This window comes from Dokdonella sp. (genome assembly GCF_035511235.1).
In the GTDB taxonomy this organism is placed as follows: Bacteria; Pseudomonadota; Gammaproteobacteria; order Xanthomonadales; family Rhodanobacteraceae; genus Dokdonella.
In genome coordinates, this window is the sequence record NZ_DATKFQ010000010.1 from 1 (window position 1) to 57,671 (window position 57,671).

General features: G+C 71.6%; 40 protein-coding genes (1 of these 40 running past the window's edge). 18 read left to right on the forward strand and 22 right to left on the reverse strand.

What is annotated here, in order from left to right; translation table 11 throughout:
* The 5 genes from VMR06_RS05725 to VMR06_RS05745 form a co-directional block, all read right to left on the reverse strand.
* Positions 1-185: helix-turn-helix domain-containing protein (locus tag VMR06_RS05725; protein ID WP_325373957.1), on the reverse strand; the 185-nt coding region annotated here is incomplete at its 3' end.
* Between the two features lie 599 nt (positions 186-784).
* Positions 785-2,092, reverse strand: a complete 1,308-nt coding sequence (locus tag VMR06_RS05730) for an ABC transporter permease (protein ID WP_325373959.1) — start codon at positions 2,090-2,092, stop codon at positions 785-787.
* Positions 2,093-2,104: 12 nt separating this feature from the next.
* The gene (locus tag VMR06_RS05735) at positions 2,105-3,268 is read right to left on the reverse strand and encodes an ABC transporter permease (RefSeq protein WP_325373961.1); all 1,164 of its coding nucleotides are present in this window, start codon (positions 3,266-3,268) and stop codon (positions 2,105-2,107) included.
* Positions 3,269-3,347: 79 nt separating this feature from the next.
* Complete coding sequence (locus VMR06_RS05740) at positions 3,348-4,037, reverse strand: ABC transporter ATP-binding protein (RefSeq protein WP_325373963.1); 690 nt, start codon at positions 4,035-4,037, stop codon at positions 3,348-3,350.
* 95 nt (positions 4,038-4,132) lie between these two features.
* Positions 4,133-5,368: an efflux RND transporter periplasmic adaptor subunit gene (locus VMR06_RS05745; RefSeq protein ID WP_325373964.1), complete on the reverse strand. Its 1,236-nt coding sequence runs from the start codon at positions 5,366-5,368 to the stop codon at positions 4,133-4,135.
* A gap of 100 nt (positions 5,369-5,468) precedes the next feature.
* Here VMR06_RS05745 and VMR06_RS05750 point away from each other — a divergent pair, with 100 nt between their 5' ends.
* From VMR06_RS05750 to VMR06_RS05770, 5 genes are all read left to right on the forward strand, one after another.
* The gene (locus tag VMR06_RS05750) at positions 5,469-5,888 is read left to right on the forward strand and encodes a DUF3052 domain-containing protein (protein WP_325373966.1); all 420 of its coding nucleotides are present in this window, start codon (positions 5,469-5,471) and stop codon (positions 5,886-5,888) included.
* A gap of 113 nt (positions 5,889-6,001) precedes the next feature.
* Positions 6,002-6,478 (forward strand): bacteriohemerythrin, encoded by a 477-nt coding sequence (locus VMR06_RS05755; protein ID WP_325373968.1) that lies wholly within the window; start codon positions 6,002-6,004, stop codon positions 6,476-6,478.
* A 520-nt stretch (positions 6,479-6,998) separates the two neighbouring features.
* Complete coding sequence (locus VMR06_RS05760; RefSeq protein ID WP_325373970.1) at positions 6,999-8,372, forward strand: TolC family protein; 1,374 nt, start codon at positions 6,999-7,001, stop codon at positions 8,370-8,372.
* A 5-nt stretch (positions 8,373-8,377) separates the two neighbouring features.
* Complete coding sequence (locus VMR06_RS05765; protein ID WP_325373971.1) at positions 8,378-9,319, forward strand: hypothetical protein; 942 nt, start codon at positions 8,378-8,380, stop codon at positions 9,317-9,319.
* A gap of 3 nt (positions 9,320-9,322) precedes the next feature.
* Positions 9,323-12,394 (forward strand): efflux RND transporter permease subunit, encoded by a 3,072-nt coding sequence (locus VMR06_RS05770; RefSeq protein WP_325373973.1) that lies wholly within the window; start codon positions 9,323-9,325, stop codon positions 12,392-12,394.
* A 67-nt stretch (positions 12,395-12,461) separates the two neighbouring features.
* Here the strand turns inward: VMR06_RS05770 and VMR06_RS05775 are convergent, their stop codons facing one another.
* A complete protein-coding gene (locus tag VMR06_RS05775) occupies positions 12,462-14,117 on the reverse strand; it encodes a hypothetical protein (protein WP_325373975.1) in 1,656 nt (551 codons plus the stop codon).
* 280 nt (positions 14,118-14,397) lie between these two features.
* On the opposite strand from VMR06_RS05775, the gene VMR06_RS05780 reads away from it, so the two are divergent.
* A complete protein-coding gene (locus VMR06_RS05780; RefSeq protein WP_325373977.1) occupies positions 14,398-17,181 on the forward strand; it encodes a protein kinase domain-containing protein in 2,784 nt (927 codons plus the stop codon).
* A gap of 20 nt (positions 17,182-17,201) precedes the next feature.
* Positions 17,202-17,888: a fumarylacetoacetate hydrolase family protein gene (locus VMR06_RS05785; RefSeq protein WP_325374139.1), complete on the forward strand. Its 687-nt coding sequence runs from the start codon at positions 17,202-17,204 to the stop codon at positions 17,886-17,888.
* A gap of 126 nt (positions 17,889-18,014) precedes the next feature.
* Here the strand turns inward: VMR06_RS05785 and VMR06_RS05790 are convergent, their stop codons facing one another.
* Genes VMR06_RS05790 through VMR06_RS05805 form a run of 4 tightly spaced genes read right to left on the reverse strand, consistent with a single transcriptional unit; the run spans position 18,015 to position 24,214 of the window.
* Positions 18,015-21,221 (reverse strand): efflux RND transporter permease subunit, encoded by a 3,207-nt coding sequence (locus tag VMR06_RS05790; protein WP_414648070.1) that lies wholly within the window; start codon positions 21,219-21,221, stop codon positions 18,015-18,017.
* Positions 21,211-22,470, reverse strand: a complete 1,260-nt coding sequence (locus VMR06_RS05795) for an efflux RND transporter periplasmic adaptor subunit (RefSeq protein WP_414648071.1) — start codon at positions 22,468-22,470, stop codon at positions 21,211-21,213. The genes VMR06_RS05790 and VMR06_RS05795 overlap by 11 nt, the downstream gene beginning before the upstream one ends.
* 14 nt (positions 22,471-22,484) lie before the next feature.
* The gene (locus VMR06_RS05800; RefSeq protein WP_325373981.1) at positions 22,485-23,762 is read right to left on the reverse strand and encodes a TolC family protein; all 1,278 of its coding nucleotides are present in this window, start codon (positions 23,760-23,762) and stop codon (positions 22,485-22,487) included.
* Positions 23,763-23,818: 56 nt separating this feature from the next.
* Positions 23,819-24,214 carry a hypothetical protein gene (locus tag VMR06_RS05805; protein ID WP_325373983.1) on the reverse strand — a complete coding sequence of 132 codons (396 nt, stop codon included), beginning with the start codon at positions 24,212-24,214 and terminating at the stop codon, positions 23,819-23,821.
* A gap of 164 nt (positions 24,215-24,378) precedes the next feature.
* Here VMR06_RS05805 and mscL point away from each other — a divergent pair, with 164 nt between their 5' ends.
* Positions 24,379-24,798 carry a large-conductance mechanosensitive channel protein MscL gene (gene mscL, locus VMR06_RS05810; protein ID WP_325373985.1) on the forward strand — a complete coding sequence of 140 codons (420 nt, stop codon included), beginning with the start codon at positions 24,379-24,381 and terminating at the stop codon, positions 24,796-24,798.
* Positions 24,799-24,925: 127 nt separating this feature from the next.
* Here the strand turns inward: mscL and VMR06_RS05815 are convergent, their stop codons facing one another.
* Positions 24,926-27,763, reverse strand: coding sequence for a sialidase family protein (locus tag VMR06_RS05815; RefSeq protein WP_325373987.1), 2,838 nt, complete (start codon positions 27,761-27,763; stop codon positions 24,926-24,928).
* Positions 27,764-27,869: 106 nt separating this feature from the next.
* Between VMR06_RS05815 and VMR06_RS05820 the strand changes: the two genes are divergently transcribed.
* From VMR06_RS05820 to VMR06_RS05830, 3 genes are all read left to right on the forward strand, one after another.
* Complete coding sequence (locus VMR06_RS05820) at positions 27,870-29,309, forward strand: M20/M25/M40 family metallo-hydrolase (protein WP_325373989.1); 1,440 nt, start codon at positions 27,870-27,872, stop codon at positions 29,307-29,309.
* Positions 29,310-29,372: 63 nt separating this feature from the next.
* Positions 29,373-31,379: a hypothetical protein gene (locus tag VMR06_RS05825; RefSeq protein WP_325373991.1), complete on the forward strand. Its 2,007-nt coding sequence runs from the start codon at positions 29,373-29,375 to the stop codon at positions 31,377-31,379.
* A gap of 385 nt (positions 31,380-31,764) precedes the next feature.
* On the forward strand, positions 31,765-32,907 hold the full coding sequence (locus VMR06_RS05830) for a hypothetical protein (protein WP_325373992.1): 1,143 nt from the start codon (positions 31,765-31,767) through the stop codon (positions 32,905-32,907).
* Positions 32,908-32,920: 13 nt separating this feature from the next.
* Here VMR06_RS05830 and VMR06_RS05835 read toward each other — a convergent pair whose 3' ends face one another.
* From VMR06_RS05835 to VMR06_RS05855, 5 genes are all read right to left on the reverse strand, one after another.
* The gene (locus VMR06_RS05835; protein ID WP_325373994.1) at positions 32,921-33,772 is read right to left on the reverse strand and encodes a TrmH family RNA methyltransferase; all 852 of its coding nucleotides are present in this window, start codon (positions 33,770-33,772) and stop codon (positions 32,921-32,923) included.
* A 5-nt stretch (positions 33,773-33,777) separates the two neighbouring features.
* Positions 33,778-34,344 (reverse strand): GNAT family protein, encoded by a 567-nt coding sequence (locus VMR06_RS05840; protein ID WP_325373996.1) that lies wholly within the window; start codon positions 34,342-34,344, stop codon positions 33,778-33,780.
* On the reverse strand, positions 34,341-37,463 hold the full coding sequence (locus VMR06_RS05845; RefSeq protein ID WP_325373998.1) for an efflux RND transporter permease subunit: 3,123 nt from the start codon (positions 37,461-37,463) through the stop codon (positions 34,341-34,343). Before VMR06_RS05845 ends, VMR06_RS05840 begins: the two co-directional genes overlap by 4 nt.
* 49 nt (positions 37,464-37,512) lie before the next feature.
* Complete coding sequence (locus VMR06_RS05850) at positions 37,513-38,685, reverse strand: efflux RND transporter periplasmic adaptor subunit (protein ID WP_325374000.1); 1,173 nt, start codon at positions 38,683-38,685, stop codon at positions 37,513-37,515.
* Positions 38,686-38,884: 199 nt separating this feature from the next.
* On the reverse strand, positions 38,885-39,631 hold the full coding sequence (locus VMR06_RS05855; RefSeq protein WP_325374003.1) for an NYN domain-containing protein: 747 nt from the start codon (positions 39,629-39,631) through the stop codon (positions 38,885-38,887).
* A gap of 73 nt (positions 39,632-39,704) precedes the next feature.
* Here VMR06_RS05855 and VMR06_RS05860 point away from each other — a divergent pair, with 73 nt between their 5' ends.
* A complete protein-coding gene (locus VMR06_RS05860; protein WP_325374008.1) occupies positions 39,705-40,355 on the forward strand; it encodes a DUF6498-containing protein in 651 nt (216 codons plus the stop codon).
* Between the two features lie 34 nt (positions 40,356-40,389).
* Here VMR06_RS05860 and VMR06_RS05865 read toward each other — a convergent pair whose 3' ends face one another.
* The 3 genes from VMR06_RS05865 to VMR06_RS05875 all read right to left on the reverse strand — a co-directional run bounded on the left by VMR06_RS05865 (position 40,390) and on the right by VMR06_RS05875 (position 43,433).
* Positions 40,390-41,400, reverse strand: coding sequence for a class I fructose-bisphosphate aldolase (locus tag VMR06_RS05865; protein ID WP_325374010.1), 1,011 nt, complete (start codon positions 41,398-41,400; stop codon positions 40,390-40,392).
* 166 nt (positions 41,401-41,566) lie between these two features.
* The gene (gene pepP, locus VMR06_RS05870) at positions 41,567-42,877 is read right to left on the reverse strand and encodes a Xaa-Pro aminopeptidase (protein WP_325374011.1); all 1,311 of its coding nucleotides are present in this window, start codon (positions 42,875-42,877) and stop codon (positions 41,567-41,569) included.
* Between the two features lie 10 nt (positions 42,878-42,887).
* The gene (locus tag VMR06_RS05875; RefSeq protein WP_325374013.1) at positions 42,888-43,433 is read right to left on the reverse strand and encodes a UPF0149 family protein; all 546 of its coding nucleotides are present in this window, start codon (positions 43,431-43,433) and stop codon (positions 42,888-42,890) included.
* Positions 43,434-43,712: 279 nt separating this feature from the next.
* Between VMR06_RS05875 and VMR06_RS05880 the strand changes: the two genes are divergently transcribed.
* Positions 43,713-48,260: an EAL domain-containing protein gene (locus VMR06_RS05880; protein ID WP_325374016.1), complete on the forward strand. Its 4,548-nt coding sequence runs from the start codon at positions 43,713-43,715 to the stop codon at positions 48,258-48,260.
* Between the two features lie 76 nt (positions 48,261-48,336).
* Here the strand turns inward: VMR06_RS05880 and VMR06_RS05885 are convergent, their stop codons facing one another.
* Positions 48,337-50,082: a hypothetical protein gene (locus tag VMR06_RS05885; RefSeq protein ID WP_325374018.1), complete on the reverse strand. Its 1,746-nt coding sequence runs from the start codon at positions 50,080-50,082 to the stop codon at positions 48,337-48,339.
* 183 nt (positions 50,083-50,265) lie between these two features.
* Here VMR06_RS05885 and metK point away from each other — a divergent pair, with 183 nt between their 5' ends.
* Positions 50,266-51,465: a methionine adenosyltransferase gene (metK, locus tag VMR06_RS05890; protein WP_325374021.1), complete on the forward strand. Its 1,200-nt coding sequence runs from the start codon at positions 50,266-50,268 to the stop codon at positions 51,463-51,465.
* Between the two features lie 160 nt (positions 51,466-51,625).
* On the opposite strand, the gene VMR06_RS05895 is transcribed toward metK, so the two are convergent.
* Complete coding sequence (locus tag VMR06_RS05895; protein WP_325374023.1) at positions 51,626-54,088, reverse strand: alpha/beta hydrolase family protein; 2,463 nt, start codon at positions 54,086-54,088, stop codon at positions 51,626-51,628.
* 137 nt (positions 54,089-54,225) lie between these two features.
* Between VMR06_RS05895 and VMR06_RS05900 the strand changes: the two genes are divergently transcribed.
* Positions 54,226-54,852, forward strand: a complete 627-nt coding sequence (locus tag VMR06_RS05900; protein ID WP_325374027.1) for a CDP-alcohol phosphatidyltransferase family protein — start codon at positions 54,226-54,228, stop codon at positions 54,850-54,852.
* 244 nt (positions 54,853-55,096) lie between these two features.
* Here the strand turns inward: VMR06_RS05900 and VMR06_RS05905 are convergent, their stop codons facing one another.
* Positions 55,097-55,750 carry a PepSY domain-containing protein gene (locus VMR06_RS05905; RefSeq protein WP_325374030.1) on the reverse strand — a complete coding sequence of 218 codons (654 nt, stop codon included), beginning with the start codon at positions 55,748-55,750 and terminating at the stop codon, positions 55,097-55,099.
* A gap of 120 nt (positions 55,751-55,870) precedes the next feature.
* On the opposite strand from VMR06_RS05905, the gene VMR06_RS05910 reads away from it, so the two are divergent.
* The 3 genes in view from VMR06_RS05910 to VMR06_RS05920 are tightly spaced (each overlapping or abutting the next) and all read left to right on the forward strand, a layout consistent with a single transcriptional unit that may run on beyond the window.
* Entirely contained in the window at positions 55,871-56,572 is a 702-nt protein-coding gene (locus VMR06_RS05910; RefSeq protein ID WP_325374032.1) for a PepSY domain-containing protein, read from the forward strand.
* Complete coding sequence (locus VMR06_RS05915; protein WP_325374034.1) at positions 56,572-57,246, forward strand: response regulator transcription factor; 675 nt, start codon at positions 56,572-56,574, stop codon at positions 57,244-57,246. Before VMR06_RS05910 ends, VMR06_RS05915 begins: the two co-directional genes overlap by 1 nt.
* Positions 57,243-57,671 carry the beginning of a sensor histidine kinase gene (locus VMR06_RS05920; protein WP_325374036.1) on the forward strand. The gene runs 864 nt beyond the window's last position, so only the first 429 of its 1,293 coding nucleotides appear in the window; the start codon lies at positions 57,243-57,245; its stop codon lies off the right edge, out of view. The genes VMR06_RS05915 and VMR06_RS05920 overlap by 4 nt, the downstream gene beginning before the upstream one ends.

Here is a 57,671-nt window from a genome sequence, read left to right on the forward strand (position 1 = left end):
TTCGCCTCGTAGCGAACCCGCTTCCCCGGCTCCATCTCTACCTCGTTACGCGCCAGCTCGCGCGAGACCGTCGACACGTCCCGATCCAGACCACGAGCGATCGCACGCAGCGATGATCCATTCCTCCGCTCGATCTGGATCGCCGCGCGTTCCTCTGCGCTCAGATGCTGATACTGTCTTGCCATGGCGACACCCTATCCGTTCCTGGGTGTTGCGCTTGGAAGTTGAGACTAAGAAGTATCGTCCGCTGCCAACGGAAAGAAATCTCATGCGACCTGCTCCCTCGATACGTCCCGGTGGTCCCGACAGGTGCCGACTATCGGTCATCCGGCCGCTGTCCATCCATGCTGAAAAGCACACTTTGACATCTTGGACCCCGCGCCGTCCGCGGTGCGCTTCCAAGCCAGGCGACAGTACACTCGTCAGCCCCGCATCCCTGAAGGGCCTCACTCATATCGGCCAGCCTCGCTCATCATCGATGGAGTAAGAATTGCTCACGAGACGACAGCATGGCTCGGCACGCATGACCCCGGACTGCCAGTAGCAGTTTCCGCCGGAAAAATCACCAACGCAGGCCGCGCTACGTTGCCCGAAACGGCGGATGCACGAATCCACCTGTTATGAAGTGAAGACGTCGCCCATGCCAGGTAAAGCAGATCGGCGAGCGGACAGTCCGAAGCCGCACATCAATGCGGATCATCTATCGCGTGACATCGGATCGGGAAGATCACTCGCCCCATGCACTCCGACATGAAGGGCGCACGCGCCCTTCACCGCCATCCGATCACGACTCGCGCAACGCCGTCGTCACCGGCAGGCGCGACGCGCGCAGTGCCGGCAGCAGGCCGCCAATGAAGCCGATCGCCAGCGCCCACTTGACGCCGGTCCACAGCAGCGCCGGCGAGACGTCGAAGCGGAACACGACCTGGCTGAAGTTCGCGCCGAGCGTGGAGACCGTGTAGTTGTCGAAGATCGCCCAGGCGATGCCGGCGCCGAGCAGGCCGCCGAGCAGGGCCAGCAGCATCGTCTCGAGCATCACCGAGATCAGCACCGGCGGCGAGCGGAAGCCGATCGCGCGCAGCGTGGCGATCTCGCGCGCGCGCGTCGCGACCGCGGCGTACATCGTGTTGAGCGCGCCGAACATCGCGCCGATCGCCATGATCGCGGCGATCGCGATGCCGACGATCCGGATCGTCTTGGTCAGCTGCTCGGATTGCGCGGTGTAGTAGTCGAGCGTGGTCTTGGCGTCGACCTTCAGGCGCGGATCGGCCGCCAGCGCAGCCTTGAACGTGTCCAGCGCCTCGGGCGCGGTCAGCCGCACGGTCGCCGACTGGTAGCCGCTGCGCCGGTACGCCGAGGACACCGTATCGACGTCGCCGAGCAGTTCGGACTCGTGCGCGTCGCCGGATTCGAACACGCCGACCACGCTCCACTGCTGGTTGTTGAGATTGATCGTCGCGCCGGGTTCCAGACCCTCGAACTGAGCGCGCGCGCCGCGGCCGACGATCATCTCGCGCAGGCCCGGCGTGAACGCGCGGCCTTCGACGATCTTGACGTTGGGACGCAGCGCCCAGGCCTGCGGACCGATGCCGCGCACCTCGACGTTGGCGTCGGTGCCGGTCGACTTCTTCGGCAGGTTGGCGACGACGACCAGCTCCGGCGAGACGATCGGCTTGCCGTCGGCATCGCGCAGGATGCCCGGCATCTGCGCGATCAGCGTGGCGTCCTCGCGCGACAGGCCGGAGCTGAGCTCGGCGGTCGCGCCGCCGCGCAGGATGATCGCGGTCTCGGTGTCGCCGGTGCTGCGCAGCGTCTTCTGCAGACCGTCGCCCATCGCCAGCAGCGCGACCAGCACGCCGACGACGCCGGCGATGCCGACGACGATCACCGACGAGGCGCCGAGCCGCTGCGCCAGCGTCGAGACGCCGATCCAGGTCACCGCGGCGGCCTGGCGGCCGCCGCGCGTGAACGCCATCCACAGCAGCAGCACGACGAACAGCGCGCCGAGCAGCCAGCCCGGCAGCATGATCCACGCGAACAGCGAGAGCAGCATCAGCGCGAGCGTGGCGAGTCCCCGCAAGAACGATTTCATGGCGTCTTCTCCTCAGCGTCCGGCCAGCGCATCGACGATCTTCAGCCGCATCGCGCGCAGCGCCGGCAAGGCGCCGACCAGCACGCCGATCAGCACCATCACGATCAGGCCGATCGTCCAGGTGGCCGCACCGACCGCGGGCAGCTGCACCGCACCGCCGCTGGCGGCGCTGACGATCGGCATCAATGCGGCGGCGATACCGAGGCCGAGCACGCCGCCGAGCACGATCAGCAGCACCGCCTCGCCGAAGACCAGGCCGAGCACGGTGCGATCGGAGAAGCCGATCGTCTTCAGCGTCGCCAGTTCCGGAATGCGCTCGCGTACGGCCTGCGCCATCGTGTTGCCGGTCAGCAGCAGCAGCGTGAAGAACACCGCGCCCATGATCGCGCTGACGATCAGGCCGATGTCGCCGAGCTGCTTGGCGAACGAGAGGTTGAACGCCTGCTCGGTCTGCGTCTTGGTCTCGTGATCGGAGTTGGCCGAGATCGCGTCGATCGCGCGCGCGATCTCGCTGGACTGGTTCGGGTCGGTGACCCGGATCGTGATCCAGCCGACCTCGTGCGCGTTGTAGGCGTTGGCCTCGTCGAAGTAGTCCCAGCGGAACAGCAGCTGCTGCTCGATGCCGCGCTGCTTCGGGTCGCGCGCCTCGTAGATGCCAACGACGTCGAAGGTCCAGCTGGTCTCGCCGGTCGCCTTGTTCGGATAGATCGCGCCGGTGACCGGCACCTTGTCGCCGACCTTCCAGCCGAAGCGGTTGGCCAACGTGCGTCCGATCAGCGCACCGGTGCGCGTGGACTCGAACGCCTGGCGCTGCTCGGGCGCGATCACGTAGTCGGAATAGACCTCGAAGAAGTTCGGGCCGATCGCGATGTTGAAGCCCTGGTTCTTCGGATCGGTGTAATAGCCGCCGAACCAGTTGGCCCAGGTGAGGTTCTTGACGCCGGGCGTGGCCTGGATGCGCGGGATCAGGCTCTGCGGCAGACCCTGGATGATCGAGAAGCGCGAGGAGACGATCATGCGGTCGACGCCGGCCGCCTCGCCGCCGGCATTGAACGCGACGCGCACGCCGTCGAGCAGGCCGAACAGCAGAAACGCCGCGAGCACCGACAGCAGCGTCAGCACGGTGCGCGTCTTGCGGCGGAACAGCGCCGCCCAGATCAGATGCAGGTATTTCATGGCATGAAGTCCTCTACGAGGGACCGGGCAGGCTGGACGGGATGAGCTGCGGCCGCGCGGACGCGACGGGCCGCGGCGCTCAGGCCGCGACGCCGGTCCCGACCAGGGTGCCCTTATCCAGATGCAGCGTGTGCGAGGCGTACTCGGCCGCCTTCGGATCGTGCGTGACCATGATGATCGTCTTGCCGTGCTCGCGGTTGAGCGTCTGCAGCAGGCCGAGCACGTCCTCGGCGGACTGGCGGTCGAGGTCGCCGGTCGGCTCGTCGCAGACCAGCAGCGTCGGATCGGACACGATCGCCCGCGCGATCGCGACGCGCTGCTGCTGGCCGCCCGACAGCTCGTTGGGCTTGTGGCCGGCGCGGTCGGCCAGGCCGACCAGCTGCAGCGCGATCGACGCGTTGCGGCGGCGCTCGGCGGCCGAGAGCTTGGTCAGCAGCAGCGGCACTTCGACGTTCTTCTGCGCGGTCAGCATCGGCAGCAGGTTGTAGAACTGGAAGATGAAGCCGACGTGGCCGGCGCGCCATTTGGCGAGCGCGCCGCCGCCGAGCGTGTCGATGCGCTGGCCGCCGACCGAGATGCTGCCGCCGCTCGGCGAGTCGAGTCCGCCGATCAGGTTCAGCAGCGTGGTCTTGCCGGAGCCGGACGGTCCCATCAGTGCGAGGAAGTCGCCGGCGGCGATGTCGAGGTCGATATGGTGCAGCACTTCGACCTTCTGCTTGCCGCGCTCGTAGACCTTGCTGACGTCGCGGATTTCGACCAGTGTGCTCATCGCTCGTACCTCGTCTCGAAACCGGCCGCTGCGGGCCGAAGGTGGTGTCGCATCCCAACGCCTTCGTCGCGAAGGCTCCGATTCGCCGTCCTGCCTTACTGCGGTGCCGTCGTGTCGACGCGTGCGCCGTCGACGAGGGCCGGCGGCGGCGCGCGGACCACGCGCGTGCCGACCGGCAGCCCTTCGACCAGGCGCAGGTCCGCATAGCTCTGGCCCGGCGTCACCGATTGTGCGCGCACGCGCTCGCCGTCGATCACGTAGACCTGGCTGCGGCCGTCGCGCTGGACGATCGCCGAGGCCGGCACCAGCACGCCCTTCGGCGGCTCGGCGGCGGCGGCGGCCGGCTTGGCCTCCTCGAGGAACGACACGCGCGCGCCCATGTCCGGCAGGATCCGCGGATCCTTCTGGCGCAGGCCCACGCGTACCTTGACGGTCGCCTTGCCGCGATCGGCGGTCGGGATGATCGCGATCACGTGGGCCGGGATCGTCCAGTCCTGGTACGCGTCGAGCACGGCCTGGGCCGGCGCACCGGCGACGACGCGGTTGATGTAGGACTCGTTGACGTCGACCTCGATCTCGAGCGAGTCCATGTCGACGATCGTGCCGATGCCGGTGCGCGTGAAGCCGCCGCCGGCCGACAGCGGCGAGACGATCTCGCCGACCTGGGCCGCCTTGGCGATCACGATGCCGCCGAACGGCGCACGCACGGTCGTGTAGTCCAGCTGCACCTGCGCGCTGCGCAGCTGCGCCTCGGCGAGGTCGGCATAGCGCTGCTGCGCGAGCAGCTGCGCCTGCAGCGTCTCGGTGCGCGTGCGCGCGGTCTCCTCGGCCTGCTGCGAGACCAGCTTGCGGCCGACCAGCTCGGTCTGGCGTTTCAGATCGCGCCGCGCCTGGGCGAGCTCGGCCTGGTACTGGCCGATCTGCGCGCGCGCCTGCGCGAGCTGCGCCCTGGCCTGGCCGAGTCCGGCCTGCTGCGCGGTGTCCTCGAGCCGTGCCAGCACCTGGCCGGCCTCGACGCGCTCGCCTTCCTCGATCAGCACCTCGGTCAGCGTGCCGGTGATCTGCGCCGACACGGTCGCCTGACGGCGCGCGGTCACGTAGCCGGTGGCCTGCAGCACGGCGGTGGCGCCTTCGCCGCTGGCGACCGGCGCGACCGCGACGGCGGCCTCGACGGCGACCGGCTGCGCGCGCCCGAACAGCCACCATGCACCGGCGCCGGCCGCGGCCAGCAGCACGACCACGGCGGCGACGATCCACGGCGCCTTCGACGCCGGCTCGGGCGTGGTGCGATCGATGCGCAGCTGGTTCAGAAGATCGCTGGTATTGCTCATGTCCCCTTCCACACGCCCCATCCGGCCGGCGAGTCTGCCATAGACTGTCGATGCGACAGAGGTGCCGCAAGGCATCTCTTTCATGACGCCGGGGTGATGCATGTCAGGTACCGAGGGCTATTCCGGCAAGCCGCCATGGCAGAAGCTGGGCCTGACGCCGGCGCTGCGCGTTCATCTTCGCGGACTGCCGGCGGCCGACTACGCGGCGCTGACCGGGATGGCGCCCGGCACGCTCGATCCGGTCGGCCCGCGCGCGGCGTTCGACCTGGCGCACGTGTTCGTGACCTCGTCCGCGGAGCTGAGGCAGGCGCTGGCCGCGCTCGATCCGCGCCTGCCGCCGGCCGGCGCGATCTGGGTATCCTGGCCCAAGCGCAGCGCGCGCGTGCCGACCGACGTCAGCGAGGCCACGATCCGCGCCGTGGCGCTGCCGCTCGGCCTGGTCGACGTCAAGGTCTGCGCGATCGACGCGGTCTGGTCCGGGCTCAAGCTGGTCCGGCGCAAGGCGCTGCGTCCGGCCTGAGGCGCGGCTGCGGCGACGCGCCGCAACCTACCTCGCATCGGTGCTTGACGCCGGTCAAGCGATGCCGCGGCGCGGCCGACTAGGCTGCGCTCCCGCATCGCAGGAGACCGCCCATGCACGTGCTCGCGCAGACCAACGAGCTGATCCGCTGGGGTCCGGAACTCAGCGTCGGCATCGAGGAGATCGACAACCAGCACCGCGTGCTGGTCGACCTGCTGAACGACCTCAACGCCGCGACGCTCGCCCATCACGGCGCGCAGGAGGCGCCGCAGATCCTCGAGAAGCTGATCGACTACACGCGCATCCACTTCGCGGTCGAGGAGAGCCTGATGCGCCTGTTCGACTATCCGGACTACGAAAGCCACAAGGACAGTCACGACAAGCTGGTCGAGGAGGTGCTGAGGCTGCGCCACCGCGTCGTCGTCGAACGCAAGCCGATCACGTTCGAGCTGCTGCACTTCCTCAAGAAGTGGCTGACGATCCACATCATGGAGTCCGACGCGCACTACACACCGTACTTCCTGAGCCGTGGCATTGCCGCGACCAACCGCAAGCCGTCGTGGTGGGAGCGCCTGCGCGGCCGCGGCTGAGCGCCGGATCGCGCACACAGGACGCGCTCTGACGCGGCGCTCGCGCGCCGCCGGGAGCGCGGCCGGTCCGGCGCGGCCGATCGCATCTCCGGGCGCTCGATAGGCAGGCGGCGCGGCAGATCCCGGCGACGCGCGGCGGGATCCGCCCGGACACGGCGGCAACGCAGCGGCGCCCGATCGCGCGCGAGGGCCGCCTTCCGGGCGAGCCGGATCGCCAGTCCGCTGCCCTTCCACCCAGGTCCGCAAACTCCTACACCGGCCTGACCACGCCGCAGGCCGGCCGGAGCGCGCCGCCGCGGCGCCCGCCGATCCTGGCCGTATGTGCGAGCGGGCATGGACATTCCGCATCGCACAGGGAAAACTTCCCGGGTGCGGCAACGGCCGCGCAGCCGACGATCGGATCGGGGAGACCATGATCTCCTCGACCAACGGGGAGGGAGATCGCGTGGACCTCGCGGTTCGCAACGGTCGATGGCGGGCGCGGTATATGCTGCTTTGCAGCATGGCGCCCGCAACAGCCGTGGCGGCATTCGTCGCTGCCGTCGCCGGCGGCTGCGCGCATTACGCGCCGGCACCGCTGCCGCCGGCCGCGACGCTGGCCGCGTTCGAGGCACGTACGCCCGGCGATGCTGCGCTGCGCGAACGGGTGGCGACCCTGTTTCCGGCACTCGCGATCGACTGGCCGCCAGCGCGCTGGGACCGCGCATCGGTACTCGCGCTGGCGATCGCCGCCAACGACGCGCTCGGCGTCGCCCGCGCCGAATACGCCGCCGCGGTCGGGCGCGCTGCCGTTGCCGGCCTGCCGGCCGATCCGGGACTGTCGGTGCAGACCGAGTACGCGCGCCGCGAACGGCAGCCGTGGCTGTACGGTCTCGGCCTCGACCTGACGCTGCCCTCGCCGGCCCGGCGCCGCCTCGACCAGGCGATCGCCGATGCCGAGGTGCAGGCCGCACGGGCCGATCTGCTCGCACAGACCTGGCAGCTGCGCCAGCGCGTGGCGACCGCGCTGGCGGCGCGCGAGGCCGGCCGGCGCCGCGCGTCGCAGTTGGAGCGGCTGGCCGCGCTGCAGCAGCGGCGCGCCGACCAGATGGACCGGCGCGTCGCGGCCGGCGAGGACGCGGCCGCGGACGCGCTGCCGGCACGCGAGGCGGCCCTGCACGCGGCCGCCGCACAGGCCGATGCGATGACCGCGCTGGCCGAGGCGCAGGCCGCGTTCGCCGAAGCGCTCGGCCTGCCGGCCGCAGCGGCCGACGCGCTGGCGGTCGACTGGCCCGACTGGGGACGGCCGCCGCCGCTGGCGCCGGACCTGCTGGCGGCGCGGCGCGAGCAGGCGCTGCTGGCGCGCGCCGATCTGACCGCGCTGATCGCCGCGTACGACGCGGCCGAGCGGAGGCTGCAGCGCGCGATTGCGCGGCAGTATCCGCAGTGGGTGCTGTCGCCGGGCTACGAGTGGGATCACGGCATCGTCAAGCTGCCGCTCGCGCTCGGAATGCAGCTGCCGCTGTTCGACCGCAACCGCGGCGAGATCGCCGACGCGTCCGGCGCGCGTGAGGTGGCCGGCGCGCGCCTGGTCGCGCTGCAGGCCGCGATCCATGCGCGCATCGATGCGGCACGGGCCGCCGAGACGCTGGCGGCCGATGCGCTGGCCGCGGCCGAGCGGCGCGCCGCGGCGGCGGCCGACCGGCAGCGCCGCGCCGGCCGTGCGCTCGAGCTCGGTGCGATCGACCGCAGCGAAGCACTCGCCGCCGGGATCGAGGCCGCCGAGACCGCGCTGGCCGTGCTCGACCGGCAGATCGCGCTACAGAGCGCACGCCTCGCGCTCGAGGACGCGCTGCATGCGCCGCTGTCGGGCCCCGAAACCACCCTCGCCTCGCCTGCCGGAGCCCCGCGATGAGACCCATGAGCGCAATCCGCGCGATCCGCACCACGATCGCAGCCTGGCTGCTCGCGACGACCTGCCTGGCCGCGGCGCCGGCCGCGGACGACGACGACGACGGCGGCGATGCCCTGAGGCTGACGCCGGCCCAGGTCGAGGCGATCGGCCTGCGCGTCGCGGCCCCGGTCGCGGCCGCGCCGCCGCGGCGGATCGCGGCCTACGGACGCGTGCTCGATTCGGCGCAGCCGATCGCCGCATTCGCGGCGGCCGACGGCCAGCGCGCGGCCGAACGCGCGGCGCGGCTGGAACGCGACCGGCTGCGCGGCCTGCACGCCGACGGCGCCGCCGCCGCGCTGCGCCGCGTCGAGGCGGCCGAGGCCGAGCTCGCGGCCGCACAGGCGGCACGCGCCGTCGCCGATGCGGCGCTCGTCGCGCAATGGACGCCGCTGGCCCGCCTCGATGAGACCGCGCGGCAGGCGCTGCTGGCGCGTCTGCGCGACGGACGCAGCGTGCTGGTCCGCGCCGACCTGCCGGGCCGGCAGCGTCTGGCCGTCCTGCCCGAGCGCGCTCAGGTGCGCGTCGACGGCGTCGAGCACGCGGCGCAGCTGCTCGGCGCGCTGCGCAACGGCCAGACCGCGCTGCCGGCGCTGCTGCTGGAACTCGCGCTCGACGGCCTCGGTGCCGGCGTCCCGCTGGCGGTCACCCTCGACGGCGAACCGCTCGCCGGCTTTCTGCTGCCGCAGGCGGCCCTGCTGTACGACGAGCACGGCGCGCACGTCTACTGCGAGGAGGACGCCGCCGGCGCGGCCGACCGCCGCTACCGGCGGCGCGCGGTCGAGCTGCTGATGCCGGCCGGCGAGGCCTATCTGGTGCGCGGCGTCGACGCCGACGACCGCATCGTCGTGCACGGCCTCGGCCTGCTCTGGTCGATGCAGGGCGGTCCGGTGACCGACGACGACGACTGACGCATGCTCGCTGCCCTCGTCCGCGCCTCGCTGGCCCATCCGCGCATCGTCGCGGCGCTGGCGCTGCTGGTCACGCTGGCCGGTGCGTTCGCGCTGGCGCGCGCGCGCTTCGACGTGTTCCCGGATTTCGCGCCGCCGTTCGTGCTGGTGCAGATCGAGGCGCCGGGCCTGTCGGCGCCGCAGGTGGAGGCGCAGGTGACGCGGCCGGTGGAGTCGCTGCTGGCCGGCACCGAGAACGTCGCGACGATCCGCTCGAGCTCGGTGCAGGGCCTGGCCGCGATCCGCGTGATCTTCCACCGCGGCAGCGATCCGCACCGTCAGCGCCAGGCCGTGATCGAACGGCTGTCCGAGGCCGCCGGCCTGCTGCCCGACGGCGTGCGCGCGCCGCAGCTCTCGCCGCTGTCCTCGTCGATGGAGTACCTGCTGCACTTCGGCTACACCAGCGACACGCTCGATCCGCTCGCGCTGCGCGATCTGGTGCAGTGGTCGGTCAAGCCGCAGATCCTGGCGGTGCCCGGCGTCGCGCATGTGCAGCTGTTCGGCGGCCAGGCGCGCGAACGCCGCGTGGAGATCGACCCGCTGCGCCTGGCCGCGGCCGGGCTCGGACTCGACGCGGTGGTCGAGGCGATCGCGGCGGCGACCGCGCCGGCCGGCGCCGGCTACGTCGAGACCGCGTTGCAGCGGCTGGTGGTCCAGCTCGAGCCGACCGCGACCGATGCCGCCGCGCTGGCAGCGGCGATCGTCGACGTCGCCGACGGCGTGCCGCGGCGGCTCGGCGACGTGGCGACCGTCGTCGACGGCGCGCAGCCGCTGTTCGGCGACGCGACGATCGCCGGCAAGCCGGGCATCCTCGTCGAGACCTCCTCGCAGTTCGGCGCGAATACGCTGGAGGCGACGCGCGCGCTCGAGGCGCGGCTCGACGCGCTGGCACCGGCGCTGGCGGCGCAGGGCGTCACCTATCATCCGGCGCTGCTGCGGCCGGCCAGTTTCGTCGAGCACGCGATCGAGAAGATGCGCCGCTCGCTGTTCATCGGCGCCGCGCTGGTGGTCGCGCTGCTGCTGGTGATGCTGCGCGACTGGCGCGGCGCGCTGATCTCGTTCAGCGCGATCCCGCTGGCGCTGCTCGCCGCGGTCTGGCTGCTGTCGGCCTGGGGCTTCAGCCTCAACACGATGACGCTCGGCGGCCTGGTCGTCGCGCTCGGCGTGGTCGTCGACGATGCGGTGATCGATGTCGAGAACATCCTGCGCCGGCGCCGCGAGGCGGCCGCCGGCACCGACGTCGACGCCCTGTTCGCGGCGGCCTCGCTCGAGGTGCGCCGGCCGGTGTTCTACGCGACGGCCGCGGTCGCGGTCGCGTTCATGCCGATCCTGTCGATGAGCGGCCTGCAGGGCGCGTTCTTCGGTCCGCTGTCGATCGCGTTCCTGCTCGCGGTCGGGCTGTCGCTGATCGTCGCGCTGGCGGTCACGCCGGCGCTGTGCATGCTGTTCATGCGCGACCACGCGCCGGCGCCGGAGGCGCGCTTCCTCGACCGCTGCAAGACCGTGCAGCGTGGCATCGTCGCGCGCGCCGCGGCGCGCCCGTTGCTGCCGGCCGTGCTGCTGATCGCGACCGGCGTGGCCGGCGTCGCGCTGCTGCCGCTGTTCGGCGCGCGGCTGCTGCCGGACTTCCGCGAGACCTATCTGATCGCGCACAGCAGCCTGCGGCCCGGCGTCGCGATCGCCGAGACCGCACGCGTCGGCCGCGAGGTGTCCGGTCGTCTGCTCGAGATCGACGGGGTGCGCAGCGTCGCCCAGCAGATCGGCCGCGCCGAGAACGGCCAGGACACCGATACGCCGAACGAGAGCGAGTTCGAGATCCGCATCGAGCCGACCGCGGCGCGTCCGCTCGAGGCGATCGAGGCCGACATCCGCGCGGTGTTCGAGCGCTACCCGAACCAGCAGGCCGAGGTCTATTCGGTGCTGGCCGAGCGCATCGGCGAGACGCTGACCGGCGAGAGCGCGCCGTTCTCGGTCGGCGTGTTCGGCAGCGACCTCGACGAGAACGACCGCGTCGCCGCGGCGATCGCCGAGGTGATCGGCGATCTGCCCGATGCGGCCGGCGTGCGCCTGGTGGTGCCGCCGCGCGAGCCGCAGCTGCGCGTGCAGCTCGACACCGAGGCGCTGACCCTGCACGGACTGGCCGCCGGCGAGGTGCTGCGCACGATCCAGGCCGCGTTCCACGGCACGGTCGCGGCCGAGATGACGCTGCCGGACCGCAGCCTGCCGGTGGTGGTGCGTATCGTCGGCGGCGACGGCGGACCGGACGCGCTGCGGCGCCTGCCGCTGCGCGGACGCGACGGCGCGACCGTCATGCTCGGCGAGCTCGCGTCGATCGACCTGGTCAGCGCGCGCAGCGTGCTCGACCACGAAGACGGATTGCGCCGCCAGATCGTCGTCGCGCGGCCCGAAGGCGGCGACCACGTCGGCTTCGCGGCGCGTGCGCGCGAGGCGATCGCCGCCCAGGTGACGTTGCCGCCCGGCGTCTACCTGCGCTACGGCGGCAGCGCCGAGGCGCAGCGCGCGGCCGCGCGCGAGCTGATCGTGCACTCCGGATTCGCCGCCGTGGTGATCGTGCTGCTGCTGGCGCTCGCGTTCGGCCGCGCGCGCCACGTCGCGCTGACGCTGGCCGCGCTGCCGAGCACGCTGATCGGCGGGGTCGCCGCGCTGTGGCTGAGCGGCGGCACGCTGAACCTCGGCGCGATGGTCGGCTTCGTCGCGCTGTTCGGCATGGCCGCGCGCAATACGATCCTGCTGATCTCGCACTACGACCATCTGGTGCACGCCGAGGGCGCGCCGTGGACGCTGCAGACCGCCCTGCGCGGTGCGGCCGAACGGCTGACGCCGGTGCTGCTGACCGCGCTGCTGACCGCGCTGGCATTGCTGCCGGTCGCACTGCAGAGCCGCGAGGCCGGCCACGAGATCGAAGGGCCGATGGCGATCGTGCTGCTCGGCGGCCTGGTGTCCTCGACCCTGGTCAGCCTGCTGCTGATTCCGCCGCTGGCGGTGCGCTGGCTGCGCATGGCGCCGGCGCGCTGACCGCGCGACCGCCGCGGCGCGCGGACCTCCGCTGTCCGCGCGCCGCACCCACCACCACGGGGAAACCTCAGTCGAAGCCTTCGGCCAGCAGCGAATCGGGCACGCCGGCCGAGCCGCGCAGGTACAGCTGGGCCAGCGTGTTGATGCCCTGCACGTTGACGCGCACCAGCACGTCGCCGTTGCTGCTGGCCCAGCCGTCCTCGCCGAGATAGTTCTGATCGATCAGGCCGGACGTGGTGACCGAGGTCACCGCCCGATCCTCCAGGCCGGTCGCGGTCGGCAGCTTGACCAGATCGCCCGGTCCGAGCTCGCGCACCGGCGCCGCGCCGGGGCGCAGCCGCCAGATGCCGCGTTCGTTCGGGTTGCCGACCTCGCCGAAGATCAGCACCTCGCCGCTGTCGAGCACCTGCGTGCGGTGGAACTCGCGCCACGGCCGGCCCGGCGCCGCGGCGTAGCTGCCGGTGTCGCCGACGATCGCGATCGGCTCCGGCGGCAGGCCCGGCTGCAGGCGCCAGACGCCGGCGGTCGAGCTGGTGCCGGCGATCGGCTTGATCGTCGTGCGCAGCAGGCCGTAGCGGCCGGCCGCGGCCAGCTCGGTCGGCGCGCCGGTCGCGTTGAACACGTAGCCGCTGTAGCCCGGGCCGAGGCTGCCCTCGACGTTGTACAGATAGACCGGCGCGTTCTGGCCGTCGGCGTGCAGAAAGCCGCCGTTGCTCGAGCCGGCCGGCGAGCTCACGCGCGCCCAGAAGTAGAACGCGTCGCGATGCGCCGGGCGGATCGCGCCGAACTCGCTGAACGTGTAGGAGGTGTCGCTCATCCCCGGCCCGAGGCTGCCGGTCACCGCCGCGCGCGCCTGCACTTGCGGCGCACCGCGGCACAGCGAGAAAATGCCGCGGCCGTTCGTTGCGCTCTCGCGGAACGCGGCGGCGACGTAAACCTCGCCACGGCTACCGACCACCGGCATGTCGATCGTGTAGCTGCCGCTGTCGTAGAACACCGCTGAGCCGATCCCGGGCGCATAGGCGGGTTCGCTCGATCCCTCCAGCAAGCAGGCGCGATTGCCGACCCCTCCCTGATGCAGGATCACCGCGTGCAGCGAGCCGGTCACGGTCGCGTCGATCAGGACCCGCTGTCCCGGCAGCGCGCGGGCGCGCGGGTAGCCGGTGCTGGTCGTCGTGCCGAGATTCGTGAACACGACGCCGGCGCCGAGGCCGGGGCCGAGCGCACCTTCGGTATTGAGCCGCGCGATCTCGGCATTGGCCGAGCCGTTCCACATCCAGACGCCATAGGTCGCCGCGTCGGCCGGCTGGGTCGGCTCGCCGGCGCGCGCGCCGAAGACGCGATGGGCCTGGCCGCTCGAATCCTGCTTCTGGAACAGCGTGCGGAACACATGACCGGCCTCGCCGCCGCTGCGGCCCGGCCCGGTCGCGCCGGTCGCCATGTTCTCGGCGATCGGCGTCAGCGTGCCGTTGCGTTCGGCCCACAGCGAGAACGGCGTGGCGCTGCCGCCGTTGCGCGCGAAGCCGAGTGCGCCGTTGCCGCCGCTGGCCAGCGAGGCCCATTCCAGATCGAAGGCGGTCGCCGACGGCAGCAGCGGCGGAATCGACAGGCCCGAATCGGTATCGGCGGCGACGACGCGCCAGTCGGGTGCGGCGTGGGCGGCGCTCGCGCCGAGCGCGAGCGCACAGGCCAGGACCAGGGCGGTGGGGCGGGTACGGAACATCGGGGCTACTCCATGTCATGCGAACGGGCGGGACGCTGCGGGCGGCCGGATCGGACCGGCACGGCCGGCACCGGCCGCGGCGGCGAACCAGGCGGCGGCAGTCTAGGCAGCGTGCCGCGCCGGGTCGGCACGGATCGGCACCGGCGCGGTAACGAAGCGGTAACGGCATCGATCCGGCATGCCGCTGCGATGACATATCGATGATTCAACTGAGAAAGTGCGCCGCGCGACGCAGACAGGGGTGGCTGCGCGCGCGGCTCGGACATGAGGCGGAAGAACGATGAAAGACACCCCATCCCCGCGTGAGCAGACCTGCTACCGCTACCGGTTCGGCACGGCGGAATTCGACGAGGCGACCTACGAGCTGCGCGTGGCCGGGCTGCGCGTGGAGGTCGAGCGGCGCGCGCTGGAGGTGCTGGCCTGCCTGCTGCGCCACGCCGGCGAGGTCGTCACCAAGGAAGAACTGTTCGCCGAGGTCTGGGCCGGACGCGTCACCGTCGACAAGGTGCTGCCGAACGCGATCGCCAAGCTGCGGCGCGCGCTCGGCGAGGCCAATGCCGAGCTGCTGACGACGCAGGCCCGGATCGGCTACCGCCTGAGCGGACTGATCGAGCGCGTTGCGATCGGCCGCACGCTGCCCAATCCGCTCGCGCTGCGCGCCGGCCAGCCGGTGCCGGGCCGCGAGAACTTCATCCTGCGCCGCCAGCTCGGCGGCCATCACGACAGCGAGGTCTGGCTGGCCGAGCACGCCAAGACGCACGAGCGGCGCGTCTACAAGTTCGCGGTCGGCGACGACCGGCTCAAGGCGCTCAAGCGCGAGGCGACGCTGGCGCGCGTGCTGCAGGAGAGCCTGGAAGGCCCGCGTCCGTTCGTCGATCTGATCGACTGGAACTTCGAGAGCACGCCGTTCTTCCTCGAGTGCGGCTACGGCGGCGAGAGCCTGCAGGCCTGGGCCGAGCACGCGCTGGCGGCGCTGCCCACGGACGAGCGGCTCGCGCTGTTTCTCGACGTCGCCGACGCGGTCGCCGCCGCGCACGCGGTCGGCGTGCTGCACAAGGACCTCAAGCCCGCCAACGTGCTGGTCGAGACCGACGGCGACCGGCGCCGCGTGCGCCTGACCGACTTCGGCAGCGGCCGCATGCTCGATCCGGATCGCATCGACGAGCTCGGCATCACCCGCTTCGGCCTGTCGGCGACGCAGCATCTGGCCGCCGACTCCTCGTCCGGCACGCCGCTGTATCTGGCGCCGGAGGTGTTCGCAGGACACGCCTCGACCGTGCGCAGCGACGTCTACGCGCTCGGCGTGATGCTGTATCAGCTGATCGCCGGCCAGATCGCCAAGCCGATGGCGTCGGGCTGGGAGCAGGACGTCGACGATCCGCTGCTGCGCGAGGACATCGCGCAGGCCACGCACGGCGATCCGGCGCAGCGCATCGGCAGCGCTGCGGAGCTGGCCGCCCGGCTGCGCGCGCTGCCGGCCCGGCACGCCGCGCTCCGTCGCAGCCGCGAAGCGGAGGCCGAGGCCGCACGCGAGCGCGAGGCGCTGGCGCGCAGCCGGGCGCGGCGTCCGTATCTGATCGCGCTGGTCGCGGTGCTGGTCGCCGGCGTCGTCAGCGCGCTGGCGCTGTACCGCGCCGCCGTGCAGGCACGCGACCAGGCCCAGCGCGAACTGGCCTCGGCGGTCGCGATCAACCGCTTCCTCAACGAGGACCTGATCAGCCGCGCCAATCCGCTGGTCGTCGCCAAGGGCCAGGGGGCGACGCTGCAGGACGTGCTGATCGGCGCGCGCGACCGCATCGCCGGCCGCTTCGCCGAACAGCCGCTGGTCGAGGCCTCGATCCGCAGCAGCCTGAGCGCGCTGTTCAACACGATCGAGCGCCTGCCCGACGCCGAGGACGAGGCGCGCCGCGCGCTGGCGCTGTACGAACGCGAGGAAGGCGCGGCCAGCCTCGATGCGCTGAAGGCGCGCGGCGCGCTGATCCGCCTGCTGACGCGCACCGCCAAGTTCGACGAATGCCTGCGCGAGCTGCAGACCTTCGACCGTCTGCTGGCCGGCTCGACCGAGCCGTATGCGGCCTACCTGCACGCCCATGCCTGGGCGGTCTACCACATGAACCGCGGCGACTACGCCAAGGCGCTGCCCGAGTACCGCAAGGCGATTCCGGTACTGGCCGAACTCGAGCCGCACAACCGGATCCTGCGCGATTCGCTGCGCATGGACCTGATCGGCGCCCTGACCCAGACCCGCCAGCTCGACGAGGCGCGCCGCGAAGGCGAGGCGCTGATCGCCGAGATGCGCGGCCGCGGCGACGAAAACGGACTGGCGATCGCGTTCACGCGCGCGGCGGTCGCGCGCGCCTGGTCGCTCGAGGGCGACTTCGACACCGCACGGAACCAGCTGCTCGAGGCGCAGAAGACGATCGTCGCCCTGCTCGGCCCCGAGCACACGCGCAATCTGATGGTGCAGAGCGACCTGTTCGACATCGCGATGCGCCGTCAGGACTGGCCGGCCGCGCTCGACTATGCGCAGCGCGTGCACGAAGGCTTCCGCGCCAAGTTCGGCGAGGACCACAACATCAGCGACGCGACGCTCGCCAACTGGGGCCAGGCGCTCTACGAGAGCGGCGATGCCGCCGGCGCCTATGCGCGCCTGGCGCCGGCGCAGCGGCGTCTGGCCGAACGGCTCTCGGCCGACAATCCGCAGGCTCAGATCGCCGCCTTCTGCACCGCTGCGGCGGCCATCGAGAGCGGCCGTCTCGACGCGGCCGAGGCGATCCTGGCGACGTTGAAGACCGACGCGCTCGAGGCCGGCGGTGCGGATGGACTGTGGGCATACCGCCTCGATGCGCTGCGCGGCCTGCTCGCCGCCGCACGCGGCCAGCGCGACCGGGCCGATGTCGCGCTGCGCAGCGCACTCCTCGGCGTCGAGGGACACGACGAGCCGACGGGCCGCGTGTTCGAGTCCGCTCGCCGCGCGCTGGCCGGCGGTGCGGCGGCCAACGGCGCTTCCGCGCCGGCGGCGCACGCCGCACAATCGCCGCTTTCCCGGAAGAGTCCGCCATGACCGACGCCACGACCGACGCCATGACCTTTGCCTTCGGCGCAGCGCCGATCGCCAGCGTGCCCATCGCCGGCGAAGCCGAGCGCTTCCCGGTGCACCGGATCTACTGCATCGGCCGCAACTACGCCGACCACGCACGCGAGATGGGCGCGACCGCGGACCGCTCGCAGCCGGTGTTCTTCATGAAGCCGGCCGATGCGGTCGTGACCGACGGCGCCGACGTGCCGTATCCGCCGGCGACCGGGGACCTGCATCACGAGGTCGAGATGGTCGTCGCGCTCGGCGGCGGCGGCCGTGATATCGCCGTGGCCGACGCGCTGGACTGCGTGTTCGGCTACGGCGTCGGCCTGGACCTGACGCGGCGCGACCTGCAGGCGCGCGCCAAGGCCGGCGGCCTGCCCTGGGACGTCGCCAAGGGCTTCGACCATTCCGCGCCGGTCTCGGCGCTGCGGCGTGCCGCCGCGATCGGCCATCCGGCACGCGGCGCGCTGACGCTGCACGTCGGCGGCGCGCTGCGCCAGAACGGCGACATCGCCGACATGGTGTTCAGCGTCGCCGAGGTCATCCACGAGCTGTCGCGGCTGTACGAACTGCGTGCCGGCGACCTGATCTTCACCGGCACGCCGGCCGGTGTCGCCGCGCTGCAGCGCGGCGACGTCTTCGTCGCGGCGCTGGATAGCGTGGCGACGCTCGAGGGCCGCATCGTCTGAGGCCGCAGCATCTCCGACACGGGCGCCGCGGGTCCGCATCGACGCGACGCACGCCGGGGATCGTCTGAAACCGCTCGCGAGAATGCGCGGCCGGCACCGGACGAGGCGCCGGCCGCATCCATGACTTCAAGCCGGCAGCGGCGCCGCCGCGTCGCGCCGGTGCAGCATCCGGTACAGCGCCGGCAGCACCAGCAGGGTCAGCAGCGTCGAGGACACGATGCCGCCGATCACGACGGTCGCCAGCGGGCGCTGCACCTCGGAGCCCGCACCGACGTTGAAGGCCATCGGCACGAAGCCGAGCGAGGCGACCAGGGCCGTCATCAGCACCGGGCGCAGCCGGCCGAGCGCGCCGTCGAACACCGCGCTGTCCAGTGCCTGTCCCTGCATGCGCAGCTTGTTGATGAACGCGATCATCACCAAGCCATTGAGCACGGCGACGCCGGACAGCGCGATGAAGCCGACGCCGGCCGAGATCGACAGCGGAATGCCGCGCAGCGCCAGCGCGACGACACCGCCGGTCAGCGCCAGCGGCACGCCGCTGAACACGATCGCCGCGTCGCGCAGCGAGCCGAACGCCATGAACAGCAGCGAGAAGATGATCAGCAAGGTCACCGGCACGACGACCGCGAGGCGCTGCCCGGCCGAGATCAGCTGCTCGAACGTGCCGCCGTAGCCGATCCAGTAGCCGGTCGGCACGTCCACCTGCGCGGCGACCGCCTGCTGCAGATCGGCGACGAAGCGGCCGAGGTCGCGGCCGCGCACGTTGGCGGTGACGACGACGCGGCGCTTGCCGTTCTCGCGGTTGATCTGGTTGGGCCCGTCGCGCGTCTCGATCCGCGCGACCTCGCGCAGCGGCACCGTGTGCGGCGTGCCGACCGCGAAGCCGCCGGCACGGCTGGACTCGTCGCCGCCGTCGCTGCCGCCGAGCGGGATCGGCAGGTCGGCCAGTGCGGCCGGGTCCTGGCGCAGAGGCTCGGGCAGGCGCACGACGATGTCGAAGCGGCGATCGCCCTCGAACAGCTGGCCGGCGACCTCGCCGCCGATCGCGGTCGCGACCGTGTCCTGCACGTCGCCCGGATTGAGGCCGTAGCGGATCAGCGAGGCGCGGTCCGGCGTGATCGTCAGCATCGGCAGACCGCTGGCCTGCTCGATCCTGACGTCGGCCGCGCCGGGCACGCCCTGCGCGACACGCTCGATGCGCCGGCCGATCTCGAGCAGGGTGTCCAGATCGTCGCCGTAGACCTTGATCGCGACGTCGGCGCGCACGCCGGAGATCAGCTCGTTCATGCGCATCTGGATCGGCTGCGTGAACTCGTAGTTGTTGCCGGGCAGACGCCGTACCTCGGCCTCGATCTCGGCGATCAGACGGTCGCGCGGCTTGCGCGGATCGGGCCACTGCGCGCGCGGCTTGAGCATCACGAAGGTGTCGGCGACCGACGGCGGCATCGGATCGGTCGCGACCTCGGCGGTGCCGAGCTTGCCGAACACGCGCTCGACTTCCGGCAGGCGCACGATGTGCTTCTCGAGCGTGGTCTGCATCGCCACCGCCTGCTCGAGGCCGGTGCCGGGAATGCGCATCGCGTGCAGTGCGATGTCGCCCTCGTCGAGGTTCGGGATGAACTCGGCGCCGAGCCGCGTCGCCAGCCAGCCGCAGGCGAGGACCAGCAGCGCCGCCGCCGCGACGACCCAGCCGCCGCGCCGCAGCGACGCGGTCAGCAGCGGTGCGTAGCCGTGCCGCGCGGCGCGCATCAGCCGGTTCTCGTGCTCCTGGACGCGGCCGCCGAGCAGCAGCGCGATCGCCGCCGGCACGAAGCTCAGCGCGAGCAGCATCGCGCCGCTCAGCGCGAGCACGACGGTGATCGCCATCGGATGGAACATCTTGCCCTCGATGCCGGTGAGCGCAAAGATCGGCAGATACACCGCGGTGATGATGCCCAGGCCGAACAGGCTCGGCCGGATCACCTCGGCGGTGGCCTGCGCGGTCAGCGCGTGACGCTCCTGCGCGGTCATCACCCGGCCGAGCCGCTGCTGCATCTCGCCGAAGCGGCGCAGGCAGTTCTCGATGATGATGACCGCGCCGTCGACGATCAGGCCGAAATCGAGCGCGCCCAGGCTCATCAGATTGCCCGAGACGCCGCCGCGCACCATGCCCGAGACCGTGAACAGCATCGCCAGCGGGATCACCGCCGCGGTGATCAGCGCCGCGCGGATGTTGCCGAGCAGCGCGAACAGCACGACGATCACCAGCAGCGCGCCTTCGATCAGGTTCTTGGAGACCGTGCGGATCGTGCGGTCGACCAGGGCGGTGCGATCGTAGACCGGATGCGCGTCGACCCCGGCCGGCAGGCTGGCGCTGGCCTGCTCGAGCCGCGCCGCGGCCGCCTGCGCGACCTCGCGGCTGTTCGCGCCGACCAGCATGAATACCGTGCCGAGCACGACCTCGCCGCCGTTCTGGGTCGCCGCGCCGGTGCGCAGCTCGGGCCCCTCGCCGACCGCGGCGACGTCACGCACGCGGATCGGCACGCCCTCGCGCCGGTCCAGCACGATGTCGCCGATCGCGTCCAGATCGGCGATCTGCCCGGGCAGCCGCACCAGGAACTGCTGGCCGTTGCGCTCGATGTAGCCGGCACCGACGTTCTGGTTGTTGGCGGCCACCGCGCTGACGACGTCGTGCAGCGTGAAGCCGAGCGCGACCAGCCTGGCCGGCTCGGGCGTGATGTGGATCTGCCGCGCATAGCCGCCGATCGTGTTGACCTCGGTGACGCCCGGCACGTTGCGCAGCTGCGGCCGGATCACCCAGTCCTGCAGCGTGCGCAGGTCGGTCGCGGTCCACGGCGTGCCGTCGGGCTTGCGCGCCTCGGGCGCAGCCTCGACCGTGTACATGAAGATCTCGCCGAGGCCGGTCGCGATCGGCCCGAGCTGCGGATCGAGCCCCGCCGGCAGCTGCGAGGCGGCCTGGCGCAGCCGCTCGCCGACCTGCTGCCGCGCGAAGTACAGATCGGTGCCGTCCTCGAACACGACAGTCACCTGCGACAGCCCGTAGCGCGACAGCGAACGCGAGTAGTCCAGGCCCGGCAGGCCGGCCATCGCGGTCTCGATCGGATAGGTCACGCGCTGCTCCGCCTCCAGCGGCGAGTAGCCGGGCGCCTCGGTGTTGATCTGCACCTGCACGTTGGTGATGTCGGGCGTGGCATCGATCGGCAGGCGCGAGAAGCTCCAGACGCCGAGTGCGACCAGCGCCAGCGTCAGCGCCAGCATCAGCCAGCGATGCGCGACGGCGAAGCCGATGACGCGTTCGAGCACGCCGTCGGGCGGCCGGACCTCAGTGCTCATGGGCGGCTCCCGACTTCTCGATGTCGGCCTTGACCAGATAGCTCTGCTCGACGACGACGCTGTCGCCGGTCGCGACGCCGGCGCGGATCTCGACCTGGCGGTCGTCGCGCTTGCCGAGCTCGACCGGGCGCACCTCGTAGACGTCGCCGACGCGCACGAAGACCGCATCGCCGCCGCGGAACGTCTGCAGCGCCGACAGCGGCACGACGCGCTCGGCCGGCTGCTGCTCGACGGTGATGCGCGCGCGCACGGCCGAACCGGGCCGCCACAGGCCGTCGGCATTGTCGAGGCTGGCGCGCGCGACGGTGCTCTGGCTCGCCGTCGCGGTGCCGGGCAGGATCCGCTCGAGCACGGTCGGCGCGGCGACGCCGTCGCTCATCCGCGTGACCGTGACCGGCACGCCGGGCCGCAGATGCTGCGCATCGGCGCCGAATACGTGCAGGTCGACCCAGATCGTCGACAGGTCCGCGATCTCGAACAGCGCCATGCCCTCGCTGGCGACGCCGCCGACGGTCGCCTGGCGCGACAGCACGGTGCCGGCGATCGGCGTGGTCACCGCGTAGTCGGTCAGGCTGAGGTTGCTCTCGATCGTCGCCAGCCGCTGTCCGGCGCGGACGCGGTCGCCGACCTGGGCGTCGAGCCGACGGATCGGCCCGGGAAAGCGCGCCATGATCGTCGCGGTGCGTCCCTCGACGGGCGTCAGCAGGCCCTGCATCTCGTGCTCGTCGGCGATGAGGCCGGGACCGACCGCGGCGACGCGGATGCCGGCCTCCTCGGCGATCGCCGGCTCGATCCGGGTACGGCCCTCGTAGCTCTCGTAGGCGAAACGCAGCGGCTGGCCGTCGATCGTGGCCTCGATCAGGACGTCGAACGAATGCGGCTCGGCGACGACGCCGGCGCCGCCGAGACTGCCGTCGGCTTGCGCGCTCAGCAGGTGACGTTCGACGGCGCCGCCGAGCCGCGTCAGCGTGACCTCGACGCGGCCTGCCTCCGGCGGCAGCGGCTGGCCGTCGCGATACAGCCAGGCCTGCAAGCGCGGCGGCGCGCCGTCCTCGGCGATAGCCAGCTCGACCGCTCGGCCGTGCGATTCGAGCACGCGACCGCCGTGCGCACCCTCGGCGCCTTCGGCATCGTGGTCGTCGTGCCCGGCCTCGCCGTGGCCCTCCTCGTGCGCATGGCCGTGCTCCTCGGCCGGTCCGCCGGCACCGCCGCAGCCGGCCAGCAGCAGCGCGGCGGCGCAGATCAGCATCGAAAGTAGCGGCTTCATGGCGTGACTCCTGCAACGGTGGACGCGGCGAGCACGGACTGCCCGGTCAGGCGCTGGATCTCGATCAGCGCCTGCTGGGCGGCGAGTGCGGCCTGCAGGCGCTGCACGAGCGCGCGGGTGTGTTCGGACTGGATCTGCGCCAGCTCCAGATAGCTCGCGGCGCCACCGGCATAGGCGCGCTCGGCCGCAGCGACGCTGCGCACCAGCAGCGGGACCACGTCGCGCTGCAGCCGCTCGACCTCCAGCTGCGCGACCCGGTAGCGGCCGTGCGCGTCGGCCAGCGTCGCGTACAGCGAGAGCGCGCGCGCCTCGCGCTCGATCTCCAGCGCGCCGAGCTCGGCCTCGGCCGCGCGGATGCCCGGTGCAGCACGGCGCGGCGCACCGAGCGGGATCGACACGCCGCCGACCAGGGCCACGTCGCCGTCGGCCTGCAGCCGGCGCACGCCGATCTGCCAGCTCGCGTCGGGCCGCTCTTCGCTGCGCGCCAGACGCAGCCGCGCCTCGCCGATGCGCCGCTCGTCGGCGAAGCGCGCGATCTCGGGCGTGCGCTCGATCAGATCGGCCAGTTGGTCGAAGCCGGCGATCGGCGGCAGCACCAGCGGATCGCCGGCCGCCAGCTCGAAGCGCGGCGTGCGCTCGCCCCACAGCGCGGCCAGTGCCTGCCGCGCGGCCAAGCCGTGCTGCTCGGCGCGCGCCGCGCCGAGCTCGGCCTGCGCCAGCGCCGCGCGCGCGGCCAGCACGGCCGACTCCGGCGAGGCACCGGCGCGCAGGCGCCGCTCGGCGGCGGCCAGCGCCTGCGTGCGCTGGGCGATATCGGTCTGCGCGATCGCAGCCTCGCCCTGCGCACCGGCCGCGGCCAGATAGCGCCGCGCGACCTCGGCGAGCAGGTCGAGGCGGCGGCCTTCGCGCTCGACCGCAAGCGCGTCGATGCGGCTCTGCGCGAGCACGCGGCGCGCGTCGAGCTTGCCGCCGCGTTCGAACACCGAGGCCAGCGTCAGCGTCAGCTCCGCGCCGGACAGGCCGCGGTTCTCGCCGCTGCCGAGCGCGTTCTCGAGCGTCGCGCCGGCGGTCAGCGCCGGCGCCAGCACGGCCTGATCGCGCTCGGCCTCGCGCTGCGTCTGCAGCGCGCCGAACAGGCGCAGATCCGGATGCAGTGCGGCGACGCGCGCGAACGCATCGTCGAGGCTGAGCCGCTCGGCGCAGCGGACAGGGTCAGACGCGGCCGCGCACGCGACCACCATACACGCGGCCAGCGCCGCGATTCGCACAGACATGGGAACACTCCGTCGAAAGAGAACGCAGGAACACCGGCATGCGCCGGCAGGCGGCTCTAGACGAGGATCGGAGGTCGGTACGGGACGCCGCGGCCGGCGTCGCGGCGCAGCGTCTCGGGCGCACGCGACGGCGCAGCGGCAGCCGGCATCGCGGCCGGCAGGGCGATCACGGCGGCACTCGGCACGCTGGCCTGGCCGCAGCAGTGCGCCAGATGCAGCACGTCGTGCAGGATCGACGGCAGCTCCGGCTCATCGGCGACGGCCGGCAGCGGCGCGTCGAACGCGGCGTGATCGTGGCCGTGGCCGACCTGACTCGCGGCCACGTCGTGCACGGCGTGATGGATGTCGGCCAGCCGCGCCAGCAGCGGCTGCGCGGCCACGCACAGCACCAGCCAGATCAGCGCGAGCAGGCGCAGGCGAGCGGGCAGACCGTGGCGGCATCGGATCGACATCGTCCGGCACGGTAGCCGATCCGGCCGCGGCTACACAATCACGCAGCGGCCGCGAGCGGCACCACGACGCCCGCGGCGCACGGGTGTCCGCATCGCCGTGACGGCGTTAGAGTAGCGGCCGCCGCCGCCGAGCGCGGCCCCATTCACCGACCGAGAGGGATGCCATGAGCTTCTTCAGTGAATTCAAGACGTTCGCGATGCGCGGCAACGTGATCGACCTCGCCGTCGGCGTCGTCATCGGCGGCGCGTTCGGCAAGATCGTCTCGTCCCTGGTCGATCAGGTCATCATGCCGCCGATCGGCTATCTGATCGGCGGCGTCGACTTCTCGGCCTACAAGCTGGTGCTGGTCCAGGCCGGCGCCGACGGCAAGGGCGAGGTCGCGGTCCAGTACGGCGCGTTCTTCAATACGCTGATCCAGTTCATCATCATCGCGTTCGCGATCTTCCTGGTCATCAAGGCGATCAACCGCCTCAACCGCAAGGAAGAGGCCGCGCCGGCGGCGCCGCCGGCCGACGTCGTACTGCTGACCGAGATCCGCGATCTGCTCAAGGCCGGCCAGCCGATCGGCAAACCGACGCTCTAAAAGCCACGGCGCTCGCCGCGCCAGCACTCGCATTTCTTCCGAGCCGACCGATGCTCGTGAAAAGCGGCGGGACGCGCGCCAGGCGCACGTCCCGCCCCCTCCTCCCGAAGCGTGACGCGGCGCGCCGTCAGTCGAAGCCGTCGGCGAAGATCGCTTCCTGGCGCGCCGGGCCGCCGATGAACAGGATCGAGCCGGTGCTGGCCGGGCGATAGCTGCCGAAGCCGCCGGCCGCGAATGCGAGTCGCCAGCGGTTGGCGCTCTGCGCGATCACGACCGCGCCGGCATCGTGCCAGCCGATCGTCGCCGCATCGCCGGGCGTCGACGGCCCGTACAACCGCCACGACCAGCCGCTGCCGAATGCGGCGCCGTGATAGGTCACCTCGACCGTCGCGCCCGGGCAGCGTGGCGCCTCGAAGCGCAGCAGACCGTGCGGATGCGCATGACCGGCATCGGCCGGCAGCGCGGCGCCATCGACCGGCGCAACGTCGACCAGCTGCGGGCAATCGCCGTCGATCAGCTTGACGGTGAACCAGCCGGCGTCGGCACCGAGCGGTCCCGGCACCGCCACCGCGCCTTCCGGCCGCCAGGATGCCGCGGACGCACCCGGCGCGCTCGCGGCGACGGTCGCCTGCAGCGCGTCGCGCATGCCGTCGCCGTCGCTGTCGCCGCCGTTCGGACCGGCATCCTCGACCGCGTCGGGAATGCCGTCGCCGTCGGCGTCCGGCAGCTGCTCGAGCGTGAACACGCCGCCGCCGGTGCCGGCGTGCAGGATCGCCGGATCGGCCGGATCGAGCGCCAGCGCGGTCGCCGAGGAGGCCGGCAGACCGAGGCTGATCGAGCGCCAGCTCGCACCGCCGTCGACGCTCTTGAACACGCCGCCCGGATTGGCGGCGTCCAGGCCGCCGCTGGCTGCGTACAGCGTGCCCGGCGTCGCCGCGTCGACCAGCAGCGCGCGCGTGTCCGGCGCGGTGATGCCGGCATTGGCGAGCGTCCAGTTGGCGCCGCCGTCGACGGTCTTGTAGAGGCTGCCCGGGCCGGTCCAGTTGTTGGTGTCGATCGTGCTGGCCCACAGCGTCTGCGGCTGGTTCGGGTCGATCGCCAGCGCGAGCACGTCGAGCGCGGCATCGGCCGAGCCCGGATAGCGCGGCAGGCCCTGGCTGCGGTGCACCCAGCTGGCGCCGCCGTCGGTGCTGCGGAACACGCCGCTGGCGATCTGCGGCGCGTCGTAGCTGCCGCTGACCGGATCGTAGCGGGTGTTCTGCGCGAACGTGCCGACGTAGAGCGTGGCGGGGTTGGCCGGATCGATCACCAGCGGCACCGCGCCGCTGATCGTGCTGTAGCTGCTGTCCGGCTCCGGGACGTCGTGCGGCAGGCCGGTGTCGCTGCTGGCCCAGCTCGCGCCGGCATCGGTGCTCTTGAGCACGCGCCAGGCGCGCACCCCGCCGACGCCGCGCGTGCCGGTCGCGGTCGCGTACAGCGTGCGCAGCGGGCCGCTCGTGCACGGGCCGGAGACCGGCGGCGCGACGCACGATCGCGGATCGGCGACCAGGGTGCGCACGATGCCGATCGCGCGGCCGAGCGCGTTGCTCGGCAGCCCGCCGTCGATCGTGCTCCAGGTCGCGCCGCCGTCCAGGCTCTTGTAGAGGCCGCCGTCGCGCAGGCCGGTCGCGGGATCGGCGCCGCTGCCGACCGCGTACAGCGTCGGCGACGGCGCGGCCGCCGTGGTCGGGTCGAGCGTGATGCCGCGTACCTGGTAGGCATCCAGGCCGATGTTGGCGGCGGCCCAGCCGCTGCCGAGGTGGCGGTACAGCGCCGGCGACGGCGAGGTCGCCGCATCGCCGTAGCCGGCGTAGACACGCGCGCCGTCGAGCGGATGCACGGCCAGCGCGCGGATGTTGGTCGCGGCCAGGCCCGCGTTCGACGAGCCCCAGCTGAGCCCGTCGTTGCTGCTCGCGTAGAGGCCGCCGGCCTCGGTCGCCAGCCACAGCGTCGGCACCGCCGGATAGTTCGGATGCACGGCCAGGCCGGTCGGCTGCGGTACGTGCTCGCCGTTGGTGGTGACGCCGGCCGCGCGCGGCGCGAACGTGGCGCCGCCGTCGGTCGAGAGCTGCGCGTCGAGCCAGAGCCGCTCGGCGCCGCCGGGACGCGGCACCGCCAGCGTGGCCCCCTGGTGCGCGGTCGCGGTCCAGCTCGCGCCGCCGTCGACGCTGACATGGAGAGTCCCTACCTGCTGGTAGTACGGACCGATCAGCGCGTAGAGGCGGTTCGGGTCGGCCGCCGAACGCGCCGCCGCCAGCAGGCTCTGCTGGCAGGTGCCGGCGACCGGAATCGCGGTCCAGGTCGCGCCGCCGTCGACGCTGCGCCGCAGCGGGCGCGTCGCGCCGCTGCAGTCGGTCTCGGGCGTGCCGGCCAGCAGCAGGGTCGAGGGCGCCGGCGCCGCCCAGACGTACTCGGCCTCGATGCCGGCGAACGCGGCGACCGCCGTGAACGTGGCGCCGTCGTCGTCGCTGCGCGACAGGCCGCCGCCGCGCGTCGCCAGCCACAGCACGCGCGCGCTGCCGGCGCGGGCGACCGCCAGCCGCGCACGGCCGGCGCTCGGGAAGAAGTCGTTGCGGTAGCCGGTCTCGGTCCAGCTCGACGCGCCGTCGCTGCTGTGGTGCAGACGGCCCTGCGCGTCGATCAGCCAGAGCGTGCCGCCGGCGTCCGGATCGGTCGCGAAGACGCCGTTCCACGGCCGCGGCACCGGCAGGCCGGTCTCGGCGGCCTGCCAGCTGAGGCCGGCGTCGAGGCTGCGGAAGAAGCCGTTCCGCGTCGCGGCGTAGAGCCGGTCCGGCATGGCCGGATCGGCGGCCACGGCGTGGATCTGCCCGCCGAACGGCCCGCTGCCGGTCCAGCTGCCCGGTGCCGCGGCCGCCGCCACGGCGGCCAGGCCGAGGCTCAGCCCGATCAGTGATGCAATGCGCATGATGGAATCCCGATTCGTCCTGGTCCGCATCCGTTACGCAAAAGCGCGGCGAACCAAGACATCGGCGGCTTTGCTATCGTCCCGGTTTTGCCCCGAAGGACTTGCCATGCGCCTTGCACCGCCGTTCGCCGGCCTGTTCACGCTGCTGGCCGCCGCTGCCGCGTTCGCGGCCGGCCCGGCCGCGACGACGATCTCCGATCGCGCCCTGGCCAGCGCCGAGACCTTGCGCGCGCAGGGACTCAAGGACGATCTGGCCTGGTCGCTGACCGAGGATCTGACCACGACGGTCGGCCCGCGCCTGGCCGGCAGCGACAACGACCTCAAGGCACGCGAATGGATGGAGGCGCGCTTCCGCGCGCTCGGCTTCGACCGGGTCTGGACCGAGCCGGTGACCTATCCGAAGTGGGTGCGCCGCAGCGAGAGCGGCGCGATCGTCGCGCCGGTCCGGCAGACGCTGGCGCTGACCGCGCTGGGCAATTCGGCGGCGACGCCGAAGGGCGGCCTGACCGCCGAGATCGTGCCGTTCGCGTCGCTCGACGCATTGCAGGCGGCGCCCGACGCGGCCGTGCGCGGCAAGATCGTCTACATCGCCAATCCGCGCATGGCCGCGCGCGTCGACGGCGTCGACTACGGCAAGGGCTCGCGCGTGCGCTCGCGCGGTCCGTCGCTGGCCGCCCAGAAGGGTGCCGCCGCGTTCGTGCTGCGCTCGGTCGGCTCGGACCACAACCGCACGCCGCACACCGGCGTCACCAGCTTCGCCGAAGGCGTCGCGCCGATCCCGGCCGCGGCGCTGTCCAATCCCGACGCCGACCTCCTCGACCGTCTGCTCGGCCGCGGCCAGCCGGTATCGCTGCGGCTCGCCCTCGACTGCGGCATCGAGGGCGAATACACCGGCGCCAACGTGATCGGCGAGATCAGCGGCCGCGACGACGGCGGCGAGTACGTGCTGACCGGCGGGCATCTGGATTCCTGGGACCTCGGCACCGGCGCGATCGACGACGCCTCCGGCATCGCGATCACCACCGCCGCGGCGAAGCTGATCGCGCAGCTGCCGCAGCGGCCGCGGCGCGCGATCCGCGTGGTCGCGTTCGCGAACGAGGAGGCCGGCCTGTTCGGCGGCAAGGCCTATGCCGAGCGCCATCGCGCCGAGATCGCCAAGGCCGTGATCGGCGCCGAGTCCGACGCCGGCGCCGACCGCATCGTCAAGCTGACCGCGACCGTCAAGCCCGAGGCGCGAGGCGCGATCGACCGCATCGCCGCGGCGCTGGCGCCGCTCGGCGTCACCTACGACGCCGCCGCGCCCGGCAGTGGCGGCTCGGACCTGTCGGCCGTGCATGCGGTCGGCATGGCCGGCCTGTCGCTGCACCAGGACACCTCGCGCTATTTCGAGTGGCACCACACCGCCAACGACACGCTCGACAAGGTCGACCTCGACCCGCTGCGCCAGAACGTGGCGGTCTACGCGGTCGCGCTGTACCTGGCCGCCGAGGCCGACGGCGATTTCGGTTCGGCGCCGGGGGCGTTTTCGAAAGACGAGAAGAACTGATCAATCGAATGCGGGTTCGCGTGACGCTATCCCCGCGACCGAGCCGACGACTGCGAAGGGAACATGAAGCGCTACCTATGGACCACCATTCGCGCATCAGGCGCCCCGAGATGCCGCGTCTTGTCGGCGGCTGTCGCGCTGTCGGCAGCGATGTTCGTAACCGCCGAGCCGATGGCAGCCTCCGTCTGGAGATCGGCCGGTCCGGACGGCGGACCAGTCGAACATGTTGCGGCATCGGCGACGACGCTCTACGCCGCCACGCAGAGCGGTGTGTACCGGTCGTTCGACGAAGGCCGGCAGTGGACGTGGAGCAGCGCGGGTATGCCGCGCGCCTATCACGTACGGCGCGTGGACATCAGTCCGACCGACCCGAACGTGCTGTGGGTCTACGGCGACTCGGCCCACTGGCGCAGCGGTGATGGCGGCACGTCGTGGACACGTATGGATCCGGGCTGTCCTCCGGACTTCAAGCCAGTCGTGTTCGACGATGCGAGCAATGGCGACAGCCTCGTCACATTCCGGTCCGGGGAGCGTCTGCTGCGGCATTCGACCGACGGCGGTTTCAGTTGGCGACGGCTGGGTTTCGGCACCAGCGGCCAAGGCCGGGTCGACACGTTCGCGGTCGATGCCCGTCACCGCACCTACTATGCGATCGTCGACGGTCAACTGCTGACATCGCCTTCCGGCGTCGGCGTTTGGCGCGTGCTCAGTCACCATCCGTACGGCCAGGACTGGCTGCTGCCCGACGGCTCGAATGACGGCCTGATCCTGGGTTTTCAGAACATCGAGAGCTACCAGGTCGTGCGCTACGAGATTCCGACAGGTACCTACCAGCAGGTGCTCGACCTGCCGAACGGCGGCTGGCCGATCGCCGATCCGACCACGCCGGGGCGACTGTGGCTGCAGACCTGGGAGTACGACGGAGCGATCACCTATCAGTTGCGCGAGAGCCGTGATTTCGGACGTAGTTGGGATGCCCCGCACAGCACCGACACCTTGCGCACGCTGGCCGCGGATTCTCACCTGCCGGGCCGCCTCTACGGCACGAGCCTGCGCGGATTCGCTCTTTCGGACGATGCCGGTCGCCACTGGGAAACGCGAACGCGCGGCATACCGCAGGCCATCGTCAATGCGGTCGCGCTCGACCCACGCGATCCCACACGATTTCTGGCCGGCACCGAACTGGGCGAGGTCTTGCTCGGCACCGGCGGCGGCACGCAATGGAGCAGCCCGGCGACCGGCCTGTCCGGCGCACCGGTACTCGCGCTTGCCTACGCGCCTTCGATGGCTATGGTCGCGTTCGCGGCGACCCGAGAGGGCCTCTACCGCAGCGACGACGGTGGCCTGCACTGGAATCGGATCTCCTCGACCGGCTTGCCGAGCGATGACGGCTCGATCGACAGGCTGATCGTCGATGCCGGTGATATCTCCTTGCTCACCGCACGTACGCGCGGCGGCGGTCTGTATTGGTCCGACGACGCCGGTCTTACCTGGCGCCTGGGTGAGTCGAACGTTTCGCAAATCGAAGCTTCGCCGAATGGGCGGCGCGTCTATGCGCTTCAGCAACCCTGGCCAAACACGAATCCATGGCTGCGTCTGCTGAGGGCCGACCGTCACGGCGCACCGTTCGAGCGAGTCGACGAGCGCACGCTGACGATGGCACTGGCGGTCAATCCGCATGCCGACAACGTGATCCTCGCGCTGTCGAACGAAACAGGGGCCAGCCTGTCGTACGCGACCCGCATGTCGAGCGACGGCGGCCAGACCTGGCACGAGCGCGATCGTTTGTTCCTGTCCTGGACGAGTGACGTCAGATTGCGCTTCGACCCGTGTGACTCGCGAACCGTGTACGCGACCACGTCAGGCAGCAGCTTCGCGCGCAGCCGCGACCTGGGTCTGACCTGGGAGTACGAGGAGCTGCCGCTGCGCGGCGATCGCGTGTCGGAACTCTCGACCCGCTGTCACCGTGGCCGCAACCACTTGACCGTGCACGGCGGTCCACGCGGCGTGCTGGTGCGCGAGCCGGAAGCCGTCGATGCGATCTGGCGCTGGGGCTACGACGGCGACTAAGCCGTCGTAGCCCGGTGCAGATCCTAGCGAAGGCCCCTCGTCGCCCGCGCTCGACTCCGATCCCGCCTACTGCTCGCACTGCTGCCCTACCTCGCCGTGCGATATCCCTCCGGTCGTGTCGCCGACGAAGAGACGTGTCGTTCGTATCGGCGTCCTCATCGCGGTGATGAGACGGAAAGGATCGTTCACATGATGATGTCCCGTGCTCATGTCGCATCGCACGATGGAACGGGCACCGCGCAGCGCTAGAGTCTGAATTCGGAACCGGACCTCAGTCCGCATGCCATGGAGTGCCCAAGTGTCGCAAGATCAAAACGCTCGCTTGGCGAGAAACCCCATCACACCCCGTTTCAGGAAGCGGGGTCGATCGACGAGCGTCACGCTGATGGCGCTCTGGTGCTTCATCGCGTCTCCAGCGTTTGGTTTCCAGATCGCCGCATCGGTTTCTTCGATCGAGTCCCGCCTGACCAACGAGCCCGACAGTACCTTGCTCCGCACCGGATTCAGGCTGGGCGTTCTGCTCAAGAGTCCGGTGCACGAGGAAATCACTCAGCTCGCATATGGGTGTCCGGTATCGCCGGCCAATCTCGCGAAGGACGAATTCTGCGGCCGAAAAGACGGGGCCTTCGCCGACGCGTTCGTGATCTATGGCGTGCGCTGGAACGACGTGCCGCCGTTCCGCCTGCTTCCGGAGGAAGGCAACTGCTCCTATCTTGGCAAACGATGCCGAACGGAACAGACGATTCGGTTCTCGACGCAACCGGACTGCTGGCTGTGTCTGTTCAAGGATGCCGAAAAGAAGACGGTCCATACACCGATCCGCGGCTGCCTGGCGCAGTCGTCGCACGGCGCGGCGCGTGGCAATCTCATGACGCGCTCGCACTTCGGGGATCTGCAGTTTCTTCACTCGATGGCCTACACGTCGGGCCAGCCGGCCACCGAGACGCGCGACGACGTCATCGATTGGATCGAGTTCGCCTGGAAGGTGGCCTCGCGCGAGATCACGCCGCAGCAAAAACTCAAGGACATCGACAATCCGACATTGAAGACGCACTTCGGCTGCTCGGAGTGGACGGTGGCCGATCTCTACATACTCGGCAGGCAGGATGCGGGTTCGGGGCTGATATCGCGCCTTCACCAGATCGCATTCGGATCGATCCTGCACACGGTCCAGGATTCGTTCGCTGCCGGCCACACGACCCGGGAGCCACGACGTCCCCAAGGGACGTGCGCAAGCACTTCGTTTCGCAGCGTGCCTCGCATCGTCGAGTTTCACAGCTACGCCGAACAGGACGGTGCCTTACATGACCATGAAGACAGCCGGGAGGCCCTGATCGGCGGCGTGATCGAAGAAGACTGGCCTCTCGCGGTGGAGGCCACGCGACACCTGTTCGATCTGCACGATGCGAGGGCAGACTGGGACGAGGTACGCCCCTACATCGAGTGCCTTTTCATGGTGACGCCGGATGCGTCCGTTTCCTCCGGCGGCAAGGCGTTCACGCGCGCGCGCAGCCGACCGGTCAGGTAGATGCCGGCCGACCTCAGCGGTTCGCGCGCACCTGCCGCCACCACTCGGCGAACGCCACCGCCGCGCTGGCGGCGATGTTGAGGCTCTCGACCGCGCCGCTGCCGGGGATCGTCAGGCGCAGGTCGGCCGCGTCGACCAGCGCGCGATCCATGCCCTCGCCTTCGGCGCCGAACACCAGCAGCAGCCGCTGCGGCAGCTTGGCCTCGTACAGCGCCGTGCCGTCGCGCGGCACGGTCGCGCCGATCGCGTAGCCGGCGCGGCGCAGCGTCGTGAACGCGCTGCGCGCAGCGTCGATGCGCGCCAGCGGCACGGCCTCGGCGCCGCCTTCGGCGACGCGTGCGGCGGCGCCGGACAGGTCCAACGCGGAGGCGGCCGGCACGATCACGCCGCCGGCACCGAAGTGGGCGGCGCTGCGCAGCACCGCGCCGAGGTTGTGCGGATTGCCGACGCCGTCGAGCCAGATCAGCAGCGAGGCGCCGGCCGCCGGCTGCTGCGCGAGCAAAGCGTCGAGCGACAGCGGCGCGCGCCGGCGCAGATCGAAGCACACGCCCTCGTGATGGCGCGAGCCGGTCAGCTTGTCGAGGTCCTCGGCGGCGACGACGCGATAGCCGAGCCGGTGCTGCACGCACCAGGCCAGCACCGGCTTCAGTGCCGGGATGCGCGATTCGAGCAGATAGACCTTGCGCAGATCGTCCGGTCGCCGCGCGAACGCGGCCAGGCAGGCGTTGAGGCCGTACAGGCGCTGCTCGGCTGGCGGCCGCGTGGCCGAGGGCTCCTCGGCGATACGCGTATCGGGCGGCCGCCGCGCATTGCGCCACGGCGAATCGGCGGGCGGACCGGGACGGCGCGGGCGGTGGTCGGACATCGGGCTTACCTTCGGTCGGCGGCGCCGTCCTGCGCCGAGCGCAGGCGGGCATAGAGCAGGACGTCCAGTATCTCACCGCGCTTGATCGCGGCGCGACGCTGGATGCCCTCGAGCACGAAGCCGCTGCGCTCGAGCACCTTCGCCGAGGCCGGGTTGCCGGCGTAGACGATCGCCTGCAGCCGCTCGAACGGATACCGCGCGAACAGATGCGCGCACCACAACGGCAGCGCCGCGCTCATCAGGCCGCGGCCCCAGTACGCGCGGCCGAGCCAGTAGCCGATCTGGCCGGTCAGGCGATGCACGTCGCGGCCGGGCTCCACGCCGATGCCGCCGATCGCCTCGCCAGCGGCCGCACCCGCGTCGATCGCGATCGCCCAGGCCGTGCCGGTCTGCGCGAGACCGTCGAGGAAGGCCTCGGCATCGGCGGCCGTGTACGGATACGGGAAACGGTCGGACAGGAAGCGCGAGACCTCCGCGTCGTCGGCATGCCGCCGCAGCGACCCGGCATCGTCGCGCCGCCACGGCCGCAACACGAAGCCCGGACCGGCGATCGCCTCGTCCGCGCTGCTCATGCCGCGCCGCCGACGTCCGGCGTCTCGCGCTCGAGCCGCTCGAGCGTGCGCGACAGCGCCTCGGGCGAGCGCGTGAACGGCGCCAGCAGCGCATAGAACGAGGGCACCACGTACAGCGACAGCACGGTCGAGAACGCGACGCCGAAGATCACGACGATGCCGATCGTCGAGCGGCTGGCCGAGCCGGGGCCGCCGGCGACGACCAGCGGCACCGCGCCGGCGATCGTCGCGACCGAGGTCATCAGGATCGGGCGCAGGCGCACCGCGGCCGATTCGGCGATCGCCTCGGCGACGCTGCGGCCCTCGTCGCGCAGCTGGTTTGCGAACTCGACGATCAGGATGCCGTTCTTGGCGGCCAGGCCGATCAGCATGACGATGCCGATCTGGCTGAACAGGTTCAGCGTGCCGCCGGTCAGCCACAGGCCGATCAGCGCACCGAGCACCGCCAGCGGCACGGTCAGCATGATCACCAGCGGATGGATGAAGCTCTCGAACTGCGCGGCCAGCACCAGGTAGACGATCAGCAGCGCCAGCGCGAAGGTCAGGATCACCGCGCCGCCGGCTTTCTTGTACTCGCGGCTGTCGCCCTTGTAGTCGATCAGTGCGGTCGGCGGCAGCTCCTCGGCGGCGACCTGCTCGATCCAGGTCAGCGCCTCGCCGAGCGTTGCGCCGGGCGCGAGGCCGGCCGACAGCGTGATCGCGCGCAGCCGGTTGAAGCGGTTGAACTGGCCCGGCTCGGCCAGCTCGCTCAAGGTCACCAGGTTGGCCAGCGGGATCAGCTCGCCGCTGCGCTGCGAGCGCACGTAGAGATTGTCGAGGTCGGCCGGCGCGGCGCGGTCGTCGCGGCGCGCCTGCAGCATGACCTCGTACTCCTCGCCGTCCTGCACGTAGGTGGTCACGCGGCGCGAGCCCATCATCGTCTCGAGCGTGCGGCCGATCTCCTGCGCCGAGACGCCGAGGTCGGCGGCGCGGGCGTGGTCGATCTCCACGCGCAGCTGCGGCCGCGTCTCCTTGTAGTCCGAGTCGACCGCGAACAGCGCGGGGTTCTGTTCCATGCGCGCCAGCATGCGGTTGCGCCATTCGGCGAGCTCGGCGTAGTCGGGGCCGCCGAGCACGACGCGCAGCGGCTGGCCGCCGCTGCGCACCAGGCCGGTGCGCACCTGCGGCAGCGCGCGCACGCCCGGCAGCGCGGTCAGGTCGCGGCGCAGCCGGTCGGCGACCTGGCTGGTGGTCTCGGTGCGTTCGCTCCACGGCTTCAGGAACACCGTGGCCTGGCCCGAATGCATCTCCTCGCTGGCCGACCAGCCGCCGGGCACGCGCGTATTGACGCGCTCGATCGGCCCGTCGTCCGCGATCAGGGACTGGAACGTGCGCTCGACCTGATGCACCTGCTCGACCGTGTAGTCGAAGCCGGCACCTTCCGGACCGGTGATCTGCACCATGAACACGCCGCGGTCCTCGGTCGGCGCCAGCTCGGTCGGTACCACGCGCAGCAGCAGCGCGCTGGCGCCGAACGCGGCCAGCATGACCAGGCCGAACAGCACCGGATGGCCGCTGGTGCGCTCGACCTGGCGGCGATAAGCCCGGGTCAGCCGGTCCAGGCGGCGATTGACGAACGCGTTGAAGCCGCGCGGCTCGCGATGCGGACGCACCAGCTTGGACGACATCATCGGCGTCAGCGTCAGCGCGACGAAAGCCGACAGCGCGACCGCACCGGCCAGCGCGACCGACAGCTCGCGGAACAGGCGGCCGGTATTGCCCTCCATGAAGCCGACCGGCAGGAACACCGCGACCAGCACCGCAGTGGTCGCGATCACCGCGAAGGCGACCTGGCGCGTGCCGCGCCGCGCGGCGACCAGCGGCGGCTCGCCGAGGTCGGCGCGGCGCTGGATGTTCTCGAGCACGACGATCGCATCGTCGACGACCAGACCGATGCACAGCACCAGGGCGAGCAAGGTCAGCAGGTTGATCGTGAAGCCGAACGCGTACAGCGCGATGAACGCCGAGATCAGGCACACCGGCACCGTCACCGCCGGGATCACCGCCGAGCGCAGGCTGCCGAGGAACAGGAAGATCACGACGACGACCAGCACGCCGGCCTCGAGCAGCGTGGCATAGACGCGCTCGACGGCGGCCTCGATGAACAGCGTCGAATCGAACGCGGCGAAGATGTCGGTGCCGGGCGGCAGCGACTCCTGGATGCGCGCGGCCTCGGCGCGCGCGGCGCGCGCGACGTCGAGGCTGTTCGCGGTGGAGGTCTTGACGATGCCGAGGCCGAGGTTCGGCTGGCCGTTGCTGCGCAGGTACGCGCGCCGCTCCTCCGAGGCGCGCTCGACCGTCGCCACGTCGCCGAGGCGGACCAGATAGCCGTCCTCGCCTTTGGCCAGCGTCATCCGCGCGAAGTCCTCGGGCGCGCGATAGCTGCGCTGCACGCGCAGCGTGAAGTCGCGCGTGTCCGACTCGATGCGGCCGGCCGGCAGCTCGACGTTCTCGCGCAGCAGCGCGGCTTCCACGTCCGACACCGCCAGGCCGCGCGCGGCCAGCGCCTCGCGGTCGAGCCAGATCCGCATCGCGTAGCGCTGGCCGCCGGCCATCTGCACGCGCGCGACGCCGTCGAGCGCGGACAGGCGGTCGACGACGTAGCGGTCGGCGTAGTCGGTCAGCGCCAGCGCGTCCATGCGGTCCGAGCGCATGTTGAGCCAGAGGATCACCTCCGCGTCGCTCTCGACCTTGGCGATCTGCGGCGGATCGGCCTCTTCGGGCATGCGGTCCTGGACCCGGCTGACCGCGTCGCGCACGTCGTTGGCGGCGGCCTCGATGTCGCGGCTCAGCGTGAACTCGATCGTCACGCTGGCGCGGCCGTTCTGGCTGCGCGAGTCGATCGTGTCGACGCCCTCGATGCCGGCCAGCGCGTCCTCGAGGATCTGCGTCACGCGGGTCTCGACCACCGCCGCGGAAGCGCCCGGATAGATCACGTCGACCGAGACGATCGGCGGATCGATCGCCGGCAGTTCGCGCAGGGTCAGGCGCGTGAACGCCATCGCGCCGAGCACGACCAGCAACAGGCTGATGACGGTCGCGAAGACCGGCCGGCGAATCGACAGGTCCGACAGGCTCATCGCGGCGCCTCGCCGTTCGGCCTGCCGGCGCTACCGCGCGACCGGCCGCTCATCGGCGCCCCGGATCCGCCGCGGCCGACGCGGCCGACGCGGCGCCGGCCGGCACGGCCTCGACGATGCGGGCGCCGTCGCGCAGCTTGACCGTCCCGTCGACGACGATGCGGTCGCCGGCGGCGAGCCCCTCGCGGATCTCGACCAGGCCGCGGCGGCGCGCGCCGGGCACCACCTTGACCTGGGCCACGCGCTGATCGCCGCCGACCTTGAACACCGAGGCTTCGGTGCCGACCTGGATCAGCGCGATCTCCGGCACCGCCAGCGCCTCGCGCTCGGGGCGCAGCACGCCGACCGTCAGCAGCATGCCGCCGCGCAGCGCGCCGTCGGGATTCGGAATCTGCGCGCGCACCTGGAACGCGCGCGTGACCGGATCGACGCGCGAATCGAGCGAGAGCACACGGCCCTCGAAACTGCGCTCGGGAAATGCCGGGCTGCGCGCGACCACGGTTTGGCCCGGCGCGATCGCGGCCAGATGGACCTCCGGCAGCGAGAAGTCGACCTTGACCACCGAAATGTCGTCGAGCGTCGTGATCACGTCGCCGGGCCGGACCAGCGCGCCGGGGCTGATCTGGCGCAGACCGAGCACGCCCGCGAACGGCGCGGTGACGACGCGGTCGGCGAGCTGCGCGCGCAGCGCCTCGACGCGTGCGGTATTGGAGTCGCGCGTGGCCTGGGCGGTGTCGAAGACCGCGCGCGAGACCGTGCCCTGGCGCACCAGATCCTGCTGGCGCTCGAACTGGCGCGTCGCGTCGCGCGCGGTCGCCTGCGCCTCGGCGAGCGCGGCGACCTGCTGGCCGGACGTCAGCTCGACCAGCACGTCGCCGGCGGCGACGGTCTGGCCGTCGCTGAAATTGACCTTGCGCACGGTCTCGGTGATCTTGGCGGTCAGCGTGACCGACTCGTTGGCCTTGGCGGTGCCGAGCGCCTCGATCGTGTCGGTCCAGGCCTGCGGCTGCACCGCGGCGGTGGTCACGGTGACCGGCGGCGGCGGTGCGGCGGCGGCCTCCTCGCCGCGGCGGCAGCCGCCGAGCGCGACCGCGGCGATGGCGGCCAGCACGGGCAGCAGGACGCGGCGCGCGCTCAGGCGTGCCTCGGGCAGGCGGACGCCGGCACGCTCGGCATCCCGTGGCGGGGCATGCGCATGGCGGTAGGACGGGAAGTCGGACATCGAGTCATCGAACCGGGCGGAAGGCGGAAACGATCGCCAGCGGCGCGCCGACGGCAGCGGCCGGTCCGATCGACGTGACGGCCGGCACGCATCGACGCAGCTCGGCGGGCGAGTGGCCGGGCATTATGCCGTGGCCTCGCGAAGGCCCGCTGCGCGTTCATGCAATGCAACGTAAAGATCGGCCGCGCCACGGCGCCGCTCAGCGCCGCGAACGCTGCGCACGCACGTAGACCGCCTTGGCCAGCCCCCCGCCGATCGCGCGCTCCTCGATCTCGAACAGACGCGTGGCCTGCACCAGGTCGCGCAGCTTGCGGTAGCCGTAGTTGCGCGAATCGAACTCCGGCGCCTGCTTGGCGATCGTGCTGCCGACCGCGCCCAGGTTGGCCCAGCCGGTATCGTCCGAGGCGGCATCGGCCGCGTTGCGCAGCAGGTTCACGAGCCGCTGGTCCTGCTTGAGCTCGCGGTCGCTGCGCGGCGCGATCGCCGCCCCGTCCTCTTCCTTGCCGGTCAGGATCTCGCTGTAGATGAACTTGTCGCAGGCGGCGACGAACGGCTCGGGCGTCTTCTTCTCGCCGAAGCCGTAGACGATCAGGCCCGACTCGCGGATCCGCGCGGCCAGCCGCGTGAAGTCGCTGTCGCTGGAGACCAGGCAGAAGCCGTCGAGACGGCCCGAGTACAGCAGGTCCATCGCATCGATGATCAGCGCCGAGTCGGTCGCGTTCTTGCCCTTGGTGTAGCCGAACTGCTGGATCGGCTGGATCGAATGCGTCAGCAGCGCATCCTTCCAGCCCTTGAGCTGCGGGCCGGTCCAGTCGCCGTAGGCGCGCTTGACGTGCGCGGTGCCGTACTTGGCGACCTCGGCGAGCAGACCCTCGGTGATGCCCGGCTGCGCGTTGTCGGCGTCGATCAGGACGGCCAGCCGCGGATTGCCGATCGCTTGCGCCATGAAATCTGCCTCACGGACGGAGAGGGCCGCATCGTATACCCTGCGCGACGCCCGCGCCGAACCGGAGGCTTCGATGTCCAGCGCCGCCCCGCCCCGCGATCACGAGTACGCGGGTCTGCTGATCTCGAACCTGCTGGTGCTGGTCCTGGCGCTCTGGCAGGACTGGCCGGTGTCGATGCTGATCTGGCCTTTCTGGCTGCAGAGCGTCGTGATCGGCGCGCTGCACGTACAGCGCATGCTGGCGCTGCGCGATTTCAGCACCGAAGGGCTCAAGGCCAACGGCCGGCCGGTGCCGGAGACCGAAGCGGGCAAGCGATCGACCGCGTGGTTCTTCGCGTTCCACTACGGCTTCTTCCACGCCGGCTATCTGGTGTTCCTGTTCACCCTGGCGCCGGTACCGCCCGGCGAATGGCGCTGGGTGCTGATCGGCGGCGCGGCGTTCGCGATCGGCCAGCTGGCCGAGCAGCGTGCCGTGCTCGCGCGCGACGCGCGCGGCCGTCCGAACCTCGGCTTCCTGATGTTCCTGCCGTATCTGCGCGTGGTGCCGATGCACCTGGCGATCGCCGCCGGCTTCAGCCAGAGCGGCCGCGTCGCGCTGATCGGCTTCGTGGTGCTCAAGACGCTGGCCGACCTCGGCATGGCCGCGGCCGAGCGGCGCATCGAGGCCGGCGCCGCGAAAAAGCAAACGGGCGCCGCAGCGCCCGTTCGCGAACCGTCCGACTAGCCCGCTGGCGCGGACCGGACCGAGCGCAGCGCGCTCAGGACGCCTTCTTCCACTGGCCGAGCGCGGCCAGGCCGTTCTCGCGGGCGCGCTGGGCGACGGTCTTCTGCGCGGCGGCGAAGTTCTTCGCCATGTCCTGCGCCCACAGCTTCAGCGCGGCCTGCTGCATCGCGCGGCCGTAGCTGAAGGACAGCGGCCACGGGTGCGGGCCGCTCTGGTTCATCGCATTGAGATGCGCCGTAGCGGCCTCGTCGCTCTGGCCGCCGGACAGGAAGACGATGCCCGGCAGCGAGGCCGGCACGCTCGAGCGCAGGCAGCGCACGGTCGCCTCGGCGACCTCGTCGACGTCGGCCTGGTCCGGGCAGTCCTTGCCGGCGATGACCATGCTGGCCTTGAGGATCGTGCCCTCGAGCATGACGTTGTGCTCGTACAGCGAGCCGAACAGGCTGCGCAGCGTGGCCTCGGTGACCTCGTAGCACTCGTCGATGTCGTGGCTGCCGTCCATCAGCACTTCCGGCTCGACCATCGGCACGATGCCCGCTTCCTGGCACAGCGCCGCATAGCGCGCCAGCGCGTGGCAGTTGGCCTCGATGCAGGTGCCGCTCGGGGTGCTCTCGGCGATCGTGATGACCGCGCGCCACTTGGCGAACTTGGCGCCGAGCCGGGCGTACTCGTTGAGCCGGTCGCGCAGGCCGTCCAGGCCTTCGGTGACCAGCTCGCCCGGATAGCCGGCCAGCGGGAACGGGCCCTTGTCGACCTTGATGCCGGGCAGGATGCCGGCGTCGAGCATCAGCTTCGTGAACGGCACGCCGGCCTTGGTCGACTGGCGGATCGTCTCGTCGTAGAGGATCGCGCCGGAGATGTGCTCGGACAGGCCCGGCGCGGTCAGCAGCATCTCGCGATAGGCGCGGCGGTTCTCTTCGGTGTTCGGCACCCCGACGCTGTCGAAGCGCTTCTTGATCGTGTTGTTCGATTCGTCGATGGCGATGATGCCCTTGCCCGGCGCGACCATCTGCTGGGCAATGCTCTCAAGCTGCTCGATACTCATGAACTGCTCCGCGAAACTGGAAGGGACGCCGCAGCGGGCCGCCGGGCGGATTTGAAGAGGGGGCGCGGATTATAGGCCAGTTTCCGCGGCCCTGCTCCCGGCCGCGCCGGTGCTGCCGGGGCCGTGGGGCGCACCGCGCGCGCGGCGGCGGCCGGGCGCGACGGCCTCAGCGGCCGGCCATCAGCGCTTCGATCGCGTCCGGATCGCTCGGCACGTCCGCGGTAATGACCTCCGGCGCGCCGCGGGTGACCACGACGTCGTCCTCGATGCGGATGCCGATGCCGCGCCAGCGCGCCGGCACGCCCTTGGCATCCGGCGCGACGTAGATCCCCGGCTCGACCGTGACCACCATGCCGCCCTCCAGCTCGCGGTACTCGCCGTCGATGCGGTAGTCGCCGACGTCGTGCACGTCCAGGCCGAGCCAGTGCCCGGTCTTGTGCATGTAGAACCGGCGGTAGGTCTCCTCGCGCAGATTGCGCTCCAGATCGCCCTTGAGCAGGCCGAGCGCGATCAGGCCCTCGGTGATCACGCGCACCGCGGCCTGGTGGTAGGCGATGAACGAGCGGCCCGGGCGGACCTGGTCGATCGCGGCGCGCTGCGCGGCCAGCACGATGTCGTAGAGCGCGCGCTGCTCGGTCGAGTAGCGGCCGTTGACCGGAAACGTGCGCGTGATGTCCGAGGCGTAGCAGGCGTATTCGGCACCGGCGTCGATCAGCAGCAGGTCGCCGTCGCGCAGCGGCGCGTTGTTGGCGCGGTAGTGCAGCACGCAGGCGTTGTCGCCGCCGCCGACGATCGGCTCGTAGCTCGGCACCGCGCCGTGGCGGCGGAACGTGTGCAGCAGCTCGGCCTCGATCTCGTGCTCGTTCATGCCGGGGCGCACCGTGCGCATCGCGCGCACGTGCGCTTCGGCGGCGATCCGCGCGGAGCGGCGCATCACGCGCAGCTCGTCGCGCGACTTGTACAGGCGCAGGTCGTGCAGCAGATGCGACAGCGCGACGAACTCGTGCGGCGGCCGCGCGCCCTGGCGGATCCGCTCGCGGACGCGGTTGACCCAGCCGATCAGCGTGAGGTCGAAGTCGGTGTCGCGGCCGAAGTGGTAGTAGACGCGCGAGCGGCCCTCGATCATGCCGGGCAGGATCTCGTCGATGTCCTCGATCGGGAACGCATCGTCCATGCCGAAGTCGGCCACCGCGCCCTCCTGGCCGGCGCGCGGACCGTCCCAGCGCTCGCGGTCCGGATCGCGCGGCCGGTTGAACAGGATCGCCTCGCCCTGCTCGCGTCCCGGGATCAGCGCCAGCACGGCCTCCGGCTCGCCGAATCCGGTCAGATACTGGAAGTCGCTGTCCTGCCGGTACGGATAGTGCGCGTCGTTGTTGCGCACGCGCTCCGGCGCGGCCGGCACGATCACGATCGCGTCGCGGCCGGCCATGCGCATCAGCTGCCGGCGGCGGCGGCGGTACTCGCGCGGGTCGATCATCGGCCGCGCCTCAGTGCAGGCGCTTGGCGCGCGGCGCGCGCGCGCCGGCCAGCTCGCGCTGCAACAGCAGCACGCCGATGCGGACGAACTCCTGGACCTCGGCCAGCGCGGCCTCGTCCTCCTCGTCGTCGGCGTAGTCCAGCTGCGAGGCGGCGATGCCGGCGAAGTCGCGCAGGATCTCGTCGGCGTCGTCGCTGAGCGCGCGTGCGTCGAGGCCGGCGAGGCCGGCACCGCCGAGGAAGCCGCGGCACCAGGCGACCAGCGCCTCGGCGCGCTCGGCCAGCGAGGCGTCGTCGTCGGGCAGCAGCGGCTGGAAGCCGAAGTCCGGATCGTCCAGCTGGCGCCGGCAGTCCTCGTACAGCCGCCCGGCCAGCTGCGCCGGCAGCATGCCCGGATCGTCCAGCTGCAGCGCCTGCAGCCAGGCCTGCGCGCCGGCGCTGCCGCCGGCGCACAGATAGCCGGTCAACGAGCCGTGTAGCTCGCCGGCGCCGATGCCGCTGCGCGCCTCGCGCAGCGCGCGATCGAGCTCGGCCAGACTGGGGACGCTTTCGGTCATGTGACGGACCCGCAGGGAAACCCCGCGAATCTTAACATCGCGCGCCGCGCCGGCCGGACGCGCCGCGCCGTTGCGGCGCTGCCCGGTAGTCACCGCGATAGCGATTGCCTACACTCGGGCCGACGATGCCCGTCCATCCGCGGCACGCGGCCGCCAATGGCCGGCGTGCGGCGCGCCGGCGATGCCGGACCGAATGCGCATCGGTCGACCCGGCACGGAATCGAGCGCGGGACACAGGCGTTTTCGAGCGACGGACGGTTCCGGGGAGACACCACGAGCATGCTGCCGACAGGTCAACGACGATCGCGTGTGCTGCGCGCGCTGCTCGCGGCGGCGCTCGTCCTGGGCGGCGGTCCGGCCACGGCCGTGCAGCGCGACTACGTGTTCGAGGGCGTCGGCCGCGAGCAGGGGCTCGGCCAGAGCACCGTGCACGCGATCGCGCAGGACCGGATCGGCTACCTGTGGGTCGGCACCGAGTCGGGCCTGTACCGCTACGACGGCCGCCATTTCGTGCGCTTCGACGGTCGTCAGGACGGCCAGCCCGACCTGTCCGGCGTCGTCGTGACCTCGCTCGCGGTCGACGGCGAGGGCCGCCTCTGGGCCGGTCTGCTGACGCATGGCCTGGCCCGGCTCGACCCGGCCAGCGAAGGCGCCTGGTACACGCCACCCGGTGTCGAGCCGGGCTTGCGCCTGATCAACGTGCAGGCGCTCGCATTCGACGGCCGCGACGCGCTGTGGGTCGCCGACGATGCCGGCCTGCGCGCGGTGTCGCCAGGCGACGGCGCGACGCTGCGGCGCGTGAACTCGCCGCAGGTCGACGGCGCGCCCGCCGACATCACCGCACTGCGCGCGACCGCCGACGGCGCGCTGTGGGTCGGCACCACGGCCGGCGTCTGGCGCCTGGCCGCGGGTGCCGGCGAGCTCGAACGCCTGCCCGAGACGCGCGCCACCTATGCGTTCCACGCCTCCGCCGACGGCACCGTGTACGCGGGCACCGGCGACGGCCTGATCGCGCTGGGCGCCGACGGCTCGACGCGCGGCGTGTGGTCCGGGCGCGACGCGGCGGTACGCGCGATCGGCGAGGACGTGCACGGCCGGCTCTGGCTGGCGGTGTCGGGACAGGGCCTGGTGCTGGTCGATCCGAAGACCGGCACGGCGCGCCTGCTCGGCCCGAGCCGGGCCCTGCCCGGCTACCTGCCCGACACGACGATCCGCAGCCTCGCGGTCGACCGCTCCGGCCTGCTCTGGATCGGCATGCGCGCGCACGGACTGCTCCGCGTCAATCCGGACGGCGCACCGCTGCCGTACATCGCCGATCTGGACGAATCGCGCGCGTTCGCGCCGACCAACAACATCCGCACGATCCTCGAGGACGGCGACGGCCAGCTCTGGCTCGGCACCGAGGGCGACGGCCTCAAGCGCTACGATCCGCACAGCGGCCGTTTCGCCTACTACCTCAAGCCGCTGCTCGAGTCGCTGCGCCCGCAGACCGGCCTCGCCCGATTGCGCGTGAACCGGCTGGCCGACGCCGGCGACGGACGCATCCTGGTCGCCAGCGAGTACGGCCTGAGCCTGTTCGATCCGAAGACCGGCAGCGCGACCACGGTGACGCTGGCCGAGGAGACGCGCCGCAAGACGCGCACGGCCGACGTGCTCTCGGTGCTGCGCGCGACCGACGGCCGGATCTGGTACGGCACGCGCTCGGGCCGCCTCGCCGGCGGCGATCCGGCCACCGGCACCTGGCAGGTGTTCGACGATCCGGTCGACCCCGCGGCACCGCACGCGCGCAACAGCGTGTTCGCGCTGATCGAGGACCGGCAGGGCCGCATCTGGGCCGGCACGCTCGACGGCCTGCGTCTGATCGATCCCGCCAGCGGCCGCGTGCGCGCGTTCCGCTACGTGCCCGGCGATCCGCGCTCGCTGTCCAACAACATCGTGCGCTCGCTGCTCGAGGATCACGACGGCCGCCTCTGGATCGGCACCCATGGCGGACTGGACCGGCTCGACGCGCTCGGCGAGCAATCGGCGCGCTTCACGCGCTGGACGCGCGGAAGCGGACTGCCCGACGACACCGTCTACGCGCTGCTCGAGGATCCGCTCGGCCGGGTCTGGCTCAGTACCAACCGCGGCCTGACCTGGTTCGACCGCGCCAGCACCACGTTCCATACGACCGCGTCCGGAGACGGGCTGCAGGATCTGGAGTTCAACGGCGGCGCCGCGCTGCGCCTGCGCGACGGACGCATGGCGTTCGGCGGGCTGCGCGGCTTCAACCTGTTCCAGCCGGCCAAGATCACCGCGAGCCGCTACGAGGCGCCGGTCGTGATCACCGGCGTGCGGATCGGCGCGCAGCCGCGCGTGGACACGATCACCGGTCCGGTCCAGATGCGCCACGAGGACGGCATGGTGCACCTGTCGTTCGCGACGCTGGACTTCGCCGCATCGGCGAACCGGCGCCTCAGCTACCGGCTCGAAGGCTTCGACGCCGGCTGGGTCGACGCCGGCGACCAGGGCGAGGCGGTCTATGCCAATCTCGATCCGGGCCACTACCGCTTCCGCGTGCGCGCAGCCGATCGCCCGGACGGCCGGGCGGCGCCGCAGGCCGAAGCCGATCTGGTCGTCGAGGCGCCGTGGTGGGCCAGCGACCTGGCCAAGCTGGTCTATGCGCTGAGCGCGGCCGGCCTGATCGCGCTGGCGCTCGCGCTGCGCGCCAGCCGCAACGCGGCGATCCGCCATCATCACCAGGAGCTGCGCGAGCGCGAGGACCGCCTGCGCATGGTGCTGTGGGGCTCGGGCGACGAGTTCTGGGACTGGAATATCCAGCGCGGCGTGCTGCTGCGGTTCGGCAGCCGCCTGCTGATGAGCGGCAATCCGCAGGACGAGATTCCGATCGACCAGTGGCAGCAGCAGTCAGTGCATCCGGACGATCTGCAGGGCATGCGCGAGCGGGTCCGCGCGCATCTGGACGGCGAGACCGAGATCTACGAGTCCGAGCACCGCCTGCGCCGCCGCAGCGGCGAATGGATCTGGGTCATGGCGCGCGGCAAGGTCGTCGAGCGCGACGCCGCCGGCCGGCCGCTGCGGCTGTGCGGCACCGCGCGCGACATCACGCGCTCGCGCGCCGCCGACCGCGAACGCCGCATCGCGCTGGAGGTGATCCGCAGCATGAGCGAGGCGGTCGTCGTGACCGATCTCGAATCGCGCTTCGTCTCGGTCAATCCGGCCTTCACGCAGATGACCGGCTGGCGCGAGGAAGAGGTCGTCGACCGTCCGACCTCGATCCTCGACTGCAGCCAGCACACGGCCGAGTTCTACGAGGAACTGCGCGCGACGCAGGCGCGCACCGGCCACTGGAACGGCGAGCTGTGGCAGCGCCGCAAGGACGGCAGCGAATTCCTGTGCCTGCTGCAGCTCAGCGAGGTCTGCGACGCCGACGGCGTGCGCACGCATTACGTCGGCGTGCTGACCGACATCACCGACCGCAAGCGCTCCGAGCAGGAGCTGCGCTACCTCGCCAACTACGACATGCTGACCGGCCTGCCGAACCGCTCGCTGCTGTCCGAGCGGCTCGCGCATGCGATCGTCCGTTCGCGCCGCAGCGGCCGCAAGGTCGCCGTGCTGTTCCTGGATCTGGACCGTTTCAAGCACGTCAACGACTCGATGGGCCATGCCGCCGGCGACCGCCTGCTCAAGGCGGCCGGCGCGCGGCTGCGCCGCATCGTGCGCGACAGCGACACCGTCGCGCGCCACGGCGGCGACGAGTTCACCGTCGTGCTCGACATCGTCGACTTCCACGAGGCCGAGCGCGTCGCGCAGAAGATCATCTCCGCGTTCAGCCAGCCGCTCGAGCTCGGCAACGGCCAGGACGTCGTGATCTCGCCGTCGATCGGCATCAGCCTGTACCCGGACCACGGGCAGTTCTCGGTGGACCTGCTCAAGTACGCCGACACCGCGATGTACCAGTCCAAGGAACGCGGCCGCAACACCTACATGTTCTACACCGAGGCGATGGACGCCTCCACGCGGATGCGCGCGACCCTGGTCGGCGCGCTGCGCAAGGCGATCGAGCGCGGCGAGCTGCACCTGCTCTACCAGCCCAAGCTGTCGCTGCTCGACGACCGCATCACCGGCGTGGAGGCGCTGCTGCGCTGGAACAGCGAGGAGCTCGGCCTGATCTCGCCGTCGGAGTTCATCCCGATCGCCGAGGAGACCGGCATGATCGTCGAGGTCGGCGAATGGGTGCTGCGCGAGGCCTGCGCGCAGCTCACGCGCTGGCGCGACGCCGGCATCGAGGATATCGGCATGTCGGTCAACGTCTCGGTGCTGCAGCTGCTGCGCGGCGAGCTGCCGCAGCGCCTGTGCGACATCCTCGCCGAGTTCGACGTGGCGCCGAACCGCTTCGAGCTGGAACTGACCGAGAGCATGGTCATGGCCAATGCCGAGCAGTCGATCACGACGCTGCGCCAGCTCAAGACCGTCGGCGTCACGCTGGCGATCGACGACTTCGGCACCGGCTATTCGTCGCTGGCCTACCTGAAGCGGCTGCCGATCGACACGCTGAAGATCGACAAGGCCTTCGTCGGCGACATCACGACCGATCCGGACGACGAGGCGATCACCGCCACGATCATCAACATGGCGCACTCGCTCGGACTGAACGTCGTCGCCGAGGGCGTGGAGTCGGCCGAGCAGATCGAGTACCTGCGCGAGCAGGGCTGCGACGAGGTGCAGGGCCACTGGCTGTCGTGGCCGCTGACCCAGGATGCCTGTCTGGAATTCCTGCGCGCACGTCCGGCGCGGCGCGGTGTCGAGGCGCCGGGCTGGGGCTGACGTCGCAGCGGCCGGCCGCTGCGGCCGGTCGCCCCGAGACAGCCGCCGCCCGCATTGCACGGGCGGCGGCGGAACCTCACTCGAAACCGCTTTCGAAGATCGTGTCGTCCGACACCTCGGGCACGGTCACGCCGTAGGTGCAGCCGCGCGCGCCGCCGGCATTGCCGGAGTTGAACGCGAAGCCGATCTGGTTGACCTGATCGGCCGTATAGCCCATCGCCGCGGCGGCGTTGATGACCGCCTGCGCGGCCGTCTTCTGGTTGACGCCGCTGCCGGTGGTCATCGACAGGCCGCGCGCGTGCGCACGATCCATCGCCTGGCCGCCGATCAGCTCGCGCGCATAGAAGTTGCACGAGGCCCAGTACTGGCCCTGCGCATGGATGCCGCTGCCGATGTTGCCGGGATAGGTGCGGTTGAGCTGCCAGTTGACGACGCGGCCGGCCCAGAACGGGTTGTGGCCGTCCCAACTGAACATCCAGTAGTACTGCGGGTCCGCCGGCGTCCACTGGCCCGGGAAATCCGCGCTGTAGGAATGCGCGAAGTAGTCGCCGACGCCCTCGGACAGGCCTTCGGTCTGAGAGATCACGCCGGCCAGCCAGTGATGCAGGCCGTGGCCGAGCTCGTGCACGATCACGTCGGCGTCCTCGGCGTCGTCGACGCCGCCCTCGCCGAACTGCAGACGGCGCGTCGCCGGCGTATAGCTGGAATTGTCCTGGCCGCTGAAGCCGTGCGGATCGAAGACCACGGCGGTGTTGCTCGGGCTCGGCACCGCGGTGACGCCGAGCGTCTGGTTCACGTACCGCATGTAGGTATCGATGTGGTAGTACGTGTTGACGCCTTCGAACGCGTCCTGGCTGCGCGTGAAGTTGAAGGCGCTCGAGGCCTGCGTCACGCAGTCGCCGGCCGAAGGCGAGGTCCAGTCCAGGCAGGATGCATAGGTACCGACCAGGCTGTGCACGCCGCCGCTGAAGGTCAGATCGCGCAGCGTCACCGCATGGCGCGCAGCGGTCAGCTGGGTCGTGTCGGCGTCACCGCCGTCGGTGTAGCCCGGACTGTTGTAGGTGCTGCGCGTATACGACAGCGGATCGGGGTAGAACACCATCGCCGTGCCGTCGGCGTAGGCGTTGGTGTCCTCGGCGCGCAGGATCTCGCCGGTCTGCGTATCGACCAGCACTTCCCAGGCGCCGTCGAGGCCGACCGCCTGCACGGTGGTCTGCCAGACGCGGTGCGTGCCGGTCGGGGCGCGGTAGACGACCTCGCGCACGTCCTCGAACAGGATGCGTGCGTCGGCCGCGATGCCGAGGTATGCGCGCGCGATCGACATCGCGTCCGCGCCGCTGCGGCGCGACACCGTATCGACGGTCTGCAGCCCCCGCTGCGTGCCGTTGGACACGAAGATCACCTTGCCGGCCGGCGTCACGCTGACCGCCAGCCAGCTGTCGTAGACCGGCAGTCCCTGCGCGGTCTGGTTGAAGCGCACGACCGAGAAGTCGTCGCCCTCGCGCACCTCGTGCGTGACCAGCGTGTCGAGCTCGGCCTGCTGCAGCCCGAGCACGCCGTGACGCGCGGCCAGGTACTCGCGCGCCATCTGCTCGGGCGCAGCACGCTGCGCGGTGTACCGAGGCGTGTGGATCGAAAGCGCGGCTCCGTCGCTCAGGTACTGTCCGTCCTCGCGGTCGGCCGGGCGCTCGGCGGCGACGACGCCGCGCGTCAGCGCCGCGTTCTGCGCGGGAATGTACGGCTGCGCCTGTACGTACCCGGCCGCACAGGCCAGTATGATCGACAAGGACAACGGGCGCAGCGCCCGGGTGGTTCGGTTCATTCGGTGATCTCCCACAGTGCGTTGGTGTATCGAGTGGCCCCTAGTCGCCGCGACACTCCCTCGGCAACCGGACGATCATAGCCCCGCTGGCGCTGTGCGGGCGCTGCTGCGACGGCAACGGCACTGGTGTATGATCCGCGCCCCCAAGCATCCATTCATCCGTATAGAAGGATATTCGCCGCAATGAGCAGCTACCTGTTCACGTCAGAATCGGTGTCCGAGGGCCATCCGGACAAGGTCGCCGACCAGATCTCCGACGCCGTTCTCGACGCGATCCTGGCCCAGGACAAGCGCGCCCGCGTCGCCTGCGAAACCCTGGTCAAGACCGGTGTGGCGATCGTCGCCGGCGAAGTCACCACCAGCGCATGGATCGACCTGGAGACGCTGACGCGCAAGGTCATCCTCGACATCGGTTATGACAGCTCCCAGGTCGGCTTCGACGGCGAGACCTGCGGCGTGCTGAACCTGATCGGCAAGCAGTCGCCCGACATCAACCAGGGCGTGGACCGCAAGAAGCCCGAGGAACAGGGCGCCGGCGACCAGGGCCTGATGTTCGGCTACGCGACCAACGAGACCAAGGACTACATGCCCGCGGCGATCTACTACTCGCACCGTCTGGTCGAGCAGCAGGCCAAGGTGCGCAAGAAGAAGAACTCGCCGCTGCCGTGGCTGCGTCCGGACGCCAAGTCGCAGGTCACGCTGCGCTACGAGGACGGCAAGGCGGTCGCGATCGACGCGGTGGTGCTGTCGACCCAGCACGATCCGTCGGTCCGGCAAAAGGATCTGGTCGAGGCCGTGCGCGAGACGATCCTCAAGCCGGTGCTGCCGGCCAAGTGGCTGCACAAGGGCACCAAGTACCACATCAACCCGACCGGCAAGTTCGTGATCGGCGGCCCGGTCGGCGACTGCGGCCTGACCGGCCGCAAGATCATCGTCGACACCTATGGCGGCTGGGCCCGCCATGGCGGCGGCGCGTTCTCGGGCAAGGATCCGTCCAAGGTCGACCGCTCGGCCGCCTATGCGGCGCGCTACGTCGCCAAGAACATCGTCGCCGCCGGCATCGCCGACCGCTGCGAGGTGCAGGTCAGCTACGCGATCGGCGTGGCCGAGCCGACCTCGATCTCGGTCACGACGTTCGGCACCGGCAAGATCCCCGACGAGAAGATCGAGAAGCTGATCCGCAAGCACTTCGACCTGCGCCCGTACGGCATCATCAAGATGCTCGACCTGGTGCACCCGATGTACCAGGCAACCGCCAGCTACGGCCACTTCGGCCGCACGCCGTACCAGGTCACGCTGGCCGACGGCGAGACCTTCACGGCGTTCTCGTGGGAGAAGACCGATCGCGCCGAGGCGCTGCGCGCCGACGCCAAGATCAAGTAAGTCTTCGCGGCGGCATCGTCGCGACGAAAGAAGGGGCGCCTCGGCGCCCCTTCTTCGTTTCGGTCCGGGCGATCGCGGCGGCCGGCTGAAACCGACGCCCGCGACCGCAGCCATGGCGCGCTGCCTGCCGGCGAGGACGCCGGCCGCTGCATCGGCCGCGCTACGGCGCCGCCTGCGCGCGCGGCGGCGCGTTCTTGACGTAGCGCTCGAGCCAGCGGTCGGTCTCGGCCAGCATCTGCAGCACCGACTCGCGCGCGCGGTAGCCGTGGCTCTCGTTCGGCAGCATGACCAGCCGCGCGGTGCCGCCCAGGCCCTTGATCGCGGCGAACATCCGCTCGCTCTGGATCGGGAACGTGCCGGAGTTGTTGTCCTGCTCGCCGTGGATCAGCAGCAGCGGATCGGCGATGCGGTCGGCGTAGTTGAACGGCGACATCGCCTGGTAGACCGGCTGCGCCTGCCAGTAGCTGCGCTCCTCGGACTGGAAGCCGAACGGCGTCAGCGTGCGGTTGTAGGCGCCGCTGCGCGCGATGCCGGCGCGGAACAGCCGCGTATGCGCGAGCAGGTTGGCGGTCATGAACGCGCCGTAGGAATGGCCGCCGACCGCGATGCGGTCGCGATCGGCGACGCCGCGCCGGACCACCTCGTCGATCGCCGCCTCGGCGCCGGCGACGAGCTGGGTCACGTAGGTGTCGTTGGGCTCGGCTTCGCCCTCGCCGACGATCGGCATCGACGGATCGTCGAGCACCGCATAGCCGCGCGCGAGGAACGCCTGCGGTCCCCAGTAGCTGATGAAGTTGAAGCGGTACGGCGAGTCGGTGACCTGGCCGGCCGCGTCGGCCGATTTGAACTCCTGCGGATAGGCCCACATCAGCAGCGGCAGCGGACCGTCGCGGCGCGCATCGTAGCCGGGCGGCAGATACAGCGTGCCGGTCAGGTCGACGCCGTCCTTGCGCTTGTAGCGGATCTGCTCCTTGCTGACGCCCTTGAGCTGCGGCGTCGGATGCGCGAAGCGGGTCAGCGCGATCGGTGCGCGGCGGCCGTTGCGCAGCATGTAATTGGCCGGCTCGGTCGGCGACTCGCGCGTCGTCAGCAGGCGTTCGCCGCGATCGTCGAGCAGTGCCTTGGGCTGCTCGTAGTACGGCGCCTGCGAATGGAACAGCCGCGTCTTGCGGCCGCTGTCCAGATCGAGCCGGTCGACGAACGGCCGGTCGCCCTCGGGCGATGCGCCCTCGCCGATCAGAAACAAGGCGCGGCCGCCGTCGGCCAGCAGCACGCGTGCGTTGCCGGCGGCGTCGGTGACCGTCACCGGCATGCCCGGATCGTTGTAGCGGTCCTCGAACGAGCCGTCGCGCAGCAGCTGCGGCGCGGTCTGCGGCGCATCGGGCTTGACCCGCCACAGCTTGATCGCGCGCGTCTTCCACCAGTACTCGTGGATCAGCGCCAGATCGCCGTCGCCCCAGAGGACGCCGCCGTAGCGCTGCGCCAGCCGCGCCAGCACGACCGGCGCCTGATCGAACGGCGCCGCCTGCATCAGCACGTGATCGCGAACGGCCGCTTCGCGCGACGGATCGCCGCCGTCCTGGGCCTCGGCCCAGACCAGCGTGGCCGGCGCATCGGCGCGCCATTCGATCGAGCGCACGCCCTCGCGTTCGGCATCGTTGCCGACCGGCAGGCCCTCGACCAGCGGCAGCGCGGCGATCTCGCGAATCAGGCTGCCGTCGCGGCCGAACACCTCGATCCGATGCGGGAAGCTGTCGATCGGCACCAAATACGAGAACGGGCGCTCGACGCGCTGGGCCAGCACGTAGCGGCCGTCCGGCGAAGGCTCGGCCGACAGCCACGACGCCGGCTCGCCGATGCGCTCGATGCGGCCGTCCAGCGCGATGCGCGCCATCTGCGAACGCAGGTAGAACTCGAGCAGACGTGCATCGGCCTCGTTGCGCAGCAGGTCCGGATAGGTGCGGATCTGCTTGACGCCGGCGCCGGCCGCGGTCTCCTGTACGGACGGGCCGGTCGGCGTGCCGTCCGACGGCGGCGGCGCGCCCTGCCCTTCGGGCTGCAGCAGCGCGAACAGGCCGCTGCTGTCGGGCAGCCAGCTGTAGCCGCGTCCGGCCACGGCGTTGAGTCCGCCGGCGAGCCGGCGCGCGCGGTGCGTGGCGAGCTCGACCACCCACAGCTCGTTGGCGCCGCTGGCGGGGTCGACGTGATTGAACGCGAGGTGGCGCTGGTCCGGCGACCACCGCACGCCGGCGATCGCCAGCGGCTTCGGCAGCCCGGCGATGCGGATCTCCTTGCGCGTCTCCAGATCGAGCAGCCACAGGTCCGAGCCGAACGAGAAGCGGCTCTGCGCATGCGTGCGCGGGTGGATGCGCAGGCCGGCCAGCTTCAGTTCCGGCTGCGCGACGACGTCGATGCCCGGCAGCGACGGCACCTGCATCAGCGCGGCCAGATCTCGATGCGGGCTCAGGAACAATTGCGGCGGACGCGCCGCGTCGACGATCGCGACCAGCTCGGCGGCAGGCGTCTCGTAGCGCGGCGGCGCGGCGCTGGGCTGCGCGACGCTCGCCGCGCTCCAGGCCGCCATGGCGGCGATCGCCCATCGGCGCAGGGGAAATGCAGTCATCGTCGGATCTCCATGGATCGGGCCGTCGGACGGCGGCCGCTCGCGCGCAGCATGGCAGGCCCGCGATGCTGCCGGCCCGTGCCGTTGGTCGTCCCGGCACCGGTCCACGGCCGGCCGCCATCGGCTACGATCGCGCAATGAACGACTCCGCCAACCGCCGGCCGCTGGCCTCGCGCGGCACGCGCTGGGCGCAGGCGCTGGCCGGTGCGCTCGCGCGCAGCCCGCTCACGCCGAACCAGATCTCGGTCGCCAGCATCGCCTTCGCGCTCGCCGGTGCCGCGCTGCTGCTGTGGCGGCCGACGCCGGCCGGCCTCGTGCTGTGCGCGCTGTGCGTGCAGCTGCGCCTGCTGTGCAATCTGCTCGACGGCATGGTCGCGATCGAGGGCGGCAAGTCCTCGCCGCTCGGCGCGCTCTACAACGAATTTCCGGACCGCATCGCCGACTCGCTGCTGATCGTCGCGCTCGGCTATGCGACCGCGCAGCCGTGGCTCGGCTGGCTCGGCGCGCTGCTGGCGGCGCTGACCGCCTACATCCGCGTCACCGGCGGCAGCCTCGGCCTGGCCCAGGACTTCCGCGGACCGATGGCCAAGCCGCACCGCATGGCGGTGCTGACGCTGGCCTGCCTGCTCGGCGCCGCCGAGCTGGCGATGGCCGGCAGCCGCCATGCATTGACGATCGCGGCTGCGCTGATCGCACTCGGCGCGGCCGTGACCTGCGTGACGCGCACGCGTGCATTGGCGCGCAGCCTGCGCGCCCGCCGCTGACGGCGCCGCGCGGCGGACGCATGCGCGCGGCCCTCGTCGGGCGACGCCGCGCGTCGATCGACCGCTCCGGCCGTCCGCCGGCGATCCTGTCTGCGGCCGGCAGCGCCGCACTCACCACGCGCGCGGCGCAAAGACCGCAGCCTCGCCGGGAACGGCCGGCGGCGCATCACGTCCGCCGGCCGCTGCTTACTCGGCGCGCGGCGCGCTGCACGGCACCGCGCGATTCGACCGACGCGATCCCGCCTCAGTCGCGCTCTTCGCGCAGCACTTCGCCGCTGACCGGATCGATCCACAGCTCGACGCGCACGCCGGCCGGATTGATCGCGTCGGCCTCCCAGACGCCGTCGTCGAACTCCAGATCGCGGATGTTGCGATAGCCCGCGGCGGTCAGCCGCTCGACGATCTGTGCCGCGGTCAGCGCACCGGCGGCCGGGCCGCCCTCGACGCGCTCATCGACCACCTCGCCGGTCCAGGCGTGCACGATCAGGTCGACGCGACGGCCGGCGCCATTGCGGGCCTCGGCTTCCCAAAAGCCGTCGTCGAGTTCGAGGTCGCGAACGTCGCGGTAGCCTGCCGCGGCCAGACGGTCGCGGATCGCGGCCGCCGTCAACGGCGCGTCGGCACCGCTGCCGCCGGTCGCCCAGAGCGTGCCGGTTGCGGCGTCCAGTACCAGATCGACGCGAACGCCGTCGGCGCGGGTCGCCTCGGCGGTCCAGTAACCGTGCGCGAGTCCGAGTTCGTAGACCGCGAAATAGCCGGCCTCGTCGAAACGCAGCAGCGCATCGGGAGCACCGCCGTCGACCGGGCCCTGCGCCGGTTCGGCGGCGTCTTCGGCCAGTACCGGCGCGGCGGCGCCGGCCAGTGCGAAGGCGAGAACGAGAGACTTGATAGCATGCATGGGACGGAATCCATCGGAACCGGCCGATCGCCGGAGGCCGCAGCTTCCCGATCGGCGTCTAAACCGGTTTTGACGGCTGCGTTCACAACGCGTTTAGACCCTCGTCCCGAGCATCGCCGCATGTTGCGAACCGCCCTCTTCCTGGCGCTCTATGCGCTGACCCCGGCCCAGGCCGGCGAGCACGATGCGATCCGCCGCGCGGTCGAAGCCGGCGAGATCCGCCCGCTCGCCGAGATCCTCGCCGCGGTGCAGTCGCGTTATCCCGGCCGCATCCTCGACGTGGAGATCGACCGCAGCGGCGACGGCCGCCGCATCTACGACATCGAGCTGCTCGACGAGGACGGCCGCAAGCTCGAGATCAGCGTCGATGCCGCCAGCGGCCTGGTGATCGAGCCGCGCGCGGCCGACGACGACGCGCTGATGCCGCTGGCGCCGATCCTGCGCACGCTGCTCGCGGCGCATCCCGGCAAGATCCTCGACGTCGAGCTCGAGCGCGACCGCGACGACCGCGCGATCTACGAGATCGAGCTGCTGACCGCCGACGGCCGCACGCTGGAGCTGGTCGTCGACGCGCGCGACGGCCGCCTGCTCGACGACGGCAGCCACGGCCCGGCCGGCGGCGAACCGGTGCGGCCGCTGCCCGACGTGCTCGACGCGCTCGCCGCGCATCACCCCGGCACGATCGTCGAGGTGGAGCTCGAACGTGACCGGCAGGGCCGCCGCTATTACGAGATCGACATCCGCGGTGCCGACGGCCGCACCGTCGAGCTGCGCGTCGATGCGGTCACCGGTGAGATCCTGCACGAAGGCGAAGCGGACTGATGCGCGTCCTTCTGGTCGAGGACGACGCGATCCTCGCCGGCCGCCTGCGCGAGGTTCTCGAGGAGGCCGGACTGCTGGTCGAGATCGCCGGCGACGGCCGCCAGGCCGCGTTCCTCGGCTGCACCGAAGACTACGACGCGGCCGTGCTCGACCTCGGCCTGCCGGGCCAGGACGGCATCTCGGTGCTGCACCACTGGCGCGAGCACGGCCGCGACCTGCCGGTGCTGATCCTGACCGCGCGCGGGCGCTGGAGCGACAAGCTGGCCGGCTTCGGCGCCGGCGCCGACGACTACCTGACCAAGCCGCTGCATCTGGAGGAGGTCGTGCTGCGCCTGCGCGCGCTGGTGCGGCGCACGCGCGGCCATGCCGATCCGGTGCTGCGCGTGGGCGCGCTCGCGTTCGACACGCTGTCCTCGCGTTTCACGCTCGACGGCCAGCCGCTGGCGCTGACCGCCCAGGAGCAGCGCATCCTGGCCTATCTGATGCACCGCCCCGATCAGGTCGTCAGCCGCAGCGAGATCGGCGAGCACGTCTATGCGCGCGATCTGGAACCGGACTCCAATACGGTCGACGTGCTGATCGGCCGGATCCGCCGCAAGCTTGGCCGGCCGCTGATCCACACCGAGCGTGGACTGGGCTTCCGCCTGAGCGCGCCGGCGCCGCCGTCCGGATGAGACGCCCGGGCCTCGGCACGCGGCTGCTGGCGCTCGGCATCCTGGCCGCCCTGCTGGTCGCCGGCATCGGCGGCTGGCTGCTGCGCGAGAACCTGCATGCGGTGCTGCTGCGCGGCTTCGAACAGCGCCTGTCCGAACACGCCGACCGCGTCGCCGCGCGCCTGCACGGCGGGGGCGGGCGCCGCATCGTGCACGACGAGCCGCGCGCTGCCGACGAGTTCAGCCGGATCTTCTCCGGCTGGTACTGGCAGCTGACGCAGGGCAGCGAACCGCTGCATTCGCGCTCGCTGTGGGATGCGGACCTGAGCGTGCCACCGGCGCCGCCGGGATCGCTGCTGCGCGTGACCGGTCCGCGCGGCGAGCCGCTGCTCGGCATCGGGCGCGCGATCGAGGTCGAGGCCACGCCGGCCGTGCTGTGGGTGTTC

Coding starts and splice junctions, on each gene's coding strand:
- VMR06_RS05730 (WP_325373959.1), bottom strand. CDS start 2,092: ATGAAATCGTTCTTGCGGGGACTCGCCACGCTCGCGCTGATGCTGCTC.
- VMR06_RS05735 (WP_325373961.1), bottom strand. CDS start 3,268: ATGAAATACCTGCATCTGATCTGGGCGGCGCTGTTCCGCCGCAAGACG.
- VMR06_RS05740 (WP_325373963.1), bottom strand. CDS start 4,037: ATGAGCACACTGGTCGAAATCCGCGACGTCAGCAAGGTCTACGAGCGC.
- VMR06_RS05745 (WP_325373964.1), bottom strand. CDS start 5,368: ATGAGCAATACCAGCGATCTTCTGAACCAGCTGCGCATCGATCGCACC.
- VMR06_RS05750 (WP_325373966.1), top strand. CDS start 5,469: ATGTCAGGTACCGAGGGCTATTCCGGCAAGCCGCCATGGCAGAAGCTG.
- VMR06_RS05755 (WP_325373968.1), top strand. CDS start 6,002: ATGCACGTGCTCGCGCAGACCAACGAGCTGATCCGCTGGGGTCCGGAA.
- VMR06_RS05765 (WP_325373971.1), top strand. CDS start 8,378: ATGAGCGCAATCCGCGCGATCCGCACCACGATCGCAGCCTGGCTGCTC.
- VMR06_RS05770 (WP_325373973.1), top strand. CDS start 9,323: ATGCTCGCTGCCCTCGTCCGCGCCTCGCTGGCCCATCCGCGCATCGTC.
- VMR06_RS05775 (WP_325373975.1), bottom strand. CDS start 14,117: ATGTTCCGTACCCGCCCCACCGCCCTGGTCCTGGCCTGTGCGCTCGCG.
- VMR06_RS05780 (WP_325373977.1), top strand. CDS start 14,398: ATGAAAGACACCCCATCCCCGCGTGAGCAGACCTGCTACCGCTACCGG.
- VMR06_RS05785 (WP_325374139.1), top strand. CDS start 17,202: ATGACCTTTGCCTTCGGCGCAGCGCCGATCGCCAGCGTGCCCATCGCC.
- VMR06_RS05790 (WP_414648070.1), bottom strand. CDS start 21,221: ATGAGCACTGAGGTCCGGCCGCCCGACGGCGTGCTCGAACGCGTCATC.
- VMR06_RS05795 (WP_414648071.1), bottom strand. CDS start 22,470: ATGCTGATCTGCGCCGCCGCGCTGCTGCTGGCCGGCTGCGGCGGTGCC.
- VMR06_RS05800 (WP_325373981.1), bottom strand. CDS start 23,762: ATGTCTGTGCGAATCGCGGCGCTGGCCGCGTGTATGGTGGTCGCGTGC.
- VMR06_RS05805 (WP_325373983.1), bottom strand. CDS start 24,214: ATGTCGATCCGATGCCGCCACGGTCTGCCCGCTCGCCTGCGCCTGCTC.
- mscL (WP_325373985.1), top strand. CDS start 24,379: ATGAGCTTCTTCAGTGAATTCAAGACGTTCGCGATGCGCGGCAACGTG.
- VMR06_RS05815 (WP_325373987.1), bottom strand. CDS start 27,763: ATGCGCATTGCATCACTGATCGGGCTGAGCCTCGGCCTGGCCGCCGTG.
- VMR06_RS05820 (WP_325373989.1), top strand. CDS start 27,870: ATGCGCCTTGCACCGCCGTTCGCCGGCCTGTTCACGCTGCTGGCCGCC.
- VMR06_RS05825 (WP_325373991.1), top strand. CDS start 29,373: ATGAAGCGCTACCTATGGACCACCATTCGCGCATCAGGCGCCCCGAGA.
- VMR06_RS05830 (WP_325373992.1), top strand. CDS start 31,765: ATGGCGCTCTGGTGCTTCATCGCGTCTCCAGCGTTTGGTTTCCAGATC.
- VMR06_RS05835 (WP_325373994.1), bottom strand. CDS start 33,772: ATGTCCGACCACCGCCCGCGCCGTCCCGGTCCGCCCGCCGATTCGCCG.
- VMR06_RS05840 (WP_325373996.1), bottom strand. CDS start 34,344: ATGAGCAGCGCGGACGAGGCGATCGCCGGTCCGGGCTTCGTGTTGCGG.
- VMR06_RS05845 (WP_325373998.1), bottom strand. CDS start 37,463: ATGAGCCTGTCGGACCTGTCGATTCGCCGGCCGGTCTTCGCGACCGTC.
- VMR06_RS05850 (WP_325374000.1), bottom strand. CDS start 38,685: ATGTCCGACTTCCCGTCCTACCGCCATGCGCATGCCCCGCCACGGGAT.
- VMR06_RS05855 (WP_325374003.1), bottom strand. CDS start 39,631: ATGGCGCAAGCGATCGGCAATCCGCGGCTGGCCGTCCTGATCGACGCC.
- VMR06_RS05860 (WP_325374008.1), top strand. CDS start 39,705: ATGTCCAGCGCCGCCCCGCCCCGCGATCACGAGTACGCGGGTCTGCTG.
- VMR06_RS05865 (WP_325374010.1), bottom strand. CDS start 41,400: ATGAGTATCGAGCAGCTTGAGAGCATTGCCCAGCAGATGGTCGCGCCG.
- pepP (WP_325374011.1), bottom strand. CDS start 42,877: ATGATCGACCCGCGCGAGTACCGCCGCCGCCGCCGGCAGCTGATGCGC.
- VMR06_RS05875 (WP_325374013.1), bottom strand. CDS start 43,433: ATGACCGAAAGCGTCCCCAGTCTGGCCGAGCTCGATCGCGCGCTGCGC.
- VMR06_RS05880 (WP_325374016.1), top strand. CDS start 43,713: ATGCTGCCGACAGGTCAACGACGATCGCGTGTGCTGCGCGCGCTGCTC.
- VMR06_RS05885 (WP_325374018.1), bottom strand. CDS start 50,082: ATGAACCGAACCACCCGGGCGCTGCGCCCGTTGTCCTTGTCGATCATA.
- metK (WP_325374021.1), top strand. CDS start 50,266: ATGAGCAGCTACCTGTTCACGTCAGAATCGGTGTCCGAGGGCCATCCG.
- VMR06_RS05895 (WP_325374023.1), bottom strand. CDS start 54,088: ATGACTGCATTTCCCCTGCGCCGATGGGCGATCGCCGCCATGGCGGCC.
- VMR06_RS05900 (WP_325374027.1), top strand. CDS start 54,226: ATGAACGACTCCGCCAACCGCCGGCCGCTGGCCTCGCGCGGCACGCGC.
- VMR06_RS05905 (WP_325374030.1), bottom strand. CDS start 55,750: ATGCATGCTATCAAGTCTCTCGTTCTCGCCTTCGCACTGGCCGGCGCC.
- VMR06_RS05910 (WP_325374032.1), top strand. CDS start 55,871: ATGTTGCGAACCGCCCTCTTCCTGGCGCTCTATGCGCTGACCCCGGCC.
- VMR06_RS05915 (WP_325374034.1), top strand. CDS start 56,572: ATGCGCGTCCTTCTGGTCGAGGACGACGCGATCCTCGCCGGCCGCCTG.